This window comes from Neobacillus niacini (assembly GCF_031457145.1).
GTDB lineage: Bacteria > Bacillota > Bacilli > Bacillales > Cytobacillaceae > Neobacillus > Neobacillus niacini_J.
In genome coordinates, this window is the sequence record NZ_JAVDVZ010000021.1 from 1 (window position 1) to 50,638 (window position 50,638).

A 50,638-nucleotide genomic window follows, 5' to 3' on the forward strand; every position below is an offset into this window, starting at 1 on the left:
CACCCGTTCCCATACCGAACACGGAAGTTAAGCTTCTCAGCGCCGATGGTAGTTGGGACTTTGTCCCTGTGAGAGTAGGACGTTGCCAGGCTGTTATAATATTATTCCGCAGTAGCTCAGTGGTAGAGCTATCGGCTGTTAACCGATCGGTCGTAGGTTCGAGTCCTACCTGCGGAGCCATTCTTATTTAAATGCAATTAGCTATGCTTCCATAGCTCAGCAGGTAGAGCACTTCCATGGTAAGGAAGAGGTCAGCGGTTCGAGCCCGCTTGGAAGCTTACCTATTTTAAATATTAATGGCCCCTTGGTCAAGCGGTTAAGACACCTCCCTTTCACGGAGGTAACACGGGTTCGAGTCCCGTAGGGGTCACCAAAGTTTTTTCGTGACAGCGAAAATAACTTACCATTCACGATAGTGAAAATAACTTTCCTTTAAAATGGAGGATTAGCTCAGCTGGGAGAGCATCTGCCTTACAAGCAGAGGGTCGGCGGTTCGATCCCGTCATCCTCCACCATATTTTTTTCACGTAGTGAAAATAAATTTCATTCCTTAGCGAAGCAATGTTTTTCGTGGTAGTGAAAATAACTTTCCATTAGTGCCGGGGTAGCTCAATTGGTAGAGCAACTGACTTGTAATCAGTAGGTTGGGGGTTCAAGTCCTCTCGCCGGCACCATGCTTCTTATTTTCTGAATTAACCTCAGTGGAAGCATGCGAAAAATCCTGGAAGGGATTTTAAGCAGTTTTAATAAGTGGAGGGGTAGCGAAGTGGCTAAACGCGGCGGACTGTAAATCCGCTCCCTCCGGGTTCGGCGGTTCGAATCCGTCCCCCTCCACCACTTATAATTTTTTAAAATGTTGGACAAACTAGTTAATGTCCTTAACATTGGGCTATAGCCAAGCGGTAAGGCATCGCACTTTGACTGCGACATGCGTTGGTTCAAATCCAGCTAGCCCAGCCAAGAGCCATTAGCTCAGTTGGTAGAGCATCTGACTTTTAATCAGAGGGTCGAAGGTTCGAATCCTTCATGGCTCATCACTTACAAATTGACCCCAAGAGAATTATTTCTCTCAAGGGTCTTTATTTTTAATAATAGGAAGTATTCCAGTATCCACTAAAATACTATGGGGCCTTAGCTCAGCTGGGAGAGCGCCTGCTTTGCACGCAGGAGGTCAGCGGTTCGATCCCGCTAGGCTCCACCAAGGTTTTTTGCTAAGCAAATAACCATCACACTACATATAAATTTTCGCCTTAAATCAAATTTGATTTAAGGCTTTTTTTTGTCTAGATTCTAGAACTATGGATATTTGATTGGTGAAATGTTCGTATATATATACATAATCTTGTCGAGTTGAGTCATTGGTTTGAAAACGGTTAAAATAGTTAGTAATGAAGGGCTAGGGGGTAGAACATGAAAAAACTATCTATTATTGGAATGCCGATGGATTTAGGACAAATGAGACGTGGAGTTGATATGGGTCCTAGTGCAATCCGCTATGCAGGAATCAACGAAAGACTAAAACCGCTATTTGAAGAAATCCATGATATGGGTGATATTCCGATTGGAAGACCTGAAGTGGTAATCGATAAAGAATCGAATTTACGAAATTTAGATCTCGTTGCTGAAAAAAGTACATTGTTGGCTGAAAAAGTAGATGAAGTCATACAATCTGGTTCCTTCCCTCTTGTTTTAGGCGGAGATCATAGCATTGCTATTGGAACATTAGCAGGTGTTTCTAAACATTATAAAAATCTAGGCGTCATTTGGTATGACGCACATGGTGATTTAAATACGGCAGAAACATCACCATCTGGAAATATACACGGTATGCCGTTGGCTGCAAGTTTAGGTATTGGTCATCCCTCTTTAACGAATATCGCGGGATATGCCCCAAAAGCAAAACCAGAGAACGTAGTAATTATTGGTGCAAGATCCCTTGATGATGGTGAAAAGATATTAATCAAAGAAAAAGGAATAAAAGTATACTCTATGCATGAGATTGACAGATTAGGTATGGCAAAAGTGATGGAAGAAACGATCGCCTATCTAAAGGAAAAGACGGATGGCGTTCACTTATCGCTTGATTTAGACGGTCTAGATCCTAATGATGCTCCAGGTGTGGGAACCCCAGTCATGGGCGGGATTAGTTATCGTGAGAGTCATTTGGCAATGGAGATGCTCGAAGAGTCGAAGATGATTACTTCAGCAGAGTTTGTTGAAGTGAACCCCATTCTAGATGAAAAAAATAAAACTGCAAGGGCAGCTGTCGAATTGATGGGCTCATTGTTCGGAGAAAAATTAATATAATCATCAGACAGCAGCTTTCCAAGAAAGCTGCTGTAATTTTTTCTACAAAAAACCCCCCTGCAAAAATATCTAAGGCTTCCTTTTATCCAAATAAGTTAATATTTGTTAATATAAAAAGTATATAAGAAGATATTATTTATATTGAAACCTTTTTGCTATTGATTCGTAAGATTGTATAGCCGCATTGGAGCTGAGAAGAATAAATGGACGCCCTTATAAAAAAAAGAATAAAACAAGTAATAAAAGGCGATCAGGATGCATTCGCTGAAATTGTTGAAATTTATAGTAATAGTATTTATCAGCTTGGTTACCGTATGTTGGGAAATCGCCATGAGGCAGAGGACATTGCACAGGAAGCCTTTATTCGTGCTTATGTTAATATCAAATCGTTTAATCAGGATTTAAAGTTTTCAACTTGGCTGTTTCGGATTGCAACTAATTTATGTATTGATAGGATCAGAAAGAAAAAGCCAGATTATTACTTAGATGCAGAAGTCTCAGGAACAGACGGTCTGACGATGTATTCACAGTTGTCATCCAATTCGCCTTTACCCGAAAAAGAATTGGAAAGTCTTGAACTTCAAGAAACCGTTCAAAAGGAAATTTTAAAGCTTCCTGAAAAGTATAGAGCAGTTATTGTTTTAAAATATATCGAAGAGTTATCTTTAAATGAAATAAGTGAAATTCTTGATATGCCACTAGGTACGGTCAAAACCCGTATCCATCGTGGTCGCGAAGCATTAAGACAACAATTACGTTATGTGTGATAAGAGGTGAACACGTTGAAGTGTGAAGAAGAAATCGTTGAGCTAATGCATGAATATTTAGATGAAGAAATTAATCCTCAAAATGAGATTATTCTAAGAGAACACCTCAAAGGCTGCAAGGACTGTGAGACCCTGTTCAATGAATATAAGAAGACGATTGCGGTTGTAAAAGGAACTTCTATGATGCATGCACCACCTAATTTTACAGCTAATGTAATGGCACGCCTGCCAAAAGAAAAGAAAAAGGTTGGTATGCAGCGGTGGCTGCGAAATCATCCACTCATTGCTGCAGCTTCATTATTTTTGGTTCTAATGATGGGAAGTGTATTTTCAACTTGGAATCAAGAACAAGAATTTTCTGTTTCTAAACAGGAAAACCTGGTGGTCCAAAACGATACGGTAATTGTCCCTGAAGGAGAAGTAGTCAAGGGCGATGTAATCGTGCGAAACGGAAAGTTGAAAATTGAAGGTGAAGTTCAAGGTGATGTAACAGTTATAAATGGAGAAGTTATAAATGGAGAGAAGTACTTAGCTTCAGCCGGACATGTTACGGGCCAAATAGAAGAGGTTAATGAAGTATTCGATTGGATCTGGTATCACATGAAAAAAACAGCTTTTGAGGTTATTGATATCTTTAATAAAAGTGAAGAATAATAAGAAGAAGTCACTCGTCGTGAGTGATTTCTTTTTTAATGATAAGGAATCTAACGACAAATAATAAGGTACATGTTTAATTTATGGTATAATAAATTGGTTATAAGTTAGACAAATATACGGAGGAAAAACAATGCCGTTTTTTGAAGATTTTACTATATGGAAGTATTTAGCAAGTATTGTTGATATTCTCCTTGTTTCGTGGGTCATTTATAAACTGTTAAACCTAATTAAAGGAACAAAAGCTGTACAACTATTAAAAGGAATTGTTGTCATTCTCCTTATACGAGTTGTTAGTGAGTTTTTTGGACTTAATACCTTAAGCTGGTTGACGCAGCAGGCTATTGATTGGGGATTCCTTGCCGTTATTATTATCTTTCAGCCTGAACTTAGAAGAGCTCTTGAGCAATTAGGCAGGGGGCGTTTTTTTTCCAGGAGCAGCGGTCCTGATGAAGAAGACCAAGAGAAAATCGTTGAAGCAATTAGTAAGGCAACAGATTATATGGCAAAACGGCGCATTGGTGCCCTGATATCCATTGAACGGGAAACAGGGATGAGTGATTACATAGAAACAGGAATTCCACTAGATGCGAAAATTTCTTCTGAATTACTCATAAATATCTTTATTCCAAATACACCACTCCATGATGGAGCGGTTATTATTCAGAAAAATAATGTAGCTGCAGCTGCTTGTTATCTTCCTTTATCAGAAAGCCCTTTTATCTCAAAGGAACTAGGTACAAGACATCGTGCTGCCTTAGGAATAAGTGAGGTTACAGACAGTATTACGGTAATTGTTTCAGAAGAAACCGGAAATATCTCTTTAACGAAAAATGGGGAACTTCACCGTAATTTAACATTAGAGGGTTTTAAGGAATTAATCTCTCATGACTTGATTGTAACCAACACAAAAGTAAAACCAGCATCTTCAGCCCTTTGGAACTGGAGGGGAAAGAATAATGGATAAGTTGATGGATAATCCCTGGTTTATTAAAATTATGGCGTTATTACTTGCAGTTCTCCTTTATTCAGTCGTTCCAAATTCTGGTGGCAAAACAAACGAAATTAATGTACCGGGAGAAAATACCTCAGTGACATTAGAAGAAATTCCAGTGAAAGCTTATTATGATACCGAAAATCTTGTCGTTTCAGGATTACCCGATGTAGTTGAGGTAACGATCGAAGGTCCAATGCCCCATGTACAATCGGCCAAGGCACTGAAAAACTTTGAGGTATTTGTAGATTTAACCAATGCAAAAATAGGTACCCAAAAGGTAGAGTTTGAAGTAAGCGGGTTATCAGAAAAATTAAAAGCAACCATCAAACCAGCTTCGGTATCCGTATCAATTCAAGAAAAGGTAACGACAGAGTTTAAGGTGGAGGCTGAATTTGATAATGATTTGATTAAAGAAGGTTATTCAGCCGGACAACCTACCGTTAAGCCGAATAAGGTAAAAATTACCGGCGCCAAGGATGTAATTGATCGAATTACATACGTTAAAGCAGTACTTGAAGGCAGAAATCTTCTAGATAGTACTGTTACAAAAGGGGCGCATGTACAGGTACTTGATAAGGAATTAAATAAACTAGATGTAATTGTCGAGCCTGAAACGGTAGAAGTAACGATACCGGTAAAAAGCAACAATAAAACTGTACCGATTAACATCATTGAAAAAGGTACTCTACCAGCAGGGGTAACGATTGAATCAATTGTTTTGGATGTTAAGGAAGCCGTTATTTCGGGAGACGACGTTATTTTGAAAGATACTAATAATGTCCGTGTCGAGGTTGATGTTAGTAAAATAAGCGAAAATACTACCCTCACTCTACCAGTCATTATCTCAAACGGAATAACGAAAGTAACACCTGAAACAGTAGAGGCAACGGTCGTGGTTAAAAGCGAAGAAGAGAAAACCGTATCAGGACTCCCAATAAATATTAAAGGGTTATCCGAACAATATGAAGTGGTTATCAATGACCCAGCCAATCGATTAGTAAATTTATTAGTTTGGGGATCAGGTAATGCCATAACGGGTTTAGGACCAAACGACTTCAATATATACGTTGATTTAACTGGTCTTACAGACGGTGTTCATAACGTTACCATTCAAGTGAATGGACCGCCTAATGTAACTTGGAAACCTGATAAATCGTCTGCAAACATTACGATAATGAGAGACAATGCATAAAACACAGCAGTATACAAGATAAGGAGCGATTTTGATAATGGGAAAATACTTTGGAACCGATGGCGTCCGTGGAGTTGCGAATAGTGAATTAACACCTGAATTAGCCTTTAAATTAGGACGTTACGGAGGTTTTGTTTTAACAAAGGATAAGGACAGACCAAAAGTGTTGATTGGTCGTGATACACGTGTTTCGGGACATATGCTTGAAGGGGCACTGGTAGCAGGTTTACTTTCAATTGGTGCCGAAGTCATGCGCTTAGGAGTCATCTCAACTCCGGGGGTATCCTATTTAACAAAAGCGCTGGGTGCTGAAGCCGGTGTCATGATTTCTGCTTCCCACAATCCGGTTGCAGACAATGGCATTAAATTCTTTGGTCCTGATGGATTTAAGCTTTCTGATGAACAGGAACTTGAAATTGAAGAATTAATCGATATGACAGATGATAAATTACCAAGACCAGTTGGTGCAGACCTAGGTCAAGTAATGGATTATTTTGAAGGGGGACAAAAGTACCTTCAATACTTGAAAAATACAGTGGACGAAGATTTCTCAGGGATTCATATTGCCTTAGATTGTGCTCACGGAGCTACATCTTCACTTGCGACACACCTATTTGCTGATTTGGACGCCGATATTTCCGTAATGGGTGCTTCACCTAATGGTATTAATATTAATGCTGGTGTTGGTTCAACTCATCCAGAAGCCTTAGCAGCTTTAGTTAAAGAAAAGGGTGCCGATGTGGGTCTGTCGTTCGATGGTGATGGAGACCGTTTAATCGCAATTGATGAAAAGGGGAATATCGTCGATGGTGACCAAATTATGTTCATCTGCGGAAAATATCTGAAGGAACAAGGTCGTCTAAAACATAGTACAATTGTTTCAACTGTAATGAGTAACCTTGGATTTTATAAAGGTCTAGAAGGACTTGGGATTCAAAGTGTCCCAACAGCAGTGGGTGACCGCTATGTTGTGGAAGAAATGAAGAAAAACGGATTTAATCTCGGTGGTGAGCAATCTGGGCACATCATTTTCTTGGACTATAATACAACAGGGGACGGCTTATTATCTGGGCTGCAATTAGTTAATATTATGAAATCAACACAGAAAACATTATCTGAATTAGCAGCAGATATGAAAAAGTTCCCTCAAAAGCTTGTTAATGTTCGAGTAACGGATAAGCATCATGTCACTGACAATGAGAAGGTAAAAGCGGTTATTGAGCAGGTGGAAAAGGAAATGAATGGGAACGGACGGATTCTCGTTCGACCATCTGGTACAGAACCACTTGTTCGGGTAATGGCTGAGGCACCTACAGAAGAATTATGCGAAGCCTATGTGGACCGAATTGTTTTTGTAGTAAAAGCAGAAATGGAATTAAAAGAATAGACTTTTATAGAGATATGCATAAGGGAACTTAACACTTCCTTTATGCATATTTTATTATGTAATTGGTAAAAACAGTAACTAGTTGACGAATGTCAATTCATCGGGTACGATTAATTTGCTTTGCCTTTTTTAGCAAAGAATATTCTTAAAAGGAGGGTAGTTAGTAAAAAAGGTAATCATAAAAGCGCCTGAACTAACCTAGGAATGGTTAGTTGACGAGGAGGAGGTTTATCGAATGTTCGGCGGATACCTCCCGGTTGAACGCACAACCGATAGTTTCCTCTTTAAAACATCAAGGTAACTTGGTGCACAAAGAGAGGGAAATGCGCATACTAAACCTAGCAATAAAAAGAAGCAAAGGTATATACAGATACCTTTAAAAAAACAGAGATAAGGGGGCAAGTTGAGCCTCCGAAGCATTCTTGCCCCCTATATCAGGGAGGAAAAGAAATATGTGTGGAATCGTTGGATATATTGGGCGTAATGATACGAAAGAAATTTTATTAAAAGGCTTAGAAAAGCTTGAATATAGAGGTTATGACTCAGCAGGTATTGCTGTAATGAACGAGAACGGAGTACATGTCTTCAAAGAAAAGGGTCGTATTGCTGATTTACGCGAGGCAGTAGATGTAAATGTTTTAGCTAACATCGGGATAGGACATACACGCTGGGCTACACATGGTGTTCCAAGCAGAACGAATTCCCATCCACATCAAAGTGCATCTGGACGTTTTACGCTAGTTCATAACGGTGTTATTGAGAACTATGATCTTTTAAAACGTGATTATTTAGCAGATGTTGCGTTTGTCAGTGAAACAGACACAGAAGTTATCGTTCAAATGTTTGAAAAGTTTGTATATGAAGGCTTAGAGGTTTTAGAAGCTTTTCGTAAAACACTCTCACTCTTACATGGCTCATATGCTCTTGCATTATTAGACGAAAAAAATAATGATACTATTTTTGTTGCGAAAAATAAAAGTCCATTACTAGTTGGCTTAGGCGCTGATTTCAATGTTGTTGCCAGCGACGCAATGGCTATGCTACAAGTAACCAGTGAATACGTTGAGCTCATGGATAAAGAAATCGTGATTGTGACTAAGAACGGTGTGACCATTCAGAACCTTAATGGGGAAACAGTTACTCGTACTTCGTATATTGCAGAATTGGACGCAAGTGATATTGAAAAGGGTACTTACCCACACTACATGTTAAAAGAAATTGATGAACAGCCTGCTGTGATGCGTAAGATTATCCAAGCCTACCAAAATGAACAGGGTGAATTAACCATTGACCCTGAGATTATCCATGCGTTGAATGCTGCAGATCGTGTGTACATTATTGCAGCTGGAACATCCTATCATGCAGGTCTTGTTGGGAAGCAGTTCATTGAAAAAATGGCTAAAATTCCAGTAGAGGTTCATATTTCAAGTGAATTTGGCTATAATATGCCCCTTCTATCTGAGAAACCATTATTTGTCTTCATATCTCAGAGCGGCGAGACTGCAGATAGTCGTGCGGTTCTTGTTACGATTAAGGAAATGGGTTATCAATCACTTACGATTACAAATGTGCCTGGATCTACTCTTTCTCGTGAAGCCGATTATACTCTGTTGCTGCATGCTGGTCCTGAAATTGCTGTTGCCTCTACAAAAGCATATACGGCACAATTAGCTGTTTTGGTGATTTTAGCGGAAGTAACCGCAAAAAGCCGCAATCTAGATCCAGAATTTGATCTTATCCACGAACTTGGCCTGGTTGCCAATGCAATGGAAGTTCTCTGCGACTCTAAAGAGTTAATTGAGCATATTTCTAGGGAGTTTTTAGCTGTAACACGCAATGCTTTCTTCATCGGACGTGGAATTGATTATTATGTTGGATTAGAAGGAGCATTAAAGCTAAAGGAAATTTCTTATATTCAAGCAGAAGGCTTTGCTGGTGGAGAATTAAAGCATGGTACGATTGCTTTAATTGAAGAAGGTACACCAGTGATTGCGTTAGCAACACAAGAAAGTGTAAACTTAAGCATTCGCGGTAATGTTAAAGAAGTCGTTGCCAGAGGTGCAAACCCATGCATCATTTCGATGAAGGGTCTAAACATGGACGAAGATAGCTTCGTTATTCCGGAAGTACATGATTTATTAACACCACTTATCTCTGTAATACCACTACAAATTCTTGCCTATTATGCAGCACTACACCGTGATTGCGACGTTGACAAACCACGTAATCTTGCAAAATCGGTGACAGTTGAGTAAATGGAAAGGCCCCGATCTTACATAGATCGGGGCTTTTTATTGTTCTCATAGGATGATGAGATCCCGTGAACTGCTACAAGAAGACAAACGGTCACTCACAAGGATAATGAGAGCTCGTGAATAGCTAAAAAAAGAAAAATCAATCACTCATGTGGAAAAAAATTAAGGTTCATCAAAAAAGTACCGTTAGTGGAGAAGTTTTTTGGCTAACAGGCAAAATAAATTGAGACCAAAACAATCGTCATTTCGTAGATAAGTAGTGGGACATTTTAATTAAAAGAGAGGAGATACACAGTTGAGAAAGCATTCTTCTGATATCAAATATCTTCTAAAGTCAAAGAGACTAAAACAGGCATGTTTAAGTAAAGATTTTGAGCGAATAGAGGGGATGTGAATGGAACCAACAGAGTTAAGTAGTATGAGATGGAAGCAAGTTTCTGTACCATTGTCCTCTTAATTATTATAAATATTAGTTTGATTCTTCACTTTAGAAAGTGGCTGCTTTAATAATAATTGTCATTACCCTGTCTTTTATTATGTCAGGATTTTAAAGAACAGAGGGGATATGCAAGTGGATAGAAGAATTCAAGAATTAATTGATTTTACAAAAAAGAAATTTGGATTAGAGAACTACTACTTAGAACGACATAGCCTTTCTCGAAACGTCAATATCTTCAATGAGACGGATTATACATTGTGTATGGAATGGTTTCCTAATCATGTACCTTTACAAGAGGATGATGGTTCAAATCCAGAAGGTACAGCAAGCATTGAGTTAAACCTGAAAAGCCGTAAATTTGAAAGTGCTATTTTTGTAATGGGTAAATCATATGCAGAAGATGGAATTATGCTTGCCAATCTTAATACGGAAGATATCATAAAATGGGTTGAAGATGAAACAGGTTTAACGTATGGGAAGCAATTTCAAATACATAAAGAAGAGCAAGGTGAAGTTCATTTTAAGGAATGCATCGATGGTGTTCCCGTTTCACCTTCTGGATATATAGAAGTTAAATTTGATCAAGAAGGAAAACTTACCTTTTTTGCTGTACATGGTCAATTTCCGTCTAAGGAAATGGTTAAAAAAGAAACATATACGCTTTCCCTTGAAAAAGTAGAACACGTAGCCAAGGAACAATTGAGGTTGATTGAATACCCTTCATATGAACAGAAAAAATTATTTCCTGTTTTTGCGGTGGAAGAGATATATGTTATGAATGATCAAATGTCGACGATTCCGTTTGAAATCTTTGTAGATGTAAAGTCGTATTTGCAAATAGACAAAACGATTTATTGGAATGAACCGATTAAACAATCGTTTGATCGAAAAGAGTATAGTTGGATTGAAGATGTATCAGTAGAACAAGCATTTTCCTCTGAGCCATCTCCCGATTCATTCCCACTCTCAAAGGTAGAGCAAGAGAAATGTATGATGGCAGTCAAAAACCTTTTACGTCAGGAATATCCGAAAGATAGTGGAAACTGGATTCTAAAAACCCTTCATCGTGATAGAGGGTATATACATGCAATATTAAGAGCCAACAAACAAGACAATCGTGTATTTCAAAGGAAATTGATGATGATCATTGATGCGAAGGATCTTCAAGTTGTAAATTACATGGATAATAAACCGATGTTAGAAGTTTTTGACCAATTTCAAGCACCTGAAAAAGGAACAGTTAAAAAAGAAGAGGCGTTTGAAAAAATGAAAGAATTGTTTGAGCTTAAACCTTACTATGTATATGACTTTGAACAAAAACAATATGTTTTATGCGGAAAATTAGATTGTGATTATGGGGTGAAAGCATCAAACGGTGAAGTTATAGCGTTAGATGATATATCGTTTGAGTGATTCAGAAGGAGGTGTCTTTTTGGAAAATAGAAAGGATCTGGTAACATCACTTAAAAGCAAAAAAGTAAAGGTGACTGAAATACCCAAATGGGGAACATATCTGCGGAAAAAGTGGGAAGACCATTTTTGCAATCATCTTGGTGATAATGAAAAGAAATCTATTTATCTGGATGACTTTTTATGGCATGTATTTAGTTTTGAAAAAAGGGATTGTATGCAAGAAGAACAAGCGGATATTGCTTTAAATAGAGAATCAAAGAAATTCTGTTATGTTTTTTTTCAACATTCCGATGAAGCGTTCATTCTTGAAAATGCCTCGTCTTTAAATGCAAATGATTTCCTAAATGAAGAAGATGTGTATGTAGTAGATAAGGGATTTAACTGGACTTATGTAAGAACGCATGAAACAGGATTGTGTGGGCCCTATTTTTGCAGAAAAAGTTTGTACTAGCAAACAGAACTATTTTTTGAGAACGTTTAGAAGGTTTTGCGGGTACGGTTATCCATCTCTCAAAAAAAACACGATTTTGAAAACTAATAAAGGTTTTTTTCTAAATTATTTTGTTTGTTACTTCCCTTATACTTAATCCTCTTTTCCAAATCGTTGATATAACGGGATTTTTCCGCATTTAAACAAACGATTGATTAGTTTTTGATCTAAACTAATCAATCGTTTAATTAATATGAGGATAGTATTAAAACTTCTATGACCGAAACAGCAAGTGAAAAAGGCAAAGTGGTAACCAATAGGGGTCATTGGTTACCAAAACAGCAAGTGAAAATAGGAAAGTGGTAACCAATAGGGGTTATTGGTTACCAAAACAGCAAGTGAAAATAGGAAAGTGGTAACCAATAGAGGTCATTGGTGACCGAAACGGCAATTGAAATAGGAAAGGTGGTAACCAATGAGTCTATTCATGCAGAGATAAGAAACCTAATTACATTTACTCATAAGTCAACCATTGCCCAAAACCTAGTGCTTTATAGTTTTTCAATAAAATCTTCCTAATCGTCTTTCTAGACTCGACCACTCTCGACGTCAAATGGAACCTTTTACTCAGCTTATGCCTTTAATAAAGATAATGGTTTGTAGAAAAAAAGAAGGCAGAATAGCCTTCCGATTAATATGTTTCATAAATTATTTTTCCTATCTGGGATGTATCATAACCGCCTATAGAGTTAACTTCAGACTGAAACTGATTTGATGATAAAATTCCCTTTACAGTGCTTATAAGTTGTTCAGTTTCGGGGGTTTTTAGAATAACTAGATCATACTGTTCTGTGATTAATGGAACAAAATCGATCCCAATTATTTTAGCAGCTTTTTCAATTCCCACACCAACATCAGCTATTCCAGTCGAGACAGCGGAGGCCACACTTAAATGATTGGTCTCTTCGTGCTCATAACCCGTAATGTTCCTTGTTGGAATCTCGTTGATTCTGAGTTGTTCATCAAGAAGGATTCGTGCTCCTGATCCTTTCTCTCGATTAATAATTTTCACATCTTCCCGTTTTAAATCAGTCCAAGAGGCGAGGTTTAAAGGGTTGCCCTTTTTAACGTAGAAACCTGCTTTTCTTGAAAGGAGGTTTATTAATATAAAAGGGTATCCCACTAAAATTTTTTTTATATATGGCAGATTATACTCGCCTGTATCCCCGTCAAACAGATGCAAGCTAACGATGTCACCTTCTCCATTGTACATAGAGATTAAGCTGTTTAAACTTCCTGTAAAAGATCTTAATGGTTTATAGGCTGAATGTTTCTCGATATGTTTACCTAGAATGTCTAAAACTAGGTCTTGTCCGCTAATGACAATGTTCCCCTTTGTTTCGTTCTTGTGAGGAACGGCAACAGAGGGTGCGAATGTAGTATTTTGATTCGTCTTATGTTTTTTTATATAATCATCCAAGTCTTTTGCATCTATTCTCATCTGTCTTCCTACACGAAAAACAGGTAGATCCCCTTTTTTTACAAGGTCATAAAGGGTTAATTTCGATACTTTTAATAGCTGCGATACCTCTTCAATCGTATAGGAAAGCTCCTTTGACATTTGCATCCCTCCATTCTTTATTGTAACGTATTATCCGTGAAAAAGTATAATCCTTAAAAAATGAGGAATTGTGACATTTCTTATACTCTTTTTAGTTATAACTAATTATAATTAGTTATAACTAGTTTGAAAGGGAGAGAAAAAATGAAAAAACTTTTATTTTTTTCGATGATGTTATTTTTACTAGCAGTGGCTGGATGTTCATCCAATGAACAAACGAAAAAGCCTGAAGAGAAGAAACAAGAAGCTCCTGCAGAGAAGGTGGAGTTGACCGTTTCAGCAGCTGCTAGTTTACAAGATGCCTTAAATGAGATTAAAACAAGCTTTGAGAAGGAAAATTCTAATGTAACAGTAAATTATAACTTTGGAGCTTCAGGAGCACTCGGGCAACAAATTTCTCAAGGAGCACCTGTTGATCTCTTCTTTTCTGCTGCTGAGGACAAATTTGATAAATTGGTGCAAGACGGACTAATCGAAGAGTCAAAGGGAATAGATTTAGTTGGAAATGAACTAGTATTAGTGGTACCAAGCGATTCAAATAAAGAAATCAAAGCTTTCGAGGACCTTACGAAAGCAGATAAAATGTCCATTGGTACTCCAGAAGCAGTGCCGGCAGGACAATATGCGAAGGAAACATTAGAAAAATTAAATGTATGGCAAGCCATTGAAGGAAAAGTGGTATATGCAAAGGATGTTAGACAGGTGCTTACATATGTGGAGACGAACAATGTGGACGCAGGAATTGTCTATAAAACAGATGCATTGATTTCTCAAAAGGTTGAAATAGCAGCAACCGCAGCTGAGAATTCTCACGCTCCTATTATTTATCCTTTGGGAGTGATTAAGAATAGTACCCATGCTAAAGAAGCCCAATTATTCTACGATTATCTTCAAAATGAAAATTCGATGAAGACTTTTGAAAAGTATGGGTTTAAAGGTCTAAAAAAATAAAATGGCAACTGATTTTTGGTCACCGATCAGACTATCCGTTGAGATAGCCTCTGTCTCTGGAATATTGGTTGTAGTTTTTGGGTTATTTTTAGGGAAGGTTATGGCTAATAAAAAATTCAAAGGGTTAGCCTTAATTGAAACGGTTTTCCTTTTACCGTTAGTATTACCTCCTTCTGTTGTAGGTTTTTTGTTAATTGTTATTTTTGGCAGAAATAGTCCCGTAGGACAAATGTTAGAAGAATTGTTTAGACAGCCTGTTATGTTTACGTGGTGGGCTGCCGTGATTGCCTCTTCTGTTGTAGCTTTCCCTCTTATGTATCAATCTGCTAAGACAGGATTTGAATCGATTGATGAGGATATTGAGAATGCAGCGCGTGTTGACGGGGCAAATGAGTATAAGTTATTTATGTTTGTTACCATTCCTCTCGCATATAAAGCAATCATTTCGGGTGCAATATTGAGTTTTGCAAGAGCATTAGGGGAGTTTGGAGCTACTTTAATGTTTGCTGGAAACATCCCAGGAAAAACCCAAACCATTCCAACCGCAATATATGTAGCCATTGATTCAGGTAATATGGAATTGGCCTGGTTATGGGTGGCGAGTATAATGGTTATTTCATTTTTAATGTTAATTTGCGTACACCTGATGAAATCTTGACCCGTTATGACTTAGAAAACCTCAAAGGCACAATTAGCAATAATCCGCTCATTGTGCCTTTTTGTGTGCAAAACTTCCGATTAACTCCTGTAAAAACCGTTCTTGAGAATTTGAAGGAATTATTTTGCAAAATCGTTCCAGCATAATTCAGACTCTTTTTTTAGACTTTCGATATGAAGCTTTAATACTCCTAGGAAAGTAGGGAGATTTTGTTCCCGCATGGCTTCAACTAAACGATGATGGTGACTATGTCTTTTAATTGTGCTTTCAAGTGAGGTTGGATGCACAATACGAGACAAGGCAACATGTGTATTTAGAGAACTATAAATATCCTTGATTTTATTATTATTTGACCATTCGACTAAAGCTTTATGAAATGCAACATCTAATTCAACATACAACTCAAAAGGGAATGGATTTACCTCTATTAACGAATCCATTTCTTCTACAATATTTTCCCATTCCTCAAGTTGAGTATCGGAGACTGTGTGGATTATTTTCTGTGCTGCCCACATTTCTATCATTAAGCGTGCATCAAGGACTTCAATAAAATCAGTAAATTGCAATTGTGTGACATAGGTTCCTTTACGAGGGACGATTTCGAGCAGGCCCTCATGAACAAGCTGATTAATAGCGCTTTTCACTGGAGAACGACTTACTTCGAAATCGTCTGCAAGCTTATAAATATCTAGTTTGTCACCTGGTTTGTATTTTCCATCGATGATTTTCCCCCTAAGTGCCTTATAAACCTGGTTGGTTAAAAGTGAAGTTTCGATTTCACTAGACAATCTCTATTCACCTCCCTTGATACTTTATGATGTAATGTGTAACATGTCACAAATGAATAATAGTAAATATAAGTAAAATTAATATACAATAAAAATTATAATGAATGATCTGCAAAACGTCAATTTTTTTAAAAGGAGATCTTTTATTATTCAAGACTAAGTATGGAGATAATAGATTTCTGTATTCTATGTTAACTTTATTTATCAGTTAATTCGAAAAAATGTTGACAATTAATTAGAAGGCATTTATTCTAAAAATGTGAAGTGTAACATATCACACTTCACGAAGAATATAAGATGTTTTTAAATGAATGAATTATGTTATGGATTGAATGTAAACGCTGCCACAAGGGGATGGTTCAATGTCTGTAGACACAGTTATTTTTTCATTTAGATTTCAAACGGAAAAGAGAGGAAGACAACATGAAAAGTCTTGTTTGTGAAAAACCTAATCAGTTTGTTATGAATGATGTTAAAAAGCCTTCTATAAAAGACGGTGAAGCATTGATTCGTATTCGTCGTGTTGGCATATGTGGAACGGACTTTCATGCCTATCGGGGACGCCAGCCGTATTTTAGTTATCCGCGGGTTTTAGGTCACGAATTGGCAGGGGAAATTGTCGATATCCAAACCAATCAAAAGAATTTCGTTATTGGTGATCAAGTAACGATGATTCCTTATCTTGAATGTGGAACATGTATTGCATGCCGTAATGGAAAACCTAATTGTTGTACAGAGTTAAAGGTCTTGGGGGTACATACGGATGGTGGTATGCAGGAATATATGACGATTCCCGTTTCTCACTTAATGAAAACTAATGATATCACATTAGAAGAAGCAGCTACAGTCGAATGCTTGAGTATTGGTGCACATGCGGTGAGACGTGCGGACATTGAACCCTCTGAATTTGTGGCTGTCATCGGTGCTGGGCCGATTGGTTTAGGGGTAATGAAATTTGCTAAACTAGCCGGAGCAAAGGTGATTGCTCTAGACGTGAATGAAAAGCGGTTAGATTTTTGCGAAAATTGGGCGGATGTTGATTATGTAATCGATGTTGCTTCCTCTGATGCCATTGAAGAAATCAACAAAATAACAAATGGTGATTTTGTAAACGTTGTCTTTGATGTTACTGGCAATGTAAATTCAATGAATAACGCATACAAATATGCTGCTAATGGAGGACGACTTGTTTTTGTTGGACTTGTTCAGGCAGATATTTCTTTCCCCGATCCAGAGTTTCATAGAAAGGAATTAACTCTATTATCAAGTCGAAATGCAACAAAGCAAGATTTTGAGTATGTGATTCAAACCATTAAACAAGGGCAACTTAATACCAATGCCTTTATTACCTCAAAAACTTCATTTGAGGAAATTATTGGGGAATTTGAAACCCTATCTAAACCAGAGTCAAACACAATAAAGGCAATGATTACATTCTAATTCAGTTAAGCACGGGAGAAACACACATTAAAATAAAGGGGAGATAAGGTAATGAAAAAGTGGAGTATGATTTTAGCAATCGTTTTTATGATCACAACTATATTAGCTGCTTGCGGAAGTAAATCTGATCAAGCATCGGGTAACAAGGATAGTAAGGGTAGCGAGGGCAGTAAAGACCAATCCTTTACAATCAAAGTAGCCAATTACTACGCAATCGATCATCCACAAAATGTTGCATTGAAGGAAAAATTTAAACCGCTAGTTGAAGAAAAGTCGGGTGGAACGTTAAAAGTAGAAATCTACGAAAATAATAAACTAGGCGGGGAAAAAGAGTTTTATACGGGTGTTCGTAATGGGACAATTGAAATGGGGATCCCTGGAATGATTATGCAGGCGGATGTTCCTAAAATGGGCGTTATTGAAAGACCCTTCTTAGTAAAAGATTTCAAACATGCAAAGGCAGTATTAGATGGTCCTATTGGAAAAGAAATGACGGATGAGCTGGCGGAGGTTCATGGTGTTCATACGTTAGCGTGGACTGCAAACGGCTTTAGAATGGTTTCATCGAATCGTGAGGTTGCTAGTATGGATGATTTTAAAGGACTTAGACTGCGTATGCCTAATACACCTGTGTTTGTAGAGTTGGGTAAAGCATTAGGAGCCAATGTCTCACCAATGCCGCTATCTGAAGTATTTACAGCAATGGAACAAAAAGTGGTTGACGCTCAAGATAATCCAATTGGGGTTGTAAAGTCTTCTGGTTTTTATGAAGTTCAAACACATATTTTAGAGTCACGCCACGGCTTTACTCCAAATGTACTTATTGTAAACCAAGCCTTTTGGAATAAGTTATCTGATAATCAGAAGAAGGCTGTAGAAGAGGCAGCGAAAGAATACGCTGATTACGAGTGGAAGCTATCTGAGGAAAACTACGAATCTGATAAAAAGTTCCTCGCTGAAAAAGGGATGAAATTTGTTACTCCAAATGAAAAATTCCTGAATGAAATGGAAAAATCTGTTCAGCCAATGTACGAATCTTACTATAAAGAATATCCGTGGGCAAAAGAAATGGTAGAGAAAATTAAACAACAGGGAAATTAATCATAATGAAAGAGTAAGGGTTCTGAAGGAACCCTTCTCTACTCTTATGTAAGGGGATGTGTTTAGTGGAAGTATTGATCCAAAGGGTTTATTCCTTCTTAAAGTTAATCATCGCACTATTTCTTTCACTTATGGCGATTTTTGTATTTGGAAACGTTGTATTGCGCTACGCTTTTAATTCAGGGATTACCTGGTCAGAAGAAGTATCGCGTTTTTTATTTATCTGGTTAATTTTCTTAGGTGCCATTCTAGCCTTGAAAGATAATGAACATTTAGGTGTAGATTCAATTGTAAAAAAGTTGCCTTTAAAAGGAAAAAAGATCGTTTATGTAATTAGCAATTTACTAATGATTATTACACTTATCCTCATATTTGATGGCAGTTGGAAACTAACAATCATTAACATGGACCAGTCGGCACCAGCTACCGGTATGTCTTATGCCTATATCTATATGATTGGAATGGTAATGAGTGTTTGTATGGGTCTCATTATTATTCTAAGGTTGTTCCGTGCTTTATCAAACAAAATGAGTGAAAGTGAATTTGTCATGACGACGGACTCTGAAGAACTTGTCGAGCAAATGGAGCTTGAACATACGAAAGATGGAAAAGGGGAGAAGATGTCATGACATTGGCCGTTTTTGTAGGATCACTTCTGGGTGTAATGGCGTTTGGCGTTCCCATTGCTTTTGCTCTTTTGCTTAGTGGTATCATCCTTATGTTATTTATGGGTAATTTTGATACGCAAATTTTAGCTGCCAACTTAATTGATGGTGCGGATAATTTCCCGCTTATGGCGATTCCCTTCTTTATCCTGGCAGGAGAGTTAATGAATGCAGGAGGAATTTCCAAACGTATCATTAGCTTAGCGATGGCCTATGTAGGCCATATTCGTGGTGGATTGGGGTACGTAGCTATTATTGCGAGTGTTTTGTTTGCCGGATTATCTGGTTCAGCTGTAGCGGATACAGCAGCACTTGGTGCCATTCTGATACCGATGATGGTAAGTGCAGGGTACAATCGGAACCGTTCTGCAGGGCTAATTGCAGCGGGAGGAATTATTGCACCCATCATTCCACCTAGCATTCCGATGATTGTATTTGGGGTGACAGCTGGAGTTTCCATTTCTAAGTTATTTATGGCTGGCATCGTACCGGGGCTGTTACTTGCAGTAGCTTTAACCATAACATGGACAATTGTAGTCAGAAAAGATAAGACAGTTGCCCAGCCACGTAAGACGGCTAAAGAGAAATGGGCAGCAACTCGTTCTGCCTTTTGGGCATTACTTATGCCACTCATTATTATCGGCGGATTACGGGGTGGTGTTTTCACACCGACCGAAGCGGCGGCAGTGGCTGCTTTTTATGCTTTGTTTGTTGGGTTGGTTATCTATCGGGAATTAAAGTTAAAACAACTTTATGATGTATTAGTGGTTGCAGCTAAAACAACTAGTATTGTCATGCTTTTAGCCGCAGCAGCCATGGTATCTAGTTGGTTAATCACAGTGGCCAATATACCAAGTCAACTTATCACATTGCTAGAGCCATTTATGGATCATCAACTTTCGTTGCTTATCATCATCAATTTAATTGTCCTTATTGTTGGAACGGCAATGGATGTAACGCCAACTATATTAATTCTTACTCCAGTACTTATGCCTGTGGTCACACAAGCAGGAATTGATCCAGTATTTTTTGGGTTATTATTCGTATTGAATAATTGTATAGGCCTTTTAACACCACCAGTTGGAACAGTTCTTAACGTTGCGGCAGGGGTAGGGAAAATTAGTATGGATGATATTATGAAAGGGGTTTGGCCATTTTTAATTGCAGAGATCATTATACTTATTCTATTAACTCTTTTCCCAGCGCTGGTTATGGTTCCGTTAGAATGGTTCCAATAAGAAAGTAGAAAATGAAATAATTGAGGATGTCATTAAAGTATAATTTTTTAGTGGCATCCTTTTATCGTAATTTAGGTAATAGAATGTAAAAATCGAAAAGTATTATTAAATTGAGATAATTGGTGACCGAAACAGCAAGGAAAAAAGAAAAGAGGTAACCAAGAGAGGGTATTGGTGACCGAAACAGCAAGTAAAAAAAGAAAAGTGGTAACCAATAGAGGTTATTGGTTACCAAAGTAGCAAGTGAAAAGATAAATTGGTAACCAATTCAGCAAGGGAAAGTGGTTCCCAGTTTTTTCATTAATAAAAGCGGTCAATTAAGGAACCATTTTTTAACTCGGTTACATTTTCTCATAAATAGACCATTGTCCATAACCTACAGCTTTAAAGTTCTTCTTTAAAATCGTCCGAATCGTCTTTCTAGACTCTACCACTCCACACCAGTCATGAATAATATTAGTGGTGATTTTTAAGTCTGGAAAAAGCAGCATTAATTCTTCCACACTCCGTACAACAGCTGATTCAACCTCCTCCTCAAAGCCACAATCTTTACATGTAACTTTCCTTTCGCCACAAGCAATATGAAAGGAGCTACAGATAGCACAAGTGGACCCTTTTCGCAGTGAATGGTATTCATAAGAGGGTAATTTCGGATACGGAGATTCAATGATATGATCCGCTATCATTTTATCAGCCAGTTTTCGCTGCATCCCATTTAGGTTTGATGGCTTTGAGTTTAGTTTTTTCATAAAGGAGCTTAGCTGTGGAGGGAAAATAATTGAATCGTTTTGGGGAGCTTGATATAAGAAGAATTTGGGATTGATAAAAACCAGATAGGGTACAATTCGAAAAGAGAACCCATTTTTTTTCAGATATTGTTGGAGTAACGTTTCAGCTCTCTTTACTTGGTGTAATGGATTCGTGATTGGCGTTTTTGCACCACAAAAATGAAACTCACCATCCTTGTAAAAATAATTACCTTCAAAATTTTTTATTTCACAAGGGAAAATGGTGTCTTGAATGATCAGGGAGGAATCAATTTGAAATTTTGAATGATTTATTTCGAGCATTAAATCGTTCAGAATATACATTTCGCAATCTAGGGCAGCCGTCAATAGGTCAAATGCTACTTCCCCTTCATATCCTTTCTTCAAGTATAAATACTGCTTCGCTTCGTCTTCCGTTAAGTTCATTCGTGTGTTGAGAAATCCTAATAGCTTTAATAAATCTGATTCAGTTCTAGATTTTAAGAAAATAAACCACGTCCTTTCTACACTAATAATAAAGAAATTTCCCCAACCAAGCTGTGACAATTTATCTACAAAAAACAATTCAAAAAATTCTTGACACTCTTCTGCGTAGAATGGTATTATTTTCCTCTGTGACAAAAAGGGAGGGAACCATTTGATAAAAGTAGAAGGCATAACGAAATCCTTTAAAGTAGCGAAGCGCTCCACTGGATTACTGCAAGCCACAAAGGCTCTTTTCCACAGAGAACATACCATCGTAGAAGCCTTAAAAGATATCTCGTTTACAATCGAACCCGGTGAAATTGTCGGATACATCGGACCGAATGGTGCAGGAAAATCAACAACCATTAAAATTATGAGCGGAATACTTGTCCCTGACGGTGGGAATTGCAGCATAATGGGCTTCACGCCATGGAAGGAACGTACCCAGTATGTAAAAAATATTGGCGTTGTCTTCGGTCAACGTTCTCAGCTATGGTGGGATGTTCCGGTTATCGATTCATTTGAGCTATTGAAAGATATATACAAAGTCCCGCCACAAGAATATAAAACTACATTAGACCTGCTCAACGAAACCCTAGAATTAAAAGACATCATAAACGCTCCTGTCCGACAATTAAGTTTAGGTCAGCGAATGCGTTGTGAAATTGCAGCCTCCTTACTACATAATCCAAAAATCTTATTTTTAGATGAACCAACGATCGGACTAGACGCCGTTTCGAAAATTGCTGTCCGGCAATTCATCAAAACAATCAATCAGGAAAAGGGTGTGACAGTCGTCCTTACCACCCATGATATGAACGATATCGAAGCTCTAGCCAATCGGGTGATATTAATAGGCAAAGGGAGTTTACTGTATGATGGGAAGTTAGAGGAATTAAGAAGACGTTTTGGAACACATAAAACCATTACGGCAGACTACCGTAAAAACACAAACTCCATTGATATACCTGGGACAACCATCATACACTGGTCTCCTGAACACGCTGTCCTAAGCATCGATACAGAACAAATCCTTACCTCGGATGTTATTGCCGAACTATCCAAAAAGGTGGACCTATTAGATGTGACGATTGAATCCCAGCCCATTGAAGACATAATCGTCCAGCTTTATAAGGAGTTCCAAATATGAAGGTATATGCATCGGTTTTAAAACTTCGACTTCTAATTGGTATGCAGTATCGAGCAGCAGCGTTAGCTGGGGTGGCGACGCAATTTTTCTGGGGATTTATTTCGATTATGGTATTTGAAGCCTTTTATGAACATGCGGCGATTACACCTCCCATTTCTTTAAAAGAACTAATTACATACATATGGCTTCAGCAGGCATTCCTAGCTTTTGTCATGCTCTGGTTTCGTGACAATGAGTTATTTGATTTAATTACAAGCGGGAATATTGCCTATGAGCTTTGCAGGCCAGCAGATTTATATGGTTTCTGGTATGCCAAACTTCTGGCACAGCGGTTATCCAGTGCGCTATTGCGCTGTTATCCCATCTTAATTGTGGCTTTCTTTTTACCAAAGCCCTACAACATGACACTTCCTCCAGATGTAACAACCTTTATCTTATTTGTTATTACCCTATTATTAGGCTTACTTCTCTTAGTGGCCATTTCAATGTTCTTATATATTTCTGTATTCGTGACACTATCTCCAATGGGGTCACTGTTGATATTTGGGGTTCTAGGGGAATTTTTTGCAGGGTTGATTATCCCCATTCCACTAATGCCGATGTGGCTTCAAAAAATAGCATTTGTTCTGCCATTTCGCTGGACAGCTGATTTTCCATTTCGTGTTTATTCCGGGCATATACTTCAAACAGAAGCACTAATAGGAGTTTTCATTCAATTAGGCTACCTTTTAGGTCTCCTATGGCTTGGAAAACTGGCATTTAACGCCGCATTAAAAAGAGTCGTTGTTCAGGGGGGATAATAGAAAATGAGCCTTTATTTTAAGTATCTGCAAATATTATTTAAATCGCAAATGCAATACCGGACCTCGTTCTGGCTGCTATCAATTGGACAGTTTTTCATTCCATTTTCGGTTTTTGCGGGACTCTATTTTTTATTTGAACGTTTTGGGCAAATAAAAGGTTGGGAGTTCTTTGAGGTCGCCCTTTGTTTTGCTGTCATTCACATGGCTTTTTCGTTAAGTGAATGTTTTGCTCGGGGATTTGACACTTTTTCCAGTTTGATTATCAAGGGAGATTTCGACCGTGTACTAGTACGCCCGCGAAGCACATTCTTGCAGGTGTTAGGATCTAAATTTGAATTTACCCGGATTGGGAGGCTTCTTCAAAGCGCCATCGTCCTCCTGTGGGCTTTGAGTAATCTTCCTATCGAATGGAGCTTATTTAAGGCTGTTACTCTGCTTTTCATGGTTACTAGTGGTGTCTTAATCTTTACCGGTATTTATATGCTTGCTGCTACGATGTGTTTCTGGACAGTTCAGGGTTTAGAGGTCGCCAATATCTTTACCGATGGCGGCAGAGAGATGGCTCAATATCCGTTAAATATTTACCAAAAGTGGGTGGCCCGAATATTCACCTATGTCATCCCTTTTGGAACCGTCAATTATTTGCCTTTACTATTTATTCTTGGGAAAACAGAGGGAAACGAGATCTTATATATGCTGACTCCTGTCGCAGGCAGCCTCTTTATTCTTCCCTGTTTTCTTGTATGGCAATTTGGGGTCAGGCATTATCGTTCGACCGGGTCGTAAGAAAGCAGTGGGTGGACCCACTGCTTACCTTTTTTTAATCATGTTTTCCTGTGCCATTTTAACCAGCTCACGGACCATGCTGCCGCCTAGTCTGCCGCCAACCTTACCTGCTTGCTGTGAAGTGAGTTGACCGTTGTAACCTTTTTTCAAAGGAACACCAACCTCTTCTGCAGCCTCAAACTTTGCGTTCTCAGGATTTTGTGCCTGAACGACCTTCGCCTTCAAGGCATCTAATCCATTTCTAGCCTCAGGGACAAGAATTTTATTTCTTCTGGCCATGATGATATCCCTCCTTTACGTTAGGGTACCCATAATGTAAAAATAATCAGTAATGACTGGATAAATCCTTATTTATCCAGTATAATAACAACAAAATCAAGTCGGAAAAAATCAATGAAAAAGAGAGTAGTTTTCTGTGAAGTCAAAAGCGAGTCAGGGGTGGTGGGAGCCTGGTACGGAGCAGGGGATGAAGCGCACTTTTGAGATGTCTGCCTGAAAGCAGTAGGGTAGACCGGAGTAATTCTCCGTTAACAAGCCAAGCTGGTTCATTTGAACAAGTAGAGTGGTACCGCGAGTTAACTCTCGTCTCTTCATTATAGAGACGGGAGTTTTTTGTTTTTTAAAAGAGAAAAATAGGAGGTCATAATATGTATTATAAACAGGAGCTTGCTGGGATATTATTTGAAATCCTGAGTCACGAAATGGATGTTAAAGAGCTTGAAATGCTAATCGAAAAGCCAAAAAGTCAGTTGCATGGTGACTTAGCCTTTCCGTGTTTCACATTAGCAAAATTAAAAAGAAAATCTCCAAATGTCATTGCGCAAGAATTAAGCGAGAAGATTCAATCGCCAATATTTGAAAAGGTAGAAGTGGTGGGTGCCTATATTAATATCTTTTTAAATAAAAAATTGGTTTCTGAAGCTATAATAGCTGAAATTACTAAGCAAAAGGAAGAGTATGGTGCACTTAACATTGGAAATAACCGTAATGTAACCATTGATATGTCATCACCCAATATCGCAAAGCCGTTTTCGATGGGGCATTTACGTTCAACCGTTATCGGTAACGCCCTAGCTTTCATTGTGGAAAAATGCGGCTATAAGCCAATTAGAATTAATCATATTGGTGACTGGGGAACACAGTTCGGCAAGTTAATTACGGCTTATAAGCTTTGGGGAGATGCAGAAAAGGTAAAGCAAAACCCCATTAAGGAATTATTAACCCTCTACATTAAGTTTCATGAGGAAGCAGAAAGTGATCCTTCACTTGTCGAGCAGGGCCGGAGCTGGTTTAAACGTCTTGAAGATGGTGATGAGGAAGCATTATTGCTTTGGAAGTGGTTTCGAGATGAGTCCTTACAAGAGTTTTCAAGAATCTATGAATTGATGAACGTCCAATTTGATTCCTTTGCAGGGGAAGCTTTTTATAATGATAAAATGGACCGAGTCGTCAAGCTGCTAGAGGAACAACAACTGCTGGTTGAATCTGACCAGGCTCAAGTGGTAGAACTAACGGATGAGGGATTACCTCCTTGTTTAATTAAAAAGTCCGATGGAGCCACCCTTTATGCCACCCGTGATTTAGCCGCAGCCCTTTATCGGAAGGAAAACTATAACTTTGATTTGTCTTTATATGTCGTAGGGAATGAACAGAGTCTTCATTTTAAGCAGCTAATTGCCGTTTTAGATAAAATGGGCTATCAATGGGCAAAAAAAATGGTCCACATTCCTTTTGGGATGATGCTTAAAGACGGAAAGAAAATGTCGACACGAAAAGGGAAGGTTGTTTTATTAGAAGAGGTCTTAAATGAATCGATCGCGATGGCGAAAAACAGTATAGAAGAAAAAAATCCTAACCTCACGGACAAAGATACAGTAGCGAAACAGGTCGGCGTAGGGGCCGTGATGTTTCATGACTTAAAGAACTTTAGAATGAATGATATTGAATTTTCACTGGAAGAAATGCTTCGCTTTGAAGGGGAAACGGGTCCTTATGTACAATATACGTTTGCACGCGCATGCTCCATTTTGCGTAAAGCAACTTGGCAAACAGGAACGGACATACAAATTTCTTCAACAGCCTGGGAAAAGGAATGGAAGGTTGTCGTTCTACTGACAGAGTTCCCAAATGCGATTAAAAGATCATTTGAGCAGTTGGATCCATCTCAAATTGCTAAATATATTGTGGACCTCGCGCAAGCCTTTAATAAATATTATGCAGAAGTAAAAATTCTTGAAGAAAATGCCGAGCAGCAGGCCCGTTTAGCACTCGTCTCTTCTGTAACGATTGTTCTGAAGGAAGGGCTGAGATTATTAGGGATTGAAGCCCCGGAAGAAATGTAATAACAAATAGTTAAAAATTGGTTGATATTGGTATAGAATAAAGAAGTGTGATAGGGAAAAAGAGGAGGAATAAAAGGATGAGCCAATTGTTGTTTAATAATATGGGGTTAACAAGAAGTTTTTTTATCAAGAATGTTGAGGCACTAGAAGAAGGTCTGGTTGGCATACAGCCTGAAGGGTTTAACAATAATATTCATTGGCATATTGGGCATGTGTTAACGACTGCTGAGAGCTTTATGTTTGGATTTCCTAAAAATACAAGCCATTTACCAGCCAACTATTTGGAACTATTCGCTAAAGGGACAAAACCAGCAGATTGGCAGGGAGATGTACCTTCTGTATCAGTCTTAACGAGTCAGTTGAAAGACCAATTAAAAAGAATGAAGGAGATTCCAGTTGAAGGCTTTAGCAAAAAGTTGGAAGAGTCTTTTCTAGGTCAGGAAACGTTTGGCGAACTTATTAATTTTGTTCTATTCCATGAAAACCTGCATTTGGGGCACATTCAAGCTATGAAACGTGTTATTGAAAAAGCGGAAAAATAGTAATCTATATCAAATTGTTTTCACAAGCCACCTTTCTGGTGGTTTTTTTATTTATAAAAGAGTAATTGAAAGGAGGGGCGGAATAATAAAAAAGTGAAAATCCTGAATTTTACTACTATCACTCAATCGATTGACACTAAATATTGGTACTTTTATAATCTACTTTGTAATAGAAAGTGTCGATATTTGTCGGAATTATTAGTGATTTCTTCATTTTTACATCATTGATAGAACATCATGAATAGGAGAGATATTTTTGAAGTATATAATGTTTCTGGCTGCAATTGCAATCATCTTTTTGTTAGCATATATCGTGAGTAACAATAAGAAACGAATTAAGGTTAAACCGCTTGTCACAATGCTAGTATTACAGTTGATTTTTGCTTTTTTGCTGCTAAATACAGAAATCGGTTTTGTGATTATTACAGCAGTCTCAAGTTTGTTTGACCATCTTTTAAGTTATGCTGCAGAGGGAATAAACTTTGTTTTCGGAGGAATGGCTAACGAAGGTACTGGTCCATTTTTCTTAAACGTTCTTCTTCCAATCGTATTTATTTCTGTATTAATTGGAATTGCTCAGTATATTAAAGTCCTGCCGATTATCATTCGTTATCTCGGCTTTATTTTAAGTAAGGTGAATGGTTTGGGTAAATTAGAATCCTATAATGCAGTTGCCTCCGCTGTTTTTGGTCAATCAGAGGTGTTCATCTCGGTGAAAAAACAGCTTCCTTATATTCCTGAACACCGTCTTTATACTTTATGTACTTCGGCTATGTCAACAGTTTCAGCCTCGATATTAGGGGCGTATATGACCATGATAGACCCAAAATATGTAATCACCGCACTGGTATTAAATTTATTTGGCGGGTTCATGGTTGCCAATATAATTAATCCCTATGATGTATCAGATGAAGAAGATATCATCAATGTTCAAGAGGAAGGAAAGCAAACTTTCTTCGAAGTTATTGGTGAATATATTTTGGATGGATTCAAAGTGGCGATCATCGTAGGAGCAATGTTGATTGGTTTTGTTGCGATTATTAGTATGATTAACCATGTATTCGAAGCCATTTTCGGAATCAGCTTCCAGATGGTCCTGGGATATGTTTTTTCACCGCTTGCTTTTATTATTGGGGTACCTGCAGCAGAGATGGTGGAGGCTGGTACGATTATGGCAACGAAATTATTGTCCAATGAGTTTGTAGCGATGATGGATTTAGCAAAAGTAACCGATTCTCTATCCAGTAGAACAGTCGGGATTATTTCCGTATTTCTTGTATCCTTTGCGAACTTTTCATCGATTGGAATAATCTCAGGTGCCGTAAAGGGTCTGAATGAAGCAAAAGGTAATCTAGTAGCAAAGTTTGGATTGAAATTGCTTTACGGTGCAACACTTGTAAGCTTATTAACCGCTGCGATAACGAGTATTATGTTATAAATCTGTAAAAAAAACAACCACTCGAGCTTAGTTAGTGGTTGTCTTTTTGGTTTTCTTTATTAAGTAGTAAATTACTCCGAGAATCACAGCGCCGATGAGAATTGGTAAAGTATATTGCGCTGCATATTCTTTGATATGTGACCAATTCTTCCCTAACGCATGTCCTAAATAAAGAAAGAGAATGGTCCATGGAATGATGGCTGCTACCGTATAAACAGTAAATTTTGTTGGAGACATTTTAGCAATTCCAGCGGGTATGGATATTGCATGTCGGACTACAGGAATAAAACGGGCAAAGAAAATGACACCAACGCCATATTTTTTAAACCATTGTTCTGATAGGTCAATTTGCTTCTCTTTAATAAGAACATATTTACCGTACTTTTCTAAAAATGGACGCCCACCGTAATAACCAGCCCAATAGAGGAATAACTGCGCAAAAGTCCCGCCTATGGTCCCTGCAATAATCGCGCCTGGATAACCGAGAATTCCTTCCGAAATCATATAGCCGCCGTACCCTAGGACGATTTCACTTGGAATAACTTCTATCATTAATCCTAGTGCGATTCCAAAGTAACCTAACTCGGATAAAAACTCCAATATCGAAAAAATAAATTCCTTCATACTCCACCTTCACTTTTGTAAATATTTTTGCTTTTCTTAGTTTATACCACTTCCGATAAGAAAGAAATAAAAACAGCGGAAATCTCCGCTGCTCTATTCACTACTTAGTGACCTAGATGATGAGAACATATAATTACGATGATGAAATCGAATGCTATAGACGATACCCATGGCGAACATATTACCCATCAACGAACTGCCGCCATAGCTGATAAAAGGCAGGGGAATACCTGTAATCGGAAGTACCTGAATCGTCATCCCGATGTTTTGGAAAACATGGAAGGTAAGCATGGAAATGATTCCTGTACACACATATGTATTAAACGGATCATTCGTATCCAAGGCAGTTTTAATTAAGTGATAAATTAATAGAAAGAATAGACCAATGACAATACTGCCGCCAACAAAACCGTATTCTTCCCCAATCACACTAAAGATAAAGTCCGTATGTCCTTCAGGAATATATACCTCACGATTACCAAAGCCTTTTCCAGTTATCAGCCCAGACCCAATAGCACTCAATGATTTCAACAAGTGATAACCTGAGCTGCTTGAATGATTAAATGGATCGAGCCATGCATAAATCCGATTAAATTTGTACTCCTGGACATGTAAATACTTTTCAAGGATATCCGGTCTTTGCACGACTAAATAAATAATGAAAACTCCAAGTGATGCGCCGGTGGTGAAGATAGGTAAAATAATCTTCCAGGTGATCCCCGAGACTAAAATGAAGCCCACTAAAATTGATAATAACACGAGTGACGTACCTAAATCGTTTTGCTTCATAATAAAGAAAATGGGAATGGCAGTAGTAATCCCAAATTTAATTAATAACCAAAAATCTAATTTAACTGTTTTTACAAGATGTTTTTCCTGGTGCTGGGCAGCGACACGGCTAAGTGCTAAAATTAAAAAGGTTTTTACAAACTCTGAAGGTTGGATGGAACCAAGCGGAGTAATAAACCAGCTTTTTGCTCCATTTCTAATCGGGGCTATACTTTCAGGAGCTGCTAGGACACCTATAAGTAAAATAAGCCCAAACCCATATAAATACCAAGAAAGTCGCTTGTATTGATAGCTGTCAAAAAGGATTGTAATGGAAATGATTGCTGCTCCAACGACGTACCAGAATGTTTGTCTCACTAAAAAATTATCTTCGTACTGTCCAGCAGTTTGTGCACTATAAATGCCTACACAACTAACCAGAAAAAATAAAAATAAAATTAATGTTAACGTCCAATCGAAGCGATCAACTTTTTTTGTGAAATTGTCCATATGCCACACCCAATTTTATCTGTTGTATAGTGCTATGCTAACAAAGAAAAGATTTGGTAACAATATATTTAGGAAATTTATTACAAGTACTTTACTAATATGACGATTGGAATAAAGATTATGTTTCAAAAAAATAAACACGGTCTAAGACCGTGCCTACATGAGATAGTTTAGGAACATCGTTGCGATACCAAAGTAAGTGAGTAACGAAAATATATCATTAATTGTTGTAATCAATGGACCAGAAGCTACGGCGGGATCAATATTTAAACGGAATAAAATCAGCGGGATAATCGTACCAGCCAGTGTGCCGATAATCAGTGTGAAAAATAATGAAACACCGACGACGGCACCTAAGATAAAGCTTCCCTGCCAGATGTAAGCTATGATGGAAATGAGGATTGCGCAGGTAATCCCGATGGTCACGCCAACACCGAGTTCACGGGCAATTAAACGTACAATGACTCCCTTATCAATATCATGTGAAATAAGGCCTCTTACAACCACTGCAAGTGACTGTGTTCCAGTATTTCCAGTCATGCCTGCAATCATTGGCATGAAAAAGGCAATGGCGACAACCTGCTCCAGGGTATTTTCAAAGCTGCTAATGATCCTGCCAGATATGAGACCAATAAATAAAAGCAATATTAGCCATGGAAGCCTTCTTGCCGCAGCCACAAATGTTTTAGTATCAAAGTCAATCGATTTTCCAGAGGCTGATAACTTTTCGATATCTTCATTCGCTTCCTGAATGAAGACGTCAATGATGTCATCAACGGTTACAATACCGACAAGCATATTTCCTTTATCTACAACAGGAATAGCGAGGAAATCGTATCGTTCTGCCATCCTGGCAACGACTTCTTGGTCGGTTGTGACCGAAACAGAGATAACCCGTTCGTACATAATATCATTAATTTTTTCATTGGGGTCCGCCAATAGTAAGTCGCGATAAGAAACAACACCGACCAGCTTTCTCTGTTCATCAACAACATACAAGTAGTTAATCGATTCTGCAAACTCTGCAAACGTCTTTAATTTATCAACCGCTTCTCTAACAGTATAATAATTTCGAATCCAGACAAAGCGATTGGTCATGATTCTTCCTGCCGTCTCAGGCGGATAATTCATGATATCAGTAACAGCTTTAGACTCTTCTACCTTCATACCAGAGAGCAATGACTCTTTTTTCTCAGGTGAGAGTTCGTCTAGGAGTAACGCTAAATCATCATTGTCCATAAGATCCAGAACTTTACTAGATTTCTCAATACCAAGCTTATTTAATACCTCAAGCTGTTCTTCTTTTTCCAGTTCCTGCATCAAGTCAGCAAGTACCTCGAAATTTAAGAATAAAAGAAAACGAAGTTTATGCTTTTCTGGTAAATCCTCGTATATTTTTGCGGTATCATAGGGCTGCAATTCTTCGAGGATGGTAATAAAGTCAGACTTTTTATTTTCTTTTAATAATTTTATAATATGAAGCGATATTTCGTCTTGAGTCATATCTTTAATCATTTTACAGACGCTCCTTTCTAACGGTGCGTTTTATCTTCACTATACAATTATGAAAAAAATGATTTGTTGCTAATTAGGCAGTTAATACTAGTAAGGAGTTTAAGACTAGTATATGTTATTCATAAAATAATCAAGCCAACTGTTTCAAGAGTATCACAAACATCTTTTCATTTGTAAAAGAATTGAAATAAGCTATTTGGACTATTAATGATAAAATGGATAAGGATTGGTTAATATTGGTGAACACTTTAATTCAGTAATTTTCTAACTCATTTTTATAGATTTTATTTTCCATGATTGGAGGAGTTTGGCTTTGAAAAGGCATCATCCAGACATACAGGATCTCGTCTACGTCCACTTAAATCAAAATGATCAGTATGTACTTTCATACGGGATTGAATTTTTCGAATTTGCCGCTGCTTTTTCGGGCTCCTTGAATCATTTACTGTTATTAAAGCACCGCTTTGATGATGGTGACTTTAATATGCATACTTTACTCGAATACTGTCCTGAGGACAGAATCGATAAGCTTGCGCTTGAAGATATATACGGCTACGGTGATTTTTGCTGGATCGACTTTGTTGAAGAAGAAGGGTTAAATGAACTTACTGGGCAAGAAATGGCAGAAGTATTATATTTAGGGCACCAAAAGCAGCATTTAAAACTGCCCTTTTATAATAAGCTAGGTAATCGTTTTGTTTATTTGGCTCATGATGATGGTTTTTTTAATAAAATATATTATCGAAGCTTTAAAGACTTTTTTCATCTCTTAAGTCATGCACTTTCAAGTAAATTAGGAGAGTTGAAACTTGAAAAGTCACTCCTTGGTCTTAGAAAAAAACGATTATATCCACCAATAAATAAGGAAATTCTCCTGTCTTTAACACCCTTTATTAAAGAGGGAATCTGTATTTCCTTGCGAGATGTGGATCATCAGCGTAATAGGCTGGAAATTCCAATCTGGGTGATAGGGGATTTTGCTTCAATGGATGATATGTACGAGGAATATGAACAAATTTCAGGTGAAACCTGTCATGCTAAAATTATCTTTGATAAAAAAACAAAAGAATGGAAGCTTACTGTCATCTAATCTCTCCATTTCAGTGGGGAGATTTTATTTGTGTTAGTGATAATAGGGAGTTTTTAACCAAGCAGTAGGTTTCATAAAATAATAAAAGTGTTAAAATAAAATCGTGAAATGCGAAAATGGAGGTTTACTATGAAAACAAAAATTGGTTTACTATACGGGGGAAAATCCGCTGAACATAAAGTATCCTTACAAACTGCCCTTGCAGTTATTAAGGCGCTCGATCTTGAAAAATATGAAATACATCCGATTTACATAAATGTTGAAGGACAGTGGATAAAAGGGCCTCAGCTTCATGCACCTGTAGAAAACGTCAAAGCATTGGAATTTTCAGCAGAAAATCAATTATCACCATTATCTTTGGCACCATCTCTATTTCACGGGAGTGAAAAGCAGGATAATAGAACGTTAGATGTGATATTCCCACTGCTGCACGGACCAAATGGTGAGGACGGAACAGTTCAAGGATTATTGGAATTGTTAAACCTTCCATATGTCGGTAATGGTGTTTTAGCCTCTGCGGCTGGTATGGATAAAGTAATGATGAAGAATGTGTTCGCTCAAGCAGGTCTGGCGCAAGTAAATTATGTAGCCTTTATAAGGACCGAATGGGAAAAGGCAAAAGATGCTGTCTATGCAAAAGTGGAAGAGAAACTTGGTTACCCTTGCTTTGTGAAACCAGCAAACCTTGGCTCTAGTGTAGGCATCAGTAAATGTACAAACCGCTCAGAGTTAGAAGCGGCTTTCGTTGAAGCCTTTCAATTTGACCGGAAAGTGATCATTGAGGAAGGTGTCATAGCACGTGAAATTGAAGTTGCTATCCTTGGCAACGATGAACCGAAGTGCTCGGTTGCGGGTGAAATTGTTCCAAAGAAGGATTTTTATGATTATAAAGCGAAATATGAAGATGGTGATACGGCATTAATTATTCCGGCAGATGTTACAACAGAAGAGTATCAACAAATTAACGAGATGGCTATTCAAGCCTTTAAAGCGTTAGATTGCTCAGGTCTTGTTCGTGCCGACTTCTTCTTAACTAAGGGTGGTAAAGCCTTAATCAATGAAGTGAATACGATGCCAGGCTTCACACCGTTTAGCATGTTCCCACTGTTATGGAAGCATACAGGCGTTGAGTACCCACAATTGATTGAATCTCTTGTTAATCTTGCAAAAGAAAGACATGCTGAAAAACAAAACATAAAATATACCTTCTAGATTACTTTGACACGGCATGGTGCCGTGTCTTTATTTAACGCTCTTTTCTTAACCTTTATTGCTTTTAGGAACAAAATATAAAAAGAAAAGAGCCTGCAAACTAAATTTAATCGTAAAAAAAACTAATTACACGTTAAAATCGGCTTTAAGATTTTAACATCAATATGTACAAACAGCCATATTTAAACTATTTAACCGGAGGATTAAAATGATAAAAAAAACCTTAAGACAGATATCAGAAATGATTGCTGTCAAAAATGAGATTACCTCCTTTGCTGATTTCGAAATCACAGGAGTGTCCATCGACTCTAGAAAAATTGAAAATGGAAACTTGTTTATTCCGTTTAAAGGTGAAAACTCAGATGGTCATAAATTTGTAGAAGATTCTCTGAAAATGGGCGCAGCGGCTGCACTTTGGCAAAGCGATGTGCCACATCCACCAACCCATTTACCCATTCTTATTGTAGATAATTGTCTAGAAGCCTTGCAGGAATTAGCAAGAGAATACCGAAGACAGTTACCTGTTAAAGTTGTAGGGATTACTGGCAGTAATGGAAAAACAACAACAAAGGATATGACCGCTTCCTTGTTATCCACCACCTATAAAGTTCAAAAAACAGAAGGGAATTATAATAACCATATTGGATTGCCTTTAACTGTTTTAGGCTTGGATGAGGATACTGAAATTGCTGTTTTGGAAATGGGAATGAGTGGAAGAGGGGAAATTGAATTCCTTACAAAACTTGCTTCCCCTGACGCGGTTGTTATTACTAATATTGGGGAATCCCACCTGCTTGACCTTGGATCAAGAGAAGGAATCGCAGAAGCAAAGCTGGAAATTTTGCAAGGTCTAAAAGAGGGCGGTTTGGCGGTAATCCACGGCGATGAACCGCTTCTAATGGAACGAATCAATAAATACAAAGGAAACGTACAGGTTCAAACCTTTGGAAGAAGTAACACGAATGATTTTTATCCTACAGAAATTATCCAGTTAGACCAAGGAAATAGGTTTAAAATCCATGGGTCTTCGGAAAACTTCGAACTTCCAGTATTAGGAACACATAATATATTAAATGCACTGGCAGCGATGATTATTGCTCATTACTTTGAAGTGCCTTTTACAAAAATGAACCAAGGATTAACAAACGTAAAACTAACCAATATGAGAATGGAGTTAGTTGAAGGGGTACATGGGGAAAAGATTATCAACGATGCCTATAATGCTAGTCCTACCTCCATGATGGCAGCGATTGAACTTGTATCAAACCTTAAGGGTTATGAAAAAGTCATCCTAGTTCTTGGTGACATGCTAGAATTGGGACCTCAAGAAGAACAATATCATCAACAAATTGGCGGGAGTTTAAATCCTGGAAAAATCGATTTCGTATTTACCTTTGGAAAACTAGCGGAACGTATTGCTGAAGGTGCACGCTCTACCCTTGGGAAACACCGAGTTTTTTCCTTTATGGAAAAGAATGAATTGATAAAAGAATTAGAGCAGCATGTTAATAATCAAACATTAGTCCTTGTAAAGGCATCTAGAGGAATGAAATTAGAGGAAATTGTGACAGCATTACAAAACAAATAAAGGGTAAAAAGACCAAAAATAAGACTGTATGCTAAATGCTGATAATGGAACAATAAAGAAAAATATTCATTATAAAAGCAGGTGGAGAGAACATGATTGGTTGTTTATGTATTCATGGTTTTACAGGGGCACCATATGAAGTAGAGCCGCTAGCTGAGTATTTAACGAACCATACGGATTGGATATTCAGTGTCCCAACTCTTCCCGGCCATGGCGAAAATCATTCACTAAAAGATATCCAATATCAACAATGGATTGAACATGCAGAGACTGAACTAAAGAAATTGATTGATACTTGTGATCAGGTCTATGTGATAGGGTTTTCCATGGGTGGCATGATAGCTAGCCTGCTGGCGGCAAAATACCCAGTGGACAAGCTTGTACTACTCAGTGCTGCCGCCTATTACGTGAACCCAAAACAAATGGCAAGTGAAATTAAATCAATGATTATTGACTCATTAAAAGGAAACTTGAAAAAGAATGAATTTTTTCAGCGATATAAAAGAAAAATAAAAGCAACTCCCATAAAAGCGACTTTACAATTTCGCAGACTTGTTTCGTACATTAAACCACTCCTCCCGCAAGTGGAAGTGCCAACTCTGATTGCGCAGGGAGAATGTGATGGGATCGTACCGCCAAAAAGTGCTGAATACTTATATCGGACTATTAATGCAAAGACAAAAAGGCTTACGTATATTAAGGATTCCAGTCATCATATTTGTCACTGTGAGGAAAAAGAGGCCCTTTTTTCCCAAGTGTATGACTTTTTGATGGAGCGGTAATGCTTGTATGGGATCTGTCAAAAAACCGCATTAATTGCAATCAAGGTGTAAAAGTGTTATGATTATCAGCAACGTGTCTAAAGAACGATGAATAAAGGGCATACTCCTTGAAGGAGAATGTCTTTTTTTGGTAAAATATAGATGTTACCTACTTGCGGCATTTTGATGCGTGTCTAGCTGCGCGCTTAGGGGCTATTAATCGCTTTTATACCGACGATGAGTCAAAAAAGAAACTCAGGCGTCACGCCCTATAGCGCTTTTCGCCACTGAGCGAGACGCTTTCCGCATTACTGAGTATCGGGCGAAAATATTCAGCACTTTTAAAAATATTTTCACATAGATGAAGGAGAATGAAAACATTGACAAAGTTTGAAGATTTAGGCCTAAGTCAGGCCACTTTAGAAGCTGTCCTCAAAATGGGTTTTGAGGAAGCAACACCAATCCAGGCAGAAACCATCCCTATGGGCCTAGCAAATAAGGATTTGATCGGGCAAGCTCAAACAGGAACTGGTAAAACAGCTGCATTTGGTATTCCTTTAGTTGAAAAAATCGATGTCACCAAGGATGCGATTCAAGGAATCATTATCGCTCCAACACGTGAGCTTGCGATTCAAGTATCGGAAGAGCTTTATAAAATCGGTTCAGGAAAAAGAGTCCGCGTCCTATCGATATACGGTGGACAGGACATCAGCCGCCAAATTCGCTCATTAAAGAAATTCCCACATATTATTGTTGGTACTCCTGGACGTGTCTTGGATCATATTAATAGAAAAACGATGCGTTTAGATACTGTTAATACGGTTATTCTTGACGAAGCAGATGAAATGTTAAATATGGGCTTCATTGAAGATATTGAAACGATTCTTGCTTCTACACCTTCAGAGCGTCAAACTTTACTTTTCTCAGCTACAATGCCAGGACCAATTCAAAGAATGGCTGAAAAGTTCATGCATGACCCACAAATTGTTCGTGTGAAAACAAAAGAAATGACAGTTCCAGCGATTGAACAATTTTATCTTGAAGTCATGGAAAAAAATAAATTTGATGTCTTAACACGTCTTCTTGATATTCAATCACCAGAATTGGCAATTATTTTTGGCCGGACAAAACGCCGGGTTGATGAATTATCTGAAGCATTAACATTAAGAGGTTATACAGCAGAAGGAATTCACGGAGATTTAACACAAGCAAAACGTATGCAAGTCCTTCGCAAATTTAAAGAAGGAACCATTGATGTACTTGTAGCAACAGACGTGGCAGCACGAGGACTCGATATTTCTGGTGTAACACATGTGTATAACTTTGATATCCCTCAGGATCCTGAAAGCTATGTTCACCGAATTGGACGTACAGGACGTGCAGGTAAGTCTGGTATGGCACTTACATTCATCACACCACGTGAAAAGTCTTACCTAACTGTATTGGAAAGAACTACGAAACGTAAGATGGAAAGAATGACTGCTCCAACCCTTGATGAAGCGTTGGAAGGTCAACAACGTGCTGTAGTAGATAAAATTGTGCAAACAATTGAAGGAAATAACCTTCAGTACTATAAAAGAGCAGCACAAGAATTACTTGAAGAAAATGATGCTTCAACTGTAATTGCAGCAGTTCTGAAAATGTTAACAAAAGAACCAGATACAACTCCGGTAAAGTTAACAGAAGAAGCACCGGCTCATCATAAGAGAGACAGAAAGCCTCAAGACCGTGACCGTAGAAGAAGAGATGACAATAGAAGCTATAATTCTTCACGTGGTGGTGAGCGTGGTGGCGAACGTGGTGATCGTAAAAAGGCACCCGCTAAGCCAAGAACTGGTGAAAAGCGTACTTCAGGAAAACCAAGAAGCTTTAATCGTTAATAGGGAAGAGAGCATGGACATAAAAAGTCTATGCTCTCTTTTTCATTTTAATGGTGTTTAATGGGAACAATAGTAGTACAGCTTGTTAGGAGTGATGAGGATGATTGTTAAACTTGGTTATGTAGCAATGAGTATGGAGCTTCAAAACGCATCACCGTCCCAAACGATGACATTTGCACAATTTAGCAAGATTAAAGATCGCGAGGCTGCTATTCGTAAGCTGGAGCGAATTGCCAACTCAAATTTAGAGAATTGCCTGAGGTTGCTAAAACACAATGCCGGAAACCAGATTCATTTTTTTCGCTTAAGCTCTCGGTTAATCCCACTGGCAAACCATGAGGAGCTGCATGATTGGGAGTATATACAGCCTTTGAAAGAATCGTTAAAAAAAATCGGTGACTATCTAAAAGAGCACCCCATACGAATTGATTTTCACCCTGACCATTTTGTTGTGCTTAATACGCCTAACAAGGAAATACTTGCCAATGCGCTAAAGACACTTTTAATGCACAAAAAGCTGCTAAAAGGCATGGAGATAGATACAGAACATCGGTGTGTTCTTCATGTAGGCGGCGGCTATGAGGACAAGGAGAAGGCACTTGAACAATTTATTAGTAATTGGGGACATATCCAATCTGCTATTCAAAAAATGATAATACTTGAAAACGATGATACCACTTTTACAGTAAAAGAAACGCTATACCTTTGTGAGAAGTTGGGGATACCAATGGTATTTGATTATCACCACCATTTGGCTAATCACGAAGAAGAGGAGTGGCAGCAAGACTGGGAACGGGTTGTCAACACGTGGAAGCATTCGCCGCTTGCGGTGAAAATGCATATTTCAAGCCCGCGTTCTGAGAAAGAATACCGTTCCCATGCGGATTATGTTGATCCAGATATGTTTTTGGACTTTCTTAATGGCATAAGAGGTACTGTCCCAGAAATACACTGTATGATTGAAGCAAAACAAAAGGATGCTGCTCTATTTCGATTGATAGAAGATCTGAAAGGACGAACAGGGATTAAAATCCTAGACCAATCGAGTTTTAAACTTGTTTAACAAATGGTGTTTCCTTCCGTGGTATACTACTACTAAAGATACAGTAGGAAATGGGAGGGAATTATGGTACTAGTGCCGCAAAAAAGAATTTCGGAAAAAGCATTAACCGTGTGGAGAATCTCCGCCAGCATAAATGTTATTATTAGTTGGATTTTAGCAGCTGTAGTAATCTTCATTTTACATAAATTTAATGTTCCATATTGGATTAGCGTTATATTAATAGCAATTGAACTTATATTTACTTATTTAAATATATTTCTCTTCCCAACATTAAAGTGGCGGCGCTGGCGATATGATGTCAGAGATGAGGAAATCGAATTACAGGAAGGAATTTTCATTGTAAAGCGCACGTTAATTCCAATGATTCGCGTTCAGCATGTGGATACCGTTCAGGGACCTATTTTACGCAAATACCACCTAGCCTCTGTCATCGTGAATACCGCTGCAACAGCTCATAAAATTCCTGCATTAGAAGAAAGTGAAGCAGAAGAATTAAGGCTCTATATTTCTACTCTAGCAAGGGTGGCGGATGAAGATGTTTGAGCCGAAAAGACTTCATCCAATTGTCATTATCTTAAATATAGGTAAAAGAATAAAGGATCTCATTTTCACCTTCATTGCCTTGTTTTTTATCTGGAATAAAGGTGAGGGGGGTAAGTTAGTACTGATTGCAGCTTCTGCTATTGCCGTAATTTCCATTATCCTGACAAGTGTTTTATCATGGCTGAGGTATACCTATAGGTTAGAAAATAATGAACTTCGGATTGAATATGGTGTTTTCGTCCGAAAGAAAAGATATATTCCTTTAGAGCGAATTCAAAGTCTGGATATCACAGAAGGGCTCCTTCAGCGGCTATGCGGAATGGTGAAGGTGCAAATTGAAACGGCGGGAGGAAGCGGTACAGATGAAGCGGAAGCGGTGCTTTCTGCTATCTCCAAAGAAGAGGCGACTTTTATACAAGAATATGTAGCCAGGGCTAAAAGTCGGTCTGTTGAAGACAAAGAACACGATCAAGGGGTTTCTAGTAGTCACTTTATCTACAAAATAACCCCTTTGCAGCTAATTCTTCTTTCGCTTACTTCAGGGGGAGTCGGGGTAGTTATTTCTGCTGTCTTAGCCACTTTGTCGCAGTTAGATGATTTTATACCTTATGGAAGATTGTTTCGAGGGGTCGAACAATTAGTCGTGAGTAATTTAATTATCATAGCTGTTTTTGTTTTTTTGGGATTTGTCGTGGCGTGGATCATCGCACTGATTGGAACGATGTTAAAATATGCGAATTTTAATGTTATGAAAACAGAACATGATTTAGTCATTTCACAAGGGCTATTAGAAAGAAGACAAATTACCATTCCATTAAAAAGAATTCAAGCGATTCGGATTAATGAAAATATTGTAAGGCAAATGCTTGGGTACGGTGCCGTAATCGTGGAAAGTGCAGGGGGATCAGCAAAGAATCAAGAGGGTTCGAAGGTGTTGCTTCTTCCACTTGTAAAGCTTAAAAACATTGAACAAACTTTGAAACCATATCTTACGGAATATCAATGGACTACCAGTTTTACCCCTGTTCCAAAAAGAGCCATGAGCCGCTATGTTTTTCGAAGTTGGTTTATCATTGTACCCATTATTATGATTTCCATTGTGTTTCTTAAGGCTTGGGGACTTCTGTTATTGATTGTTCTTGCATTGTTTACATTTTGGGGAATATTAAAATATAAAGATGCTGGCTGGAGTCTTGATCAGCAGCAATTGACTCTCCGTTACCGAACCATTGTTAGAACAACGGTGTTTATAAAGAAGAATAAATTACAAAGTCTAGAAATGAAAGAAAGTTATTTTCAAAGAAGGAAAGAACTGGCTAGCCTAGAGACTCATGTGAAAGTTGGTTTCGGAGGTTCTGGAGGCCGCGTTATCGATATGGACCAAAGTGATGTGAAAAAGGTCTACTCGTGGTTTTTAAGGGAAATCAAAAAAGGGGATTGAACCGAAATCTCGGAATCAATCCCTTTTTCTATTATAAATTGCCCCAAGTAAGAATCCTCCCAGTAAGCCAAAGATGTGAGCAGTTATATTAATGTTGGGTTGTATGAAGGTCATAACTAAGCTAAGTGCACAAATGATAAGGATGATTTGTGAGTTTTGCTGAGAGAGCATATGCTTGCGAAAGAGAATCATGCTTATATAATATCCAAATAATCCAAATATGGCGCCGCTTGAACCAACATGCACATAGGTTAAAGGTTCAAGCAGTAAGGTAGCTACATTCGCAAGGATACCGGAAACAAGATAGATAAGGATGAATCTGCCTTTACCGAGCATGCTTTCAAGTGCGGGACCGAATAGGACAAGGGAGAAGCTGTTAAACAAAGCATGAGTTAGCCCGCCGTGCATAAAGATGGGAGAAACCAGCCTCCAATACTCTCCTTCCATAATATAGAGGTTCACTCCTGAAAAAGTAGCTTTAAACCAAAAGTTTGGGAATATGGGTAAAGAGGTAAAAAGATATAAAAGCAAATGGATGGCAATAATAGTAGAAACAACCGGATAAAAGCGGATAAATTCGCGAAAACTTTCTGTTCTCGTAAACATAATAACCTCCAAAGTATTCTTACTTATAATAATAGACAGAATTTTTTCCTTGTACACTAATATGCATTGTTTATTTTAAATAGAAGGGGATAATAGCATGATTAAAGGAATAGGGATTGATATTATAGAACTTTCCAGAATAGAAGAGATTGTCACAAGACAAAGGAAACTAATTGATCGAATACTGACTGAAAATGAAAAACAAACATTTGAACAGCTTCCGGAACGAAGGAAGATTGAATTTTTAGCAGGAAGGTTTGCTGCTAAAGAAGCCTATTCAAAGGCTGCTGGGACGGGGATAGGTAAGGTACTATCGTTTTTAGATATTGAAATCGAAACAGATTCATTAGGCAAGCCCTATATAGTAAAACCTGAAACGAATGGATTTCTTTCTATTTCACACAGCAGAGACTATGCTGTTGCACAGGTAGTCATCGAAGAAAAGTAGAAAAAATCATTATAACCGGACAATCCTTTAACATATTCCAAAAGGTTGTCTCATATATTCATAGGGAAATGGGAGAGACAAGTCTTCTTTATATTCATATGAAAATGAGACAAGAAGGGGTTGAAGGAATTGAAGAAAAGGTTTTTGCTGGTGATTACGGGGTTACTGGTCATCTTTCTACTAGCTGCCTGTGGCTCTAAGTCAAAAGATGATGTGGTGAAAGAGTTAAATGGAAAATTAAATGATTTATCGGGTTATAAAGTAGACGCGAAGATGACATTGAAAATGGGCACAGACTCCCAAGTGTATAACGTAGAGATATGGCATAAAGATCCAACATTCTACCGTGTCAATCTAAAAAATGCTGAAAAAGACCAAAGTCAGATGATTTTACGAAATAAAGAAGGGGTTTTCGTATTAACACCTGCCCTTAAAAAGAGCTTCAAATTTCAAAGTGATTGGCCACAGAACAGCAGCCAAGCCTATTTATACGAATCGTTAATTAAAGACATTGCTGCTGATAAAGAAGCAAAATTCACTGCTACGAAAGAACATTATATATTTGAAACAAAAACCCGCTATCAAAACAATAGTATGCTGCCAATCCAAGAGATTAAACTAAACAAAAAGGATCTATCTCCTGCAGTTGTAAAAGTAATGGATCCAGATCGTAATGCTCTTGTGACAGTTGAATTTTCTAAAGTAAAGTTTAACGCCAGCTTTGATGATAGCGATTTTGATATGCAAAAGAATATGACCCGCGCAGACCTTAACCTTCCAGTGATGGCAGATAGTAAGGATACAGCTTTTTCCGTTAAATATCCGACTGCTGACCTAGGTGCTAAATTAGTTGATGAAAAAGAAGTGAAGCTTGAAAATGGTAAACGAGTTGTACTAACCTACGAGGGTGAAAAGTCATTTACACTTGTACAAGAAAAGGTAACCGTTAAAGAAGCCTCAACCTCACCAACCTATGTGGAGGGAGATTTAGTTGATTTAGGCGTTACCATTGGTGCTGTTTCTGAAGGTTCGATCACATGGACTGAGGATGGCATCGACTACATGATTGCATCCAACGACTTATCGCAGGATGAACTCATTGAAATTGCCAGAACTGTACAAGGTGAGGTTGAAAAATAAGTATTCTATTGCAGGCTCTCAATCAGAGCCTGTATTTTTGTTTTCATTTGACAACAACTATTTCTAGTTTGATAATCAATAAGGTGAAAATATATATTATAAACGTGACTTTATGTAATTAGGAAGTGGAATAATGACAGAGCAGGGCTTTTTCTATAGAGATACATGGGCGGAAGTAGATTTGGATTGCATTCACGCAAATGTTGCCTCCGTTAAAAAACTTTTGCCGCCCCAAGTGGAAATCATAGCTGTAGTGAAAGCGAATGGTTACGGTCATGGTGACCTTAAAGTCGCCGAGAGCGCACTGAAGGCTGGAGCCTCCTATTTAGCAGTCGCATTCATGGATGAAGCTATTGCATTAAGAAATAAAGGAATACAGGCTCCAATTCTAGTATTGGGTGCATCACGTCCGGAAGATGCCGCACTGGCAGTCAAATTTGACATTACGATTACCGTGTTCCAGAAGGAATGGGTAGATGCGGCTAAAGCCTATCTGCCAAATGATAAGGTACTGTCTGTTCATATCAAACTTGATACTGGGATGGGAAGAATAGGGATTCGGGCAAAGGAAGAGTTAGCAGATGTTGAGCAAATGATTTCAAAAGATAACCGGATAGAACTCGAGGGAATCTTTACTCATTTTGCCACAGCAGATGAACTTGATTTGACTTATTTTCAAAAGCAGATTGAAGTATTTCGTGATATGCTTTCGGTATTAAAGAGTCGTCCAAAGTATGTTCATTGCAGCAACAGCGCTGCTTCCTTACGGTTTCCAAGTGCCCATTTTAATGCCGTGCGTCTTGGGATTGTGATGTACGGATTGACTCCTTCGCCAGAAATTGAACCCGAACTGCCTTTCGCCCTAAAGGAGGCTTTTTCACTCCATTCGCGACTTGTTCATATGAAAAAACTCACCAAAGGTGAAAAGGTCAGCTATGGCGCGACATACGAAACTGAGGAAGAAGAGTGGATTGGGACCATTCCAATTGGTTATGCGGACGGCTGGATTCGCAGGCTTCAGGGGCAGGAAGTACTTGTTGAAGGAAAAAGAGTGCCAATTGTCGGGAGAATTTGTATGGATCAATGCATGGTTAAATTGCCGCATTTTGTTCCAGTTGGGACGACCGTTACGTTAATTGGAAAGCAGAATAATGAATTCATCTCTGTTAACGAAATTGCTAAAAAACTAGAAACAATCAATTACGAAGTCCCGTGTATCATTTCCACTAGAGTACCGCGCCTATATAAACAGGGCGGGAAAATTGTCGTATTAAAAAACTATCTTCTACCCGAATAAGTGGCCTAATCCTAAAAATGAATCATATTTATGTTAATGCGGAATTTTTTGCATAAAAGGTAGTTTGTTTGGCCTATAATACAGAAGTATTAGATTTAGTCTTTGCATGTGGGGCATTAAGTGGTATTATTAAATATGGTAGATAGAAAATATGGTGTGTAGTGATGGTGGAGGTGTATGTTTGTGTCTGAATCCGGCGCAACTACGGAAATCTTAGTAAAATTACCGCAACATCTTTTAACCGAGTTAGATGGTTTTGTAAAATTAGAAAACGTTAACCGGAGTGAATTTATTTATCAAGCAACGAAAATGTATTTACGCGAACGAAAAAAGAGACAAATTCGCGAATCCATGAGACGTGGATACATGGAAATGGCGATGATCAATTTAACGATTGCATCGGAAGCATTTCAAGCAGAATTTGAGGCAGAGCACACAGTTGAACGTCTTGTAAGCGGAGGGTAATCCCTTGATTGTCAAGCGTGGTGACGTTTATTTCGCGGACCTATCCCCAGTTGTTGGTTCTGAGCAAGGCGGCGTCCGTCCTGTACTTGTCATTCAAAACGACATCGGGAATCGGTTTAGTCCCACAGTTATTGTTGCAGCGATTACAGCACAAATTCAAAAAGCGAAGCTTCCCACTCATGTAGAAATTGATGCGAAGCGCTACGGTTTTGAACGAGATTCAGTCATACTTTTAGAACAGATTCGTACAATTGATAAACAGCGGTTAACCGATAAAATAACCCATCTCGATGACGAAATGATGGAGAAAGTGGATGAAGCCTTGCGAGTAAGTATAGGTCTCATCGAATTTTAGTATTTACGCACGCTCTTTTAATGAAAAAGGGCGTTTTTTTATACGTATGCTCTAACCTCATATTTGTTACTGCTTTAGCAAGCTATTTAGCTTGCTTCTTTTTTATTTTATGGGAAGGAAACAGTCCTGTAGTGAATCGATTGAGGGAATTTGATACAATATGGTAATAGGAATGGAGGTTTATAGTGTGAATGATACAGTTGTAAAAGATGAACAGCTTCTTGGGAAGGTAGCTAGTGAATTAGCGATACCTCAAAAACAAGTGAAGAGTGTTATTTCTTTATTGGATGAAGGTAATACCGTTCCATTTATCGCCCGTTACCGTAAAGAAATGACGGGGGCTCTAGATGAAGTCCAAATACGAAATATCCAGGAACGCTGGCAATACATACAAAACCTTGAGCAAAGAAAAGAAGAAGTCCTTCGGATCATTGCAGAACAAGGTAAATTAACAGACGAACTTACTCATAAAATAACAAAAGCAGATAAGCTTCAAGAAGTTGAAGATTTATATCGGCCATATAAACAAAAGCGCCGCACCAAAGCAACGGTCGCAAAGGAAAAGGGGCTAGAGCCTTTAGCTGAATGGTTATTAACTTTTCCAAAGACCCCGATTGAAGAAAAGGCAAAGGAATTTTTATCTGAGGAAAAAGAAGTCTTATCTGTTGAGGACGCAATTGCTGGTGCAAAAGATATCATTGCTGAAATGGTTTCTGATGATGCAGAGGGACGGAAATGGGTTCGTAACGAAACATTTAAGTCAGGTAAAGTAGAGTCGACAGTAAAAGACGCGGATAAGGACGAGAAAAAAGTTTATGAAATGTACTATGAATATGAAGAACCTGTAAATAAAATTGTCCCACATCGAATTCTTGCGTTAAATCGTGGTGAAAAGGAAGATATCCTACGGGTATCCATTAAGGTGAATGCGGATTTAATCATTTCCTATCTATCAAGAAAATGGATCCGTGATCAGTACTCATCGGCGGCAGCACTTGTTTCTGAAGCAATTGAAGATAGCTACAAGCGTCTTATTCAGCCTTCGATTGAAAGAGAAATTCGCGGGGAACTAACGGATAAGGGTGAAGAGCAAGCGATTCATATATTCTCTGAAAATCTCCGTAACTTACTTTTGCAGCCGCCATTAAAAGGAAAAGTAGTCATTGGTGTAGACCCTGCATATCGGACAGGCTGTAAGCTTGCTGTTGTGGATGAAACGGGTAAGGTATTAAAGATAGATGTCATTTATCCACATCCACCTGTATCAAAGACAAAGGAAGCAAAAGAAAAGTTCATTCGAATTCTTCGTGATTACAAAGTAGAGATGGCTGCTATTGGGAATGGGACGGCATCTCGTGAAACGGAACAATTTGTCGCCGACATCCTTAAAGAAATGAATGAAGAAATCTTTTATCTAATTGTTAATGAAGCGGGCGCAAGTGTCTACTCTGCGTCTGATATAGCGAGAGAAGAGTTTCCTGATTTTCAAGTTGAGGAAAGAAGTGCAGTTTCGATTGCAAGAAGATTGCAGGACCCGCTTGCAGAGTTAGTGAAAATCGATCCTAAATCTGTGGGGGTAGGTCAATATCAGCATGATGTAACACAAAAGCGTCTTTCGGGATCGTTGCATTTTGTGGTCGAAACAGCGGTAAACCGTGTAGGTGTGAACGTAAATACAGCCTCTGCCTCCTTGCTGCAATATGTTGCTGGGCTAACAAAAACAGCAGCCCATAATATTGTTAAGAAAAGGGAAGAGGAAGGGAAGTTTACTAGCCGGGTGCAATTAAAGAAAGTTCCGCGTCTAGGTGCCAAAACGTATGAGCAAGCCATTGGCTTCTTGCGTGTATTAGATGGGAAGCAGCCATTAGACCGAACTGGGATTCACCCGGAGAGCTATGACGAAGTAAAGAAACTATTGACTAGCTTAGGTTTTTCAGCCAAGGATTTAGGAACAGCTGAATTACGGGATGCGTTAAGTGGACTCGATCTTAAAGCGGTGTCTGCTGAACTATCTATTGGAGAACTAACATTAAAAGATATAATCGATGCACTTGTAAGACCAGAACGAGACCCGCGTGATGACTTGCCGCGTCCTTTACTGAAAAAGGATGTCCTTAAATTAGAAGATTTAAGTGCAGGGATGGAGCTGCAGGGGACAGTTAGAAATGTAGTAGACTTTGGTGCGTTTGTAGATATCGGCGTTAAGCAGGATGGTCTAGTTCACATTTCTAAGCTAAGTAATCGTTTTGTAAAACATCCATTGGATATCGTATCTGTTGGTGATGTGGTAACCGTTTGGGTGGACTCAGTTGATATGAAAAAAGGCAGAGTAGCATTAACCATGCTGGCACCATCTAAATAAAGAAACACTTAATGAAGATGACCATTTTTTTCGGATGGTCATCTTTTTTTGTTGTCTAAATTGGTCCTTTGAGTGGCCTTGATGACCAGAATGAAAAAGAAAATAAGAAAGTGGTCACCAATAGGGGCTATAGGTAACCGAACCAGCGTGAGGAAATAGAAAAGTGGTAACCAATAGAAGCTATAGGTGACCGAAACAGCATGAGAAAATAAAAAAGCGGTAACCAATAGACTTTATTAGTAGCTGAGCATTGTATTCTTATGAAATATGTTTCTTCCTGTAAAAAAACCAGCATTGATTTAACAGTTTAATTTGATATCGGTCCTTCTCGTAGAAAGCTCTTTTCATTTGGTTTTGGAACCAAGTAGGCATAGACTAACCCTCCCGAAAAGTTGATTATTATAGGTATATACAATATATGCTATAATAGGTTGTCACGTTCTCTTTAAAAAGGAGGAGAGATAAATGGAGGATAAGGAACTACAAAAATTAGTTGAAAAAGTCTCGATTGAATCTTTTGGTAAGCCTTTTAGGCATAAAGCCTCCTTTAATAGCAGGCTGCGATCCACTGGAGGAAGGTACCTGCTTGGCACTCACAACATTGATATCAATAAAAAATATTTAGACCAACTGGGCTTAGATGAATTAATAGGGATTATCAAGCATGAGTTGTGCCATTACCATCTTCACATAGAAGGAAAAGGGTATCAGCACCGAGATCCAGAATTTAAAATGTTATTGAAAAAAGTAGGTGCCCCTCGATTTTGTAATCCGCTGTTAGTCAAACCTAAGAAACGCACACCTAATAAAATACTTGTATATGAATGCACAAAATGCCTACAGCAATATCTAAGAAAACGAAGTATTAATACAAGTCGTTATGTCTGTGGTAAGTGTAAAGGTAAGCTAACAAAGGTAAAAGAATTACATCAAGAATAAGGAAGTATTTTGCATCTTATTTTATCGATAAATCATATTGACTTTATCATACATCGTCATTATAATGTAAAGAGTCGACAAGGTGATTGTCCTTGTTTGGTGACTTGTTTAACAGTTAAGTTAATTATTATTCCGCAGTAGCTCAGTGGTAGAGCTATCGGCTGTTAACCGATCGGTCGTAGGTTCGAGTCCTACCTGCGGAGCCATTTTTTTATGGGGAAGTACTCAAGAGGCTGAAGAGGCGCCCCTGCTAAGGGTGTAGGTCGGGTGACCGGCGCGAGGGTTCAAATCCCTCCTTCTCCGCCATAAAAATATAAGGCCCCTTGGTCAAGTGGTTAAGACACCTCCCTTTCACGGAGGTAACACGGGTTCGAGTCCCGTAGGGGTCATCAGGGACGGGAGATGAATTTAGCTCATTTCCTGTTTCTTATTTCAAATAAGTATATGGTCCGGTAGTTCAGTTGGTTAGAATGCCTGCCTGTCACGCAGGAGGTCGCGGGTTCGAGTCCCGTCCGGACCGCCATTATTTTTTAAAAGTTTATCATCGATGGGCTATAGCCAAGCGGTAAGGCATCGCACTTTGACTGCGACATGCGTTGGTTCAAATCCAGCTAGCCCAGCCAAGAGCCATTAGCTCAGTTGGTAGAGCATCTGACTTTTAATCAGAGGGTCGAAGGTTCGAATCCTTCATGGCTCACTAGAATTTTTTGCGCTAGCAAAATAATTTTCCTTTTGCGATAGCAAAATAAACTTCCATATGCGCTAGCAATTTAACTTTCAATATGCGGGTGTGGCGGAATTGGCAGACGCACCAGACTTAGGATCTGGCGCCGCAAGGCGTGGGGGTTCGACTCCCTTCACCCGCACCAACCAATTATTTCCACTTGAAATACAGTTGATAATTTGGTATGATAGTAAATGTCGCTGAAACGTATGCGGTCGTGGCGGAATGGCAGACGCGCTAGGTTGAGGGCCTAGTGGGGGCAACCCCGTGGAGGTTCAAGTCCTCTCGGCCGCACCAAAAAAGTTGTTGACATATTAAAATGAATTTGATACAATATAAAAGTTGACTTTGAAAGTTTGCGCCCGTAGCTCAATTGGATAGAGCGTCTGACTACGGATCAGAAGGTTGTGGATTCGACTTCTTCCGGGCGCGCCATTACTTACGGGAAGTAGCTCAGCTTGGTAGAGCACTTGGTTTGGGACCAAGGGGTCGCAGGTTCGAATCCTGTCTTCCCGACCATTCAACATTAATATGTGCGGGTGTAGTTTAGTGGTAAAACCTCAGCCTTCCAAGCTGATGTTGTGAGTTCGATTCTCATCACCCGCTCCATTTAACCAAAATTGTTCTTTGAAAACTAAACAAACAAGAACGTCAACAAACAATTTTTTAGCTTTTTTTAAAAAGCTAAGCCAACGTAACAAATTGAGCTAT

General features: G+C 38.4%; 45 protein-coding genes, 20 tRNA genes, 1 rRNA gene and 1 other annotated feature. Of the genes, 57 read left to right on the top strand and 9 right to left on the bottom strand.

What is annotated here, in order from left to right; genetic code table 11:
* The 19 genes from rrf to J2Y03_RS27045 all read left to right on the top strand — a co-directional run.
* Nucleotides 1-91 (top strand): 5S ribosomal RNA (gene rrf, locus J2Y03_RS26950); the annotation flags it as partial.
* A gap of 14 nt (nt 92-105) precedes the next feature.
* A tRNA-Asn gene (locus J2Y03_RS26955) sits at nt 106-180 on the top strand.
* A gap of 25 nt (nt 181-205) precedes the next feature.
* Nucleotides 206-278, top strand: a tRNA-Thr gene (locus J2Y03_RS26960).
* Between the two features lie 20 nt (nt 279-298).
* A tRNA-Glu gene (locus J2Y03_RS26965) sits at nt 299-373 on the top strand.
* A gap of 66 nt (nt 374-439) precedes the next feature.
* Nucleotides 440-515 (top strand) — tRNA-Val (locus J2Y03_RS26970).
* Between the two features lie 83 nt (nt 516-598).
* Nucleotides 599-674 (top strand) — tRNA-Thr (locus J2Y03_RS26975).
* 78 nt (nt 675-752) lie between these two features.
* Nucleotides 753-837: transfer RNA gene (locus J2Y03_RS26980), tRNA-Tyr, on the top strand.
* 48 nt (nt 838-885) lie between these two features.
* Nucleotides 886-960: transfer RNA gene (locus J2Y03_RS26985), tRNA-Gln, on the top strand.
* Nucleotide 961: 1 nt separating this feature from the next.
* Nucleotides 962-1,034 (top strand) — tRNA-Lys (locus J2Y03_RS26990).
* Nucleotides 1,035-1,125: 91 nt separating this feature from the next.
* A tRNA-Ala gene (locus tag J2Y03_RS26995) sits at nt 1,126-1,201 on the top strand.
* Nucleotides 1,202-1,410: 209 nt separating this feature from the next.
* Nucleotides 1,411-2,307: an arginase gene (gene rocF, locus J2Y03_RS27000; protein WP_132096967.1), complete on the top strand. Its 897-nt coding sequence runs from the start codon at nt 1,411-1,413 to the stop codon at nt 2,305-2,307.
* Nucleotides 2,308-2,510: 203 nt separating this feature from the next.
* On the top strand, nt 2,511-3,074 hold the full coding sequence (gene sigW / locus J2Y03_RS27005) for an RNA polymerase sigma factor SigW (protein ID WP_132096968.1): 564 nt from the start codon (nt 2,511-2,513) through the stop codon (nt 3,072-3,074).
* 15 nt (nt 3,075-3,089) lie between these two features.
* A complete protein-coding gene (locus J2Y03_RS27010) occupies nt 3,090-3,728 on the top strand; it encodes an anti-sigma factor family protein (RefSeq protein WP_132096969.1) in 639 nt (212 codons plus the stop codon).
* A gap of 133 nt (nt 3,729-3,861) precedes the next feature.
* Nucleotides 3,862-4,695 (top strand): diadenylate cyclase CdaA, encoded by an 834-nt coding sequence (gene cdaA, locus J2Y03_RS27015; RefSeq protein WP_132096970.1) that lies wholly within the window; start codon nt 3,862-3,864, stop codon nt 4,693-4,695.
* Nucleotides 4,688-5,917 (top strand): CdaR family protein, encoded by a 1,230-nt coding sequence (locus J2Y03_RS27020; protein ID WP_310200187.1) that lies wholly within the window; start codon nt 4,688-4,690, stop codon nt 5,915-5,917. The genes cdaA and J2Y03_RS27020 overlap by 8 nt, the downstream gene beginning before the upstream one ends.
* A 37-nt stretch (nt 5,918-5,954) precedes the next feature.
* Nucleotides 5,955-7,304, top strand: coding sequence for a phosphoglucosamine mutase (gene glmM, locus J2Y03_RS27025; protein WP_310200189.1), 1,350 nt, complete (start codon nt 5,955-5,957; stop codon nt 7,302-7,304).
* A 452-nt stretch (nt 7,305-7,756) separates the two neighbouring features.
* On the top strand, nt 7,757-9,559 hold the full coding sequence (gene glmS, locus J2Y03_RS27030) for a glutamine--fructose-6-phosphate transaminase (isomerizing) (protein WP_310200190.1): 1,803 nt from the start codon (nt 7,757-7,759) through the stop codon (nt 9,557-9,559).
* Nucleotides 9,560-10,130: 571 nt separating this feature from the next.
* Nucleotides 10,131-11,411, top strand: coding sequence for a hypothetical protein (locus J2Y03_RS27040; protein ID WP_310200191.1), 1,281 nt, complete (start codon nt 10,131-10,133; stop codon nt 11,409-11,411).
* A gap of 19 nt (nt 11,412-11,430) precedes the next feature.
* Entirely contained in the window at nt 11,431-11,862 is a 432-nt protein-coding gene (locus J2Y03_RS27045) for a DUF4275 family protein (RefSeq protein ID WP_310200193.1), read from the top strand.
* Between the two features lie 670 nt (nt 11,863-12,532).
* On the opposite strand, the gene J2Y03_RS27050 is transcribed toward J2Y03_RS27045, so the two are convergent.
* Nucleotides 12,533-13,462, bottom strand: coding sequence for a helix-turn-helix transcriptional regulator (locus J2Y03_RS27050; RefSeq protein ID WP_310200195.1), 930 nt, complete (start codon nt 13,460-13,462; stop codon nt 12,533-12,535).
* Nucleotides 13,463-13,606: 144 nt separating this feature from the next.
* Between J2Y03_RS27050 and modA the strand changes: the two genes are divergently transcribed.
* Together modA and modB are read left to right on the top strand one after the other, a co-directional pair.
* Complete coding sequence (modA, locus tag J2Y03_RS27055; RefSeq protein ID WP_310200197.1) at nt 13,607-14,413, top strand: molybdate ABC transporter substrate-binding protein; 807 nt, start codon at nt 13,607-13,609, stop codon at nt 14,411-14,413.
* A 1-nt stretch (nt 14,414) separates the two neighbouring features.
* Nucleotides 14,415-15,071, top strand: a complete 657-nt coding sequence (gene modB, locus J2Y03_RS27060; RefSeq protein ID WP_310200199.1) for a molybdate ABC transporter permease subunit — start codon at nt 14,415-14,417, stop codon at nt 15,069-15,071.
* Between the two features lie 119 nt (nt 15,072-15,190).
* Here modB and J2Y03_RS27065 read toward each other — a convergent pair whose 3' ends face one another.
* Nucleotides 15,191-15,859, bottom strand: coding sequence for a GntR family transcriptional regulator (locus J2Y03_RS27065; RefSeq protein ID WP_132096980.1), 669 nt, complete (start codon nt 15,857-15,859; stop codon nt 15,191-15,193).
* 423 nt (nt 15,860-16,282) lie between these two features.
* Here J2Y03_RS27065 and J2Y03_RS27070 point away from each other — a divergent pair, with 423 nt between their 5' ends.
* The 4 genes from J2Y03_RS27070 to J2Y03_RS27085 are packed head-to-tail and all read left to right on the top strand — an operon-like array spanning nt 16,283 to nt 20,303.
* The gene (locus J2Y03_RS27070) at nt 16,283-17,299 is read left to right on the top strand and encodes a zinc-binding alcohol dehydrogenase family protein (protein WP_310200202.1); all 1,017 of its coding nucleotides are present in this window, start codon (nt 16,283-16,285) and stop codon (nt 17,297-17,299) included.
* 51 nt (nt 17,300-17,350) lie between these two features.
* A complete protein-coding gene (locus J2Y03_RS27075) occupies nt 17,351-18,400 on the top strand; it encodes a TRAP transporter substrate-binding protein (protein ID WP_310200204.1) in 1,050 nt (349 codons plus the stop codon).
* Between the two features lie 56 nt (nt 18,401-18,456).
* Complete coding sequence (locus J2Y03_RS27080) at nt 18,457-19,029, top strand: TRAP transporter small permease (protein ID WP_132096983.1); 573 nt, start codon at nt 18,457-18,459, stop codon at nt 19,027-19,029.
* Nucleotides 19,026-20,303, top strand: a complete 1,278-nt coding sequence (locus J2Y03_RS27085; RefSeq protein WP_132096984.1) for a TRAP transporter large permease — start codon at nt 19,026-19,028, stop codon at nt 20,301-20,303. The genes J2Y03_RS27080 and J2Y03_RS27085 overlap by 4 nt, the downstream gene beginning before the upstream one ends.
* Nucleotides 20,304-20,644: 341 nt before the next feature.
* Here the strand turns inward: J2Y03_RS27085 and J2Y03_RS27090 are convergent, their stop codons facing one another.
* Nucleotides 20,645-21,691 carry a nuclease-related domain-containing protein gene (locus tag J2Y03_RS27090; RefSeq protein ID WP_310200209.1) on the bottom strand — a complete coding sequence of 349 codons (1,047 nt, stop codon included), beginning with the start codon at nt 21,689-21,691 and terminating at the stop codon, nt 20,645-20,647.
* A 16-nt stretch (nt 21,692-21,707) separates the two neighbouring features.
* Between J2Y03_RS27090 and J2Y03_RS27095 the strand changes: the two genes are divergently transcribed.
* The 3 genes from J2Y03_RS27095 to J2Y03_RS27105 are packed head-to-tail and all read left to right on the top strand — an operon-like array spanning nt 21,708 to nt 24,274.
* Complete coding sequence (locus tag J2Y03_RS27095; protein WP_310200211.1) at nt 21,708-22,685, top strand: ABC transporter ATP-binding protein; 978 nt, start codon at nt 21,708-21,710, stop codon at nt 22,683-22,685.
* A complete protein-coding gene (locus J2Y03_RS27100) occupies nt 22,682-23,485 on the top strand; it encodes an ABC transporter permease (protein ID WP_310200213.1) in 804 nt (267 codons plus the stop codon). The genes J2Y03_RS27095 and J2Y03_RS27100 overlap by 4 nt, the downstream gene beginning before the upstream one ends.
* 6 nt (nt 23,486-23,491) lie before the next feature.
* Nucleotides 23,492-24,274: an ABC transporter permease gene (locus J2Y03_RS27105; protein WP_310200215.1), complete on the top strand. Its 783-nt coding sequence runs from the start codon at nt 23,492-23,494 to the stop codon at nt 24,272-24,274.
* A gap of 24 nt (nt 24,275-24,298) precedes the next feature.
* Here J2Y03_RS27105 and J2Y03_RS27110 read toward each other — a convergent pair whose 3' ends face one another.
* Nucleotides 24,299-24,553 (bottom strand): alpha/beta-type small acid-soluble spore protein, encoded by a 255-nt coding sequence (locus J2Y03_RS27110; protein ID WP_132096988.1) that lies wholly within the window; start codon nt 24,551-24,553, stop codon nt 24,299-24,301.
* A gap of 105 nt (nt 24,554-24,658) precedes the next feature.
* Nucleotides 24,659-24,867, top strand: a binding site (T-box leader).
* A gap of 54 nt (nt 24,868-24,921) precedes the next feature.
* Between J2Y03_RS27110 and argS the strand changes: the two genes are divergently transcribed.
* The 3 genes from argS (at nt 24,922) to J2Y03_RS27125 (ending at nt 28,596) form a co-directional block, all read left to right on the top strand.
* Nucleotides 24,922-26,616 carry an arginine--tRNA ligase gene (gene argS / locus J2Y03_RS27115; RefSeq protein ID WP_310200217.1) on the top strand — a complete coding sequence of 565 codons (1,695 nt, stop codon included), beginning with the start codon at nt 24,922-24,924 and terminating at the stop codon, nt 26,614-26,616.
* A 77-nt stretch (nt 26,617-26,693) separates the two neighbouring features.
* Entirely contained in the window at nt 26,694-27,158 is a 465-nt protein-coding gene (locus J2Y03_RS27120; protein ID WP_310200219.1) for a DinB family protein, read from the top strand.
* A gap of 256 nt (nt 27,159-27,414) precedes the next feature.
* A complete protein-coding gene (locus tag J2Y03_RS27125) occupies nt 27,415-28,596 on the top strand; it encodes a NupC/NupG family nucleoside CNT transporter (protein ID WP_132096991.1) in 1,182 nt (393 codons plus the stop codon).
* Nucleotides 28,597-28,623: 27 nt separating this feature from the next.
* On the opposite strand, the gene uptA is transcribed toward J2Y03_RS27125, so the two are convergent.
* The 3 genes from uptA to mgtE form a co-directional block, all read right to left on the bottom strand.
* Complete coding sequence (gene uptA, locus J2Y03_RS27130) at nt 28,624-29,220, bottom strand: undecaprenyl phosphate transporter UptA (protein ID WP_132096992.1); 597 nt, start codon at nt 29,218-29,220, stop codon at nt 28,624-28,626.
* Nucleotides 29,221-29,313: 93 nt separating this feature from the next.
* A complete protein-coding gene (locus J2Y03_RS27135; protein ID WP_310200223.1) occupies nt 29,314-30,498 on the bottom strand; it encodes an FtsW/RodA/SpoVE family cell cycle protein in 1,185 nt (394 codons plus the stop codon).
* A gap of 156 nt (nt 30,499-30,654) precedes the next feature.
* Entirely contained in the window at nt 30,655-32,013 is a 1,359-nt protein-coding gene (mgtE, locus tag J2Y03_RS27140) for a magnesium transporter (RefSeq protein WP_310200225.1), read from the bottom strand.
* Nucleotides 32,014-32,326: 313 nt separating this feature from the next.
* Between mgtE and J2Y03_RS27145 the strand changes: the two genes are divergently transcribed.
* From J2Y03_RS27145 to J2Y03_RS27180, 8 genes are all read left to right on the top strand, one after another.
* Nucleotides 32,327-33,103 (top strand): hypothetical protein, encoded by a 777-nt coding sequence (locus tag J2Y03_RS27145; protein ID WP_310200227.1) that lies wholly within the window; start codon nt 32,327-32,329, stop codon nt 33,101-33,103.
* 129 nt (nt 33,104-33,232) lie between these two features.
* Complete coding sequence (locus J2Y03_RS27150; protein WP_310200229.1) at nt 33,233-34,315, top strand: D-alanine--D-alanine ligase; 1,083 nt, start codon at nt 33,233-33,235, stop codon at nt 34,313-34,315.
* A 208-nt stretch (nt 34,316-34,523) separates the two neighbouring features.
* Nucleotides 34,524-35,903, top strand: coding sequence for a UDP-N-acetylmuramoyl-tripeptide--D-alanyl-D-alanine ligase (locus J2Y03_RS27155; protein WP_310200231.1), 1,380 nt, complete (start codon nt 34,524-34,526; stop codon nt 35,901-35,903).
* Nucleotides 35,904-35,995: 92 nt separating this feature from the next.
* Nucleotides 35,996-36,685 (top strand): alpha/beta hydrolase, encoded by a 690-nt coding sequence (locus J2Y03_RS27160; protein ID WP_310200233.1) that lies wholly within the window; start codon nt 35,996-35,998, stop codon nt 36,683-36,685.
* A gap of 359 nt (nt 36,686-37,044) precedes the next feature.
* Nucleotides 37,045-38,544: a DEAD/DEAH box helicase gene (locus J2Y03_RS27165; RefSeq protein ID WP_310200235.1), complete on the top strand. Its 1,500-nt coding sequence runs from the start codon at nt 37,045-37,047 to the stop codon at nt 38,542-38,544.
* 100 nt (nt 38,545-38,644) lie between these two features.
* Entirely contained in the window at nt 38,645-39,607 is a 963-nt protein-coding gene (gene uvsE / locus J2Y03_RS27170; RefSeq protein ID WP_310200236.1) for a UV DNA damage repair endonuclease UvsE, read from the top strand.
* A 63-nt stretch (nt 39,608-39,670) separates the two neighbouring features.
* Nucleotides 39,671-40,150 (top strand): PH domain-containing protein, encoded by a 480-nt coding sequence (locus tag J2Y03_RS27175; protein WP_132097001.1) that lies wholly within the window; start codon nt 39,671-39,673, stop codon nt 40,148-40,150.
* A complete protein-coding gene (locus J2Y03_RS27180) occupies nt 40,143-41,591 on the top strand; it encodes a PH domain-containing protein (RefSeq protein WP_310200238.1) in 1,449 nt (482 codons plus the stop codon). The genes J2Y03_RS27175 and J2Y03_RS27180 overlap by 8 nt, the downstream gene beginning before the upstream one ends.
* Before the next feature lie 15 nt (nt 41,592-41,606).
* Here J2Y03_RS27180 and J2Y03_RS27185 read toward each other — a convergent pair whose 3' ends face one another.
* Nucleotides 41,607-42,197 carry a rhomboid family intramembrane serine protease gene (locus tag J2Y03_RS27185; protein ID WP_310200240.1) on the bottom strand — a complete coding sequence of 197 codons (591 nt, stop codon included), beginning with the start codon at nt 42,195-42,197 and terminating at the stop codon, nt 41,607-41,609.
* 97 nt (nt 42,198-42,294) lie between these two features.
* On the opposite strand from J2Y03_RS27185, the gene acpS reads away from it, so the two are divergent.
* From acpS to J2Y03_RS27215, 6 genes are all read left to right on the top strand, one after another.
* Nucleotides 42,295-42,645: a holo-ACP synthase gene (acpS, locus tag J2Y03_RS27190; RefSeq protein WP_310200242.1), complete on the top strand. Its 351-nt coding sequence runs from the start codon at nt 42,295-42,297 to the stop codon at nt 42,643-42,645.
* A 129-nt stretch (nt 42,646-42,774) separates the two neighbouring features.
* On the top strand, nt 42,775-43,785 hold the full coding sequence (locus tag J2Y03_RS27195) for a LolA family protein (RefSeq protein ID WP_310200244.1): 1,011 nt from the start codon (nt 42,775-42,777) through the stop codon (nt 43,783-43,785).
* 133 nt (nt 43,786-43,918) lie between these two features.
* Complete coding sequence (gene alr / locus J2Y03_RS27200) at nt 43,919-45,082, top strand: alanine racemase (RefSeq protein WP_310200247.1); 1,164 nt, start codon at nt 43,919-43,921, stop codon at nt 45,080-45,082.
* Nucleotides 45,083-45,265: 183 nt separating this feature from the next.
* On the top strand, nt 45,266-45,547 hold the full coding sequence (locus tag J2Y03_RS27205) for a CopG family ribbon-helix-helix protein (RefSeq protein ID WP_045519273.1): 282 nt from the start codon (nt 45,266-45,268) through the stop codon (nt 45,545-45,547).
* Nucleotides 45,548-45,551: 4 nt separating this feature from the next.
* Nucleotides 45,552-45,902, top strand: coding sequence for a type II toxin-antitoxin system PemK/MazF family toxin (locus J2Y03_RS27210; RefSeq protein WP_034673264.1), 351 nt, complete (start codon nt 45,552-45,554; stop codon nt 45,900-45,902).
* 172 nt (nt 45,903-46,074) lie between these two features.
* On the top strand, nt 46,075-48,264 hold the full coding sequence (locus J2Y03_RS27215; protein ID WP_396954275.1) for a Tex family protein: 2,190 nt from the start codon (nt 46,075-46,077) through the stop codon (nt 48,262-48,264).
* Nucleotides 48,265-48,522: 258 nt separating this feature from the next.
* Here the strand turns inward: J2Y03_RS27215 and cmpA are convergent, their stop codons facing one another.
* Nucleotides 48,523-48,636 carry a cortex morphogenetic protein CmpA gene (cmpA, locus tag J2Y03_RS27220; protein ID WP_095251326.1) on the bottom strand — a complete coding sequence of 38 codons (114 nt, stop codon included), beginning with the start codon at nt 48,634-48,636 and terminating at the stop codon, nt 48,523-48,525.
* A 93-nt stretch (nt 48,637-48,729) separates the two neighbouring features.
* Between cmpA and J2Y03_RS27225 the strand changes: the two genes are divergently transcribed.
* From J2Y03_RS27225 to J2Y03_RS27280, 12 genes are all read left to right on the top strand, one after another.
* Nucleotides 48,730-49,203: a SprT family protein gene (locus J2Y03_RS27225; protein ID WP_310200252.1), complete on the top strand. Its 474-nt coding sequence runs from the start codon at nt 48,730-48,732 to the stop codon at nt 49,201-49,203.
* Between the two features lie 131 nt (nt 49,204-49,334).
* Nucleotides 49,335-49,409 (top strand) — tRNA-Asn (locus J2Y03_RS27230).
* 9 nt (nt 49,410-49,418) lie between these two features.
* Nucleotides 49,419-49,509, top strand: a tRNA-Ser gene (locus J2Y03_RS27235).
* Nucleotides 49,510-49,520: 11 nt separating this feature from the next.
* A tRNA-Glu gene (locus J2Y03_RS27240) sits at nt 49,521-49,592 on the top strand.
* 57 nt (nt 49,593-49,649) lie between these two features.
* A tRNA-Asp gene (locus J2Y03_RS27245) sits at nt 49,650-49,726 on the top strand.
* 25 nt (nt 49,727-49,751) lie between these two features.
* Nucleotides 49,752-49,826, top strand: a tRNA-Gln gene (locus tag J2Y03_RS27250).
* 1 nt (nt 49,827) lies between these two features.
* Nucleotides 49,828-49,900: transfer RNA gene (locus J2Y03_RS27255), tRNA-Lys, on the top strand.
* 87 nt (nt 49,901-49,987) lie between these two features.
* Nucleotides 49,988-50,072, top strand: a tRNA-Leu gene (locus J2Y03_RS27260).
* A gap of 66 nt (nt 50,073-50,138) precedes the next feature.
* Nucleotides 50,139-50,224: transfer RNA gene (locus tag J2Y03_RS27265), tRNA-Leu, on the top strand.
* Between the two features lie 61 nt (nt 50,225-50,285).
* A tRNA-Arg gene (locus tag J2Y03_RS27270) sits at nt 50,286-50,362 on the top strand.
* Between the two features lie 7 nt (nt 50,363-50,369).
* A tRNA-Pro gene (locus tag J2Y03_RS27275) sits at nt 50,370-50,446 on the top strand.
* Between the two features lie 16 nt (nt 50,447-50,462).
* Nucleotides 50,463-50,536: transfer RNA gene (locus J2Y03_RS27280), tRNA-Gly, on the top strand.
* The last annotated feature ends 102 nt before the right edge of the window (nt 50,537-50,638 follow it).

Coding starts and splice junctions, on each gene's coding strand:
- J2Y03_RS27085 (WP_132096984.1), top strand. CDS start 19,026: ATGACATTGGCCGTTTTTGTAGGATCACTTCTGGGTGTAATGGCGTTT.
- J2Y03_RS27185 (WP_310200240.1), bottom strand. CDS start 42,197: ATGTTTACGAGAACAGAAAGTTTTCGCGAATTTATCCGCTTTTATCCG.
- glmS (WP_310200190.1), top strand. CDS start 7,757: ATGTGTGGAATCGTTGGATATATTGGGCGTAATGATACGAAAGAAATT.
- J2Y03_RS27110 (WP_132096988.1), bottom strand. CDS start 24,553: ATGGCCAGAAGAAATAAAATTCTTGTCCCTGAGGCTAGAAATGGATTA.
- argS (WP_310200217.1), top strand. CDS start 24,922: ATGTATTATAAACAGGAGCTTGCTGGGATATTATTTGAAATCCTGAGT.
- J2Y03_RS27050 (WP_310200195.1), bottom strand. CDS start 13,462: ATGTCAAAGGAGCTTTCCTATACGATTGAAGAGGTATCGCAGCTATTA.
- modB (WP_310200199.1), top strand. CDS start 14,415: ATGGCAACTGATTTTTGGTCACCGATCAGACTATCCGTTGAGATAGCC.
- sigW (WP_132096968.1), top strand. CDS start 2,511: ATGGACGCCCTTATAAAAAAAAGAATAAAACAAGTAATAAAAGGCGAT.
- J2Y03_RS27160 (WP_310200233.1), top strand. CDS start 35,996: ATGATTGGTTGTTTATGTATTCATGGTTTTACAGGGGCACCATATGAA.
- J2Y03_RS27080 (WP_132096983.1), top strand. CDS start 18,457: ATGTGTTTAGTGGAAGTATTGATCCAAAGGGTTTATTCCTTCTTAAAG.
- J2Y03_RS27075 (WP_310200204.1), top strand. CDS start 17,351: ATGAAAAAGTGGAGTATGATTTTAGCAATCGTTTTTATGATCACAACT.
- J2Y03_RS27070 (WP_310200202.1), top strand. CDS start 16,283: ATGAAAAGTCTTGTTTGTGAAAAACCTAATCAGTTTGTTATGAATGAT.
- J2Y03_RS27175 (WP_132097001.1), top strand. CDS start 39,671: ATGGTACTAGTGCCGCAAAAAAGAATTTCGGAAAAAGCATTAACCGTG.
- mgtE (WP_310200225.1), bottom strand. CDS start 32,013: ATGATTAAAGATATGACTCAAGACGAAATATCGCTTCATATTATAAAA.
- glmM (WP_310200189.1), top strand. CDS start 5,955: ATGGGAAAATACTTTGGAACCGATGGCGTCCGTGGAGTTGCGAATAGT.
- rocF (WP_132096967.1), top strand. CDS start 1,411: ATGAAAAAACTATCTATTATTGGAATGCCGATGGATTTAGGACAAATG.
- uvsE (WP_310200236.1), top strand. CDS start 38,645: ATGATTGTTAAACTTGGTTATGTAGCAATGAGTATGGAGCTTCAAAAC.
- acpS (WP_310200242.1), top strand. CDS start 42,295: ATGATTAAAGGAATAGGGATTGATATTATAGAACTTTCCAGAATAGAA.
- J2Y03_RS27225 (WP_310200252.1), top strand. CDS start 48,730: ATGGAGGATAAGGAACTACAAAAATTAGTTGAAAAAGTCTCGATTGAA.
- cdaA (WP_132096970.1), top strand. CDS start 3,862: ATGCCGTTTTTTGAAGATTTTACTATATGGAAGTATTTAGCAAGTATT.
- modA (WP_310200197.1), top strand. CDS start 13,607: ATGAAAAAACTTTTATTTTTTTCGATGATGTTATTTTTACTAGCAGTG.
- J2Y03_RS27120 (WP_310200219.1), top strand. CDS start 26,694: ATGAGCCAATTGTTGTTTAATAATATGGGGTTAACAAGAAGTTTTTTT.
- J2Y03_RS27020 (WP_310200187.1), top strand. CDS start 4,688: ATGGATAAGTTGATGGATAATCCCTGGTTTATTAAAATTATGGCGTTA.
- J2Y03_RS27215 (WP_396954275.1), top strand. CDS start 46,075: ATGGAGGTTTATAGTGTGAATGATACAGTTGTAAAAGATGAACAGCTT.
- J2Y03_RS27150 (WP_310200229.1), top strand. CDS start 33,233: ATGAAAACAAAAATTGGTTTACTATACGGGGGAAAATCCGCTGAACAT.
- J2Y03_RS27180 (WP_310200238.1), top strand. CDS start 40,143: ATGTTTGAGCCGAAAAGACTTCATCCAATTGTCATTATCTTAAATATA.
- J2Y03_RS27100 (WP_310200213.1), top strand. CDS start 22,682: ATGAAGGTATATGCATCGGTTTTAAAACTTCGACTTCTAATTGGTATG.
- cmpA (WP_095251326.1), bottom strand. CDS start 48,636: ATGCCTACTTGGTTCCAAAACCAAATGAAAAGAGCTTTCTACGAGAAG.
- J2Y03_RS27135 (WP_310200223.1), bottom strand. CDS start 30,498: ATGGACAATTTCACAAAAAAAGTTGATCGCTTCGATTGGACGTTAACA.
- J2Y03_RS27105 (WP_310200215.1), top strand. CDS start 23,492: ATGAGCCTTTATTTTAAGTATCTGCAAATATTATTTAAATCGCAAATG.
- uptA (WP_132096992.1), bottom strand. CDS start 29,220: ATGAAGGAATTTATTTTTTCGATATTGGAGTTTTTATCCGAGTTAGGT.
- J2Y03_RS27155 (WP_310200231.1), top strand. CDS start 34,524: ATGATAAAAAAAACCTTAAGACAGATATCAGAAATGATTGCTGTCAAA.
- alr (WP_310200247.1), top strand. CDS start 43,919: ATGACAGAGCAGGGCTTTTTCTATAGAGATACATGGGCGGAAGTAGAT.